Here is a 57,671-nt window from a genome sequence, read left to right as displayed (position 1 = left end):
TTACGAGCAATTTCTTCTTGATCTTTTAAATCCTTTTTAATAGTCTGATAAGCTTCAAATTGAGTCTGATAATCATCTAACAAAAAAGGATGTTGAGCATAAGTGTCAACAATCCCCATTTGATATTCGGGATCACCCAAAGCCAAATTTTGATTCTGAGAATGAATATCTATCAACTTATAACCTAACTCTTTTAAGAGTTTTATATTTACAGGCGAATCGTTAACAAATGCTCGAGTCTTTCCATTGGGCAAAATCTCACGGCGCAAAATTGTTTCCTCTTCATATTCCATATCAGAGTCCGCAAAGAATTTTTGCAAATGGTACTTCGTAACATTAAAACTAGCCTCTATGACACACCTACGATCCTTATCTTTAAGAATATTCGTATCAGGTCGTTGACCTAAAACCAGACCTAAGGCTCCCAAGAGAATAGATTTTCCCGAACCCGTTTCGCCAGTTATAATAGAAAACCCATTTTTAAAATCAATCTCAATTTGATTGATTAAGGTGTAGTTTTGTATAGCTAAAAATTGAAGCATATTATATTTAGAATATAAGTTTAATCGTAAAAACAATATTTAGGTTATGCTTACTCAAGTATTTTTTCATATTTAGTTAAATTGGCTGGATCGACATCATTTAGAATAGTATAAACACGTTTTTTCTCTTCATTAAATGATTCTGAAAATATATTTACTATTTCATCAGCTTTAGCATCAAAGAATATTTGAAGGAAAAAGGAACCTGGCTTAGCACGATGAGCTTTCTGTAATAATCTTAAGGATTCTGCAATTTCAGAACGACCATCGGTTAATTTATCAGACATTCTATCCAGTCCTAATCTGTGATAGCGATATATACACTCTCGAATAGGGCTGTATGAATTATTCAGAATATTCTCAACTAACCAATATCTATTACTCTTACTTTCGTATGATTTCCAACCTTGATACTTTGAATTTTGCATCTTATTCACAATGGCTTCAGCCTTTGTAAAATATGAACTACCACCTTTCAGAGCAAACGAATCATAGTCTAAACCGACAATAATATTAGCATAGTAAGCTAATAGAGCTGTTAAACTTGTTGGCGTATTAGATTCATTATACTCCAAAGACTGATACTCAGCATATTTAAAGTGAATATCATCATCCTTAAAATTCAGCAAAACGGTATTATAAGAAGAGTTAAATACAGGACGTCGAGCTTGAATCTGCATAGTCCCTTTAAATTCATCCGATGAAATTTGGCTTGTTAAATTTATCAAGATATTACACACAATCTTCTCATCCTGATCATAAATATGATTTGTCCAACTTCTAGTGTTTACAAATTCATAAATAGCCGTCTGCATCGTTCTAAACACCTGCTTATTCGTACCTTGAATTTGCTGACTTACAACTTGAATATTACATTGAAGTTCTTGCGAATAGACATTCAAACTTGAAAATATAACGATAAGAAGAAAAAGTAATTTACGCATAGATAAATGTTTCAAAATTTTAAATTAAAGTTAATCAAAACAAATGAGCTGTCAAGCCTAATATGCTAACTAAAGAAATATTCAATTATTGTTTAAGAGCTAAACAACTGATTAATAATTTTGATTCAGAATTATCTCATCAACAATATCTTTTGCAACTTGTGATTTTGGCTTTAAATCAAACTTCTTCATTCGCCCTTCACTAGTGAATATGGTGACTTTGTTTGTATCATGCTGAAAACCGGCACCTGAATCATTCAACGAATTGAGCACAATCAGATCTAAATTCTTCTTTTTCAGTTTCAGTTGCGCATTTTGTTCTTCATCATTAGTCTCAAGAGCAAATCCAACCAAAAATTGTTTTTCAGTCTTAATCTGTCCCAGTGATGCAGCAATATCTTGTGTAGGAGTTAATTCAATCGTGTAGTTTGATTTTCCGCGCTTTACTTTTGAATCAACAGGATTCAAAGGCGTAAAATCCGCAACAGCAGCTGTCATTACAGCACCATCATTATTGGGAAAGTGTTCAATTGATGCCTCGTACATTTCTTTTGCAGAAATAACATCAATTCTATTAATATTAGGATGATTTGTTTGGCATGCTGATGGACCAGATATAAGAGTTACCTGAGCACCTTCTTCAGCTAAGTTTTCAGCAATTGAGAAACCCATCTTTCCAGATGAGAAATTACCAATAAAACGAACAGGATCGATCTTTTCGTAGGTCGGTCCTGTTGTTACCATAACCTTTTTATCAATTAATCTTTTTTTTTTGAAGCAAAAAACTCTTCAAGTTTTGCAACAATTATCTCTGGATCTTCCATACGACCTTTTCCAAACAAACCACTAGCAAGTTCACCACTTGATGGTTCTATGAAACTATCACCGTATGATTTTAAGATCTCCATATTACGAAGTGTAGCAGGATGTTTGAACATATCCAGGTCCATAGCAGGTGTATGAACCACTGGACATTTTGCTGACAAATAAGTCGTCAACAATAGATTATCGCATATGCCATGAGCCATTTTAGCCATTGTATTGGCTGTAGTTGGAGCTACTAATAAGACATCGGCCCACAATCCAAGATCTACATGACTATTCCATTGACCATCATCATGCCTGAAAAAATCACACAAAACAGTATTTTTGGAAAGAGTAGCCATCGTTACCGGAGAAATGAATTCTTTGGCAAGAGGTGTCATTATAACTTTAACAGTAGCACCTTTTTTAATAAGTAAGCGCACTAAAGTAGCCGCTTTGTATGCAGCAATACTTGCTGTAACACCTAGTATTATTTTCTTATCTTTCAACATAAGTTGTAAAACTAAAAAAGTCCCCTATTTCAAGGGAACTTAAATATTAAAGCAAAATTTTACTTATTTGAACTCGTTTCATTAGCAGGATTTCTGTAATAAATGTCACCATTAATAAACTCTTCAATCGCAATTAAAGTTGGTTTTGGTAAACGTTCATAATATTTAGAAATCTCAATCTGCTCACGGTTTTCAAAAACTTCCTCCAAATTATCAGTAAAAGATGCAAATTCTTGAAGTTTATTATTCAGTTCAGTTTTAAGCTCTACAGCAATTTGATTAGAACGCTTTGCCATAATCATTATCGATTCATAAGTATTCCCAACTTCCATACTCAACTCAGTAACATTGCGTGTAATTGTAGAACCTGCTGCATTCGTTTTTTTGTAATCCATAACTGTCAAAGAATTATTATCTATTGGTTTATTTTTTAGTTCAGTTCGCAAAAATACAAATTTTTAATATCTTTTCTCTAATTTATAACTATTTATCTTCATTTGCAGATTTATCTTTTCCAAAATAAGCATCAATCGTATTAATCATACGTTCACATTCCTTCTGAAACTTACTTTTTGGAAACTCATCAACAAAAGAGAAATATTCTTCTTTTGCAAGATTGTAACGCTCATTTTGTTTTTGATCAACCGATTTCACAGCATACTGAAAACGAGATTCCAAAAGCATAAACTTTAACTCCTCACGATATGATGAACCTGGATAATCATTAATTGCATTTTGTATTGCAATAACAGCTGATGGGTATTTCTCTCTATCAAAATAATTACGAGCACTTAAATATGATTTGTAAACCAATTTATCTTGTAATTCGTCAATCAACTTATTACCTTCCTCAATACGAGATGAGTTTGGATAACGATTAATATACAATTGTAATGCATCTAGAGCATCTGAAGTTGCCGTTTGATCTAATCGAGGTTTAGGAGATTCCATATAATAACAATATGCACTCATATACAAACACTCTTCAGCATACGAACTATCAGGGAAATTCTTAATGAAGTTACGGAAATAATATCCACCTGTGATATAATCACCCATTCCGTAGTTACAATAAGCCATATAATAACTTACAGTTTCGGCCTTACTTGTTCCTCTAAAAATAGGTATAAGCTCTTCAAAAAGCGTCGCTGCTTTTACATATTGCTCTTCGTTATAATATACAATTGCTTTTTTGTATTTTAGATTAACATCATTACTCTTTAGAAGTTTTTGATATTCACTACATCCAGCTAAAAGCGTAGCAAGAAGCACGATCAACAAAAGAAATTTTTTCATAAGTATATAGGACTCTACAATTTTTGTATCATGCAAAGATAGAATTTTCCATCAATATTGAACATTACAAGCTCTCATATTGTTGCATTTAGATTTTTTTAACAAGCTAATCAGACATAAAAGCATTATTAAGATTGAATTACAAATTCAATTCGTTCAAATTCATACTTTTATTGAATTAAACTTGTTACGAAACATAGTAATCTTAACCATATATCATTTAATATTAATAAGCAAAGAAAATCTCATGCTTCTATAGCTTGATTTTTTTTTAGAAAATATTACTTTTGCACAGTATATGAATTCATTTCTAAAATTTACCATTAATAAAATTTAGAACACCATTCGTAATATTTAAAATTCAATAAAAGCACATACTGTGGATATATTTGACAAAGTTACCTCAAAAAAAGGAAATCTAGGGCAATACGCTAAGCAAGCTCATGGATATTTTGCATTTCCTAAACTGGAAGGCGAAATTGGATCAAGAATGAAATTTCGTGGTAAAGAAGTTTTAACATGGAGTTTAAACAACTACATTGGACTAGCTAATCACCCTGAAGTGAGAAAAGCTGATGCTGAATCTTCTGAAAGATGGGGACTTGCATATCCAATGGGAGCTCGTATGATGTCTGGACAAACTAGTCGTCACGAAGAACTTGAAGCTCAATTGGCTGATTTTGTTGGTAAACCAGATGCTTTTCTTTTGAACTATGGTTACCAAGGTATGCTTTCTATCATCGATTCCTTAGTTAATCGTCATGATGTAATCGTTTATGATTCTGAATCACATGCATGTATTATGGATGGTTTGCGACTACACCAAGGGAAACGTTTCGTTTTTCCTCACAATGACATGGAAAACTTTCACAAGCAACTTGAGCACGCTACAAAGTGGACTGAAAATACCGGTGGTGGTATCCTTGTAATTACTGAAGGTGTATTCGGTATGGCAGGTGACTTAGGTAAATTAGACGAAATAGTTGCTATGAAGGAAGAATTTGACTTCCGTTTATTAGTTGACGATGCTCATGGTTTCGGTGTAATGGGTGCAACAGGTGCAGGTACTCCTGAACATTTCGGTGTTGAAGATGGTGTTGATGTTCATTTTGGTACATTCGCTAAAGCTATGGCTGGTATTGGAGCATTCGTTGCTTGTAATGAAGATGTATGTGGTTTCTTACGCTACAATATGCGTTCTCAAACTTTTGCAAAATCACTTCCAATGCCATTTGTTGAAGGATCTATCAAACGTTTAGAATTACTTAGAACTAAACCTGAATTACGAGAACAACTATTTACTATCACAAAAGCTCTTCAAAAAGGATTAACTGAAGCTGGATTAGAAATTGGATGTACTCAATCTCCAGTTACACCAGTATATCTTTCAGGTAATGTAGCTGAAGGAACTCAAGTAACAATGGATCTTAGAGAAAATTATGGCATTTTCTGCTCAATTGTAGTCTATCCTGTAATTCCTAAAGGACAATTACTACTTCGTTTAATTCCTACTGCAACTCATACTTTAGAAGATGTTAAGTACACTGTAGATGCATTTAAAAAAGTAGCTAAAAAACTTAACGATGGCGAATACAGCAAAAAATTTGCTGATATCTTCAAATAATAAGTACACAATATAAATTTTAAAAAGCGATACCTACAAGTATCGCTTTTTTTTTGTGTCCTAATTTTAAATGATACTTAAGTCAGAAAATAAAAGACATAAAAAAAAGGATTGCTTCAGAAGAAACAATCCTTTTACTCAAACTCTTTATGAGCGAGAAACGAGACTCGGACTCGCGACCCCGACCTTGGCAAGGTCGTGCTCTACCAACTGAGCTATTCTCGCATCAATAAATTTCTACCTCCCGATAGCTATCGGGATGAGCAATTTACGCAATTTCTTTTTTTTTTACAATCAGAAAAGATAACTGATTTGAGCGAGAAACGAGACTCGAACTCGCGACCCCGACCTTGGCAAGGTCGTGCTCTACCAACTGAGCTATTCTCGCAATTTACGCTCTATTTTCAATCGTTATTGAAAAACCTGACTTTATAATATTTATTGAGTATTATTTCTGTCAATCGCGATGCAAATATAGGAATTCTCTACAGTTCAGCAAGGGTTTTGACCGAAAAATATAATAAAAAAACACCTCTGTATTTCAGAGGTGTTTTAGAAGATATTTTTCGAAATACAAAATAGCTTTTACATTAAGAAACTTAATAAAATACCTGCTCCTACTGCAGAACCAATCACACCAGAAACATTAGGCGCCATTGCATGCATTAAGAGATGATTAGTTGGATCATTCTCCAAGCCCATCACTTGCACTACTCGAGCACTATCGGGAACTGCCGATACACCAGCAGCACCAATCATAGGATTGATTTGACGATCTTTTGATGATAAAAGATTCATCAGCTTAGCAAAGACAACGCCACCAGCTGTTGCAATAACAAACGAAGCAGCACCTAATCCAAAGATTAAAACAGAGTCTTCAGTTAAGAACACATCAGCTTGCGTAGAGGCACCTACTGTTATGCCTAGCAAAATTGTAATGATATTAATCAATGCATTACTAGCCGTATCAGCCAAACGATTCGTCACTGTTGATTCTTTTAGCAAATTACCAAAGAATAACATACCCAACAAAGGAACTGCAGTTGGTGCTATATAAGCTGTTAATAACAAACCAATAATTGGGAACATAATTTTCTCAAGACGGCTCACTGCACGAGGAGCTTTCATCTTAATCTTTCGTTCCCTTTCAGATGTCAATAAGTTAATAATTGGAGGTTGAATAACAGGTACCAAAGCCATATACGAATAAGCCGCAATTGCAATAGGTCCAATTAAATTCTTAACCGTTTCTCCATTAGCCATTACATTGACTCCATTGGCAAGTTTTGATGATAAAAAGATAGCCGTAGGTCCATCAGCACCACCAATAATTCCAATAGCTCCTGCTTCTGCCGGAGCAAAACCCAACCAAAGAGCACCAATAAATGTAGCAAAGATACCTATCTGAGCAGCTGCTCCAAGAATCATCAAACGAGGGTTTGAAATCAATGAAGAGAAATCTGTCATAGCACCAATTCCCAAGAAAATTAGAGGCGGATACCAACCCTGCAATACACCTGAATATAAAATATTCATTACTGATCCTGGTTCATAAACACCTAACTTTAAGTTAAAGTCTACAGCTTGGAACATTGGAATGTTACCAATCAAAATACCCGTTCCAATAGGAATCAGCAACAAGGGTTCGTAATCGTATTTAATTGCTAAGAAAATAAAGAAAATACCAATTAACATCATCAACAAGTGACCAGCTGTTACATTAGCAAATCCAGTAAATTCATAAAAATTCTTTAATCCAACAACAGCATCTGATTCATGAGAACAATTCAAAGTCTCATTATTACCAAATTTAAGTACATCGTCATCAATTTGACAAAAACGTGTGCCTAAATTTAATTTTCCTTCTGTAACCCAATAGTTATTGGGACTTGAATTAGGATTTATATTCTTACTAAATCGTTGAACATTTTGAATATTAAAAGTCAGAATAATTTTCTCCCCTTCAATGCTCCAATTCCCAGTAAAACGTTGCTTAATAGAATCCATTGTGAACGTATTGTCCCTCTGGAATTCATAAACTTTGTAACGCTTTACGGTACCTTTAGTTTCATCACCTAAAGGATTGGGAATATAACCATCTTGATGGTTAATCCATTTTCCTTCGGTCAATTGATCCTTAACAACCTCTGTCTTTTGTGCAAGAGATGAAAAAGCTATCCCCAACATCAAAATAATTGAGAATATCATTTTATACAAGTTCTTCACCATATTGTATTTGACTTAAATTAATTATCCAATTTCAAGCAATATATCATCCTGAAGAACAGCGTCTCCAATACTAATTTTAATAGATTTAACAGTACCTGACTTTTCAGCCAAGACGTTATTTTCCATCTTCATAGCTTCCATTACAAGCAAAGTATCACCAGAGCTAACTTCATCACCAACAGCAACATTAACTTTAATGATTGTACCCGGAAGAGGCGCTTTTACACTAACACCACCTACAGATTTCTTAATTTGACCTTCACCCGGTTTATTAACGACAGGTTTACGAATTAACTGAGGAGCTTTAGCTTTTCCTTCATCATGAAATTCAACATCATAAACAGTACCGTTTACGTCAATCTGCGCATTTGAACCTTTGACATCTTTGATATCAACATCAAATTCTTGTCCGTGTATAGTAAATTTGAATTTTTTCATCGTCTTAGTCTTGGTTGATTCATTACTCCATAAATTTTAGAACTCCATGGAGAATAATTCTTAGTTACTTTCTTAATGGTAATAATATTGCTTTCATCATCATGAATTTGTTCAAAATGCAAGTAAAGCGCCATTGCTATGGCAGCATTCACATCTCCTTCAATATTCAAATTATCAATATTAGCACTTGATTTACCTTCCTTTTTAAGCTTCGTTCTAAGATTAATATGCAAAACCTTAGGAAGAACAAGAAAAACAAGAACCAAAACGATCAATGCGGTAAATACAATAGCATACCCAACGAAGGCAATTGTCCATCCTCCCTGACTTCCAATCGATAATAAATTGATATAACTCATAGTTTATTATTTTTACAATGGAATGTTTGAATGTTTTTTAGCAGGATTACATTGCTTCTTAGTTTCTAAAGTTTGGAAAGCACGAATCACCCTAAAACGTGTATTTCGAGGTTCGATCACATCATCAATATAGCCGTATGAAGCAGCATTGTATGGATTAGCAAATTTCTCGTTATACTCAATTTCTTGCTCATTGATAAATGTCTTTTTATCATCATCGCTAAGCTTCATCATTTTTCTACCATGTAGAACCTCTATGGCACCTTTAGCTCCCATTACAGCAATTTCAGCTGAAGGCCAAGCATAGTTAAGATCACCACGAAGTTGTTTACAAGACATAACGTCATGCGCACCACCATATGATTTACGTAGCGTAATTGTTACTTTAGGCACTGTAGCTTCACCATAAGCAAACATTAATTTTGCACCATGGGCAATAATACCACCAAACTCTTGACTTGACCCTGGAAGGAATCCTGGAACGTCAACTAAAGTAAGAATAGGAATGTTAAAACAATCACAGAAACGAATAAAACGAGCAGCTTTTCTTGAAGATTCAATATCAAGAACACCTGCAAGGAAATTAGGTTGATTGGCAACAATACCAATTGGCCTACCTCCCATTCTTGAGAAACCTACTAAAATATTCTTTGCATAGTGACGGTGAACCTCAAGAAAGTCAGCATCATCAACCATAGAATAAATAACATCCTTCATGTCATAAGGCATATTAGGATTTTCAGGAATAATCTCATTCAATACTTCTTCCATTCTATGAATTGGATCAGTACAATCAGCCAATGGTGGCTCTTCAAGATTATTAGACGGCATAAAAGATAATAACTTACGAATAATCATGATACCCTCTTCTTCGTCTTCCAACTTGAAGTGAGAAACACCTGATTTTGAAGAATGCATATCAGCACCTCCTAATTCTTCGGTAGAAATATCTTCACCAGTTACCGTTTTCACTACTTTAGGACCAGTAACAAACATGTATGACTTTTCTTCAGTCATCATGATAAAGTCAGTTAATGCTGGAGAATAAACAGCTCCTCCAGCACAAGGACCAAAAATTGCAGAAATTTGAGGAATAACGCCAGACGCCATGATGTTTCTTTGGAAGATATCAGCATAACCAGCAAGAGCAGTAACGCCCTCCTGAATACGAGCTCCCCCCGAATCATTCAAACCAATACAAGGTGCACCAATTTTCATTGCCATATCCATCACTTTGCAAATTTTTTGTGCAAAAGTTTCAGATAATGAACCACCAAATACTGTAAAGTCCTGAGAAAATACGAAAATTAAACGCCCATCAACAGTTCCTTGACCTGTAACAACTCCATCGCCTAAGAATTTAGTCTTCTCCATACCAAAATTGGTACAACGATGCGTTACAAACATATCAAATTCCTCGAAGCTACCTTCATCCAATAGCATGTCGATTCTTTCACGAGCTGTATATTTGCCTTTCTTATGCTGAGATGCGATACGTTTCTCACCTCCACCAAGTTTTGCTTCAGCTCTTAAGTCAATTAACTTCTTAATTTTATCCTGACTAGCCATAACGTCTTTTGTTATAATTTGTTATAATTGATTACTTATTCTTTACCACAAATTTCTGTCAAAACTCTTTGAGTTGACTTAGGGTGCAAGAAACCAATAGTTAAACCTTCAGCTCCACCACGAGGTGTTTTGTCGATTAATTGACATCCAGCTTCTGCAGCATCATTCAACGCTTCTTGAACGTTATCTACAGCAAATGCCATATGATGCATTCCTCCACCAGTTTTCGCTACGAATTTACCAATTGGACCTTCAGGGTCAGTAGACTCAAGCAATTCAATTTTTGCGTCACCCACTTTAAAAAACGCAGTTTTTACTTTTTGTTCAACTACTTCTTCAATAGCATAACATTTTAAACCTAAAACTTTTTCATAAAAAGGAATTGCTTCATCTAAACTTTTTACTGCTATTCCAATATGCTCAATGTGTGTTGGTTTCATAATAAAATTATATTTTTAATTGATTAAATTAGTCACAAAAATATTGAAAGGAAGTACGATAATCAACGTTTTAATAGATTATTATAATTGTTTTTCAACATGTTCAATATGGTAAAAACAAACTACACATCCACCTCTGACACATCGTTTTTTACCCAAATGTATAGAGCACTAATCTAATACTTTTTTCTCCTCCAAAAACATTTACTTAAATTTTAATTTTCAGTAAATACAAATGAATTCGATTTTCATCTTTTCCAGAGAAAAAACTTAATAACCTCTCAAGTATAGGAAAAACTATTTTAAAACAATAGATATCACAAAGCCTTATCTTTCCCCACAAAATTCAAGATTAAATTCAATTGTTTAACTATTTCTTCAGCAATTTACGACCTTATTGATACAAATAAGACATTCAAATTCTATCCTAATTGAAAAAAACATCAATCTAGAGAACCAACTTCATCAATACATAACACAGATTGGATTGTTAAACGTAAAGTATGAAAATATTGAATTTACACAATGTCCACTCAACAAAATCAAACACTTTAACTATATTTGCAGCGAAATCTGCTTTCAACCAATTTTTATAAAAAATTTAAGATGATACTATTCTTTAAAAAAGGTAAAGTTCATTACGGAGTACACTGTTCTCTCGAATTAAATGCAATTGACACAGCTAAATTATCTTGGCTATTTAGCGATGCTGAAGTTCTGACTAACAATACTGTAAATGGCAAGTTTGTAGGACCTCGCAGAGAGATGATTACTCCTTGGAGTACCAATGCTGTTGAGATTACGCAAAACATGGGATTAAATGGAATTATCCGTATTGAGGAATTCACTCAAGTTGAGACTGAAACCCCTCAGTTCGACCCCATGTTACAAAACTTCTACAAAAACCTCGATCAAACTATTTTCACAATTGAAAAACAAGCTGATCCTGTTGTTTATATCAAAGACATTAGAACTTACAACAAACAAGAAGGTTTAGCACTTAGCGAAGAAGAAGTAATCTACCTAGAAAGTGTTGAAAAGAAGATTGAACGAAAACTTACTGATTCAGAAGTATTCGGTTTTTCTCAAGTTAACTCGGAACATTGCCGTCACAAAATATTCAACGGGACCTTTATTATTGATGGAGAAGAAAAAGAGTCTTCTCTATTCCAATTAATCAAAGAAACCTCTAAAAAGAATCACAATAGAATTGTATCGGCTTATAAAGATAACTGTGCTTTCCTTGGAGGACCTAGAGTTGAGCAATTCGCTCCAGCTACTCACGACAAAGCAGATTTCTTCTATACGAAAGATATTGACACTGTCATTTCATTAAAGGCAGAAACGCACAATTTTCCAACTACAGTAGAACCTTTTAATGGTGCTGCTACGGGAACAGGTGGTGAAATTAGAGATCGTATTGCTGGAGGAAAAGCTTCTTTACCAATGGCAGGAACTGCTGTTTATATGACGGCTTACCCAAGACTTGAAGCATCAAGAAAATGGGAAAATGCTACCGATCCTCGTAAATGGCTATACCAAACTCCTGAAGAAATTCTTATAAAAGCCTCAAATGGTGCAAGTGACTTTGGAAACAAATTCGGTCAGCCATTAATCTGTGGTTCAGTAATGACTTTCGAGCATTTCGAAAATAATAAAAAATACGGTTACGATAAGGTCATCATGCAAGCTGGTGGTGTTGGCTATGGTCGACTAGAGCAAGCTCAAAAAGATGTTCCTAAAAAAGGTGATAAAGTTGTTCTTTTAGGTGGTGATAACTACCGAATTGGAATGGGTGGTTCTGCAGTATCATCTGTAGCAACTGGTGAATTTGCTAATTCAATTGAATTAAATGCCGTTCAGCGTTCCAATCCTGAAATGCAGAAACGTGTATGCAACGCTATACGTGCTATGGCTGAGTCTGATCACAACCCTATTGTTTCTATTCACGATCATGGTGCTGGTGGTCACTTAAACTGTCTATCGGAATTGGTTGAAGAAACTGGTGGAAAAATTGATCTTAATGCGCTTCCTGTTGGTGACCCTACCCTATCTGCTAAAGAAATTGTTGGTAACGAGTCTCAAGAAAGAATGGGATTAGTTATTGGAAAAGATGATGTTGATTTATTAACTCGTATTGCTGATCGTGAACGAGCTCCTATATATACTATTGGTGAAACAACTGGCGACATGCGTTTCACATTCGAAGATAAAAAAACAGGTGAGAATCCTATCGATCTTGGTCTTTCTGAAATGTTTGGTAAGCCACCAAAAACTGTAATGAATGACGTAACAGTCGTTGAAACATTCGAAGAAGTTGCTTACGAAGCTGATAAATTAGAAGATTATCTTGAACAAGTTCTTCAATTGGAATCTGTTGCTTGTAAAGATTGGTTAACTAACAAAGTAGACCGTTCTGTTACTGGTAAAATTGCAATGCAGCAATGCGCTGGTCCTCTTCAATTGCCTCTAAACAATTTAGGAGCTGTTGCTCTTGACTTCCAAGGTGAAAAAGGTATTGCGACTTCTATTGGACACGCTCCTGTTTCAGCTCTTGTCGATTCGGCTAACGGTTCTCGCTTATCTATTGCAGAATCGTTAACCAACTTAGTTTGGGCTCCAATTGAGCATGGTATTAAAGGCGTTTCTCTTTCAGCTAACTGGATGTGGCCTTGCAAAAATAAAGGTGAAGATGCTCGTCTTTACAAAGCTGTTGAGTCGATTAGTGAATTCGCAATTGAGCTTGGCTTAAACATTCCAACAGGTAAAGACTCCTTATCTATGACCCAAAAATATGGTCAGGATGATGTGGTATATGCTCCAGGAACTGTAATTATTTCTACTGTTGGTGAAATCGTAGACATCAATCGCATGGTTAGCCCAGTGATGAAAAATGTTGCAAACTCTCACTTAATACATATTGACTTTTCAAAAGATGCCTTCCAATTAGGAGGTAGTAGTTTTGCACAAATCGTCAACAAATTAGGAAAAACTACTCCTAATGTAAACGACGCTAAATATTTTGCTAAAACTTTTGAAACGCTTCAACAACTCATTCTAGATAGAAAGATTCTTGCTGGTCACGACATTTCTGCAGGTGGTATGGTTACTGCATTACTTGAAATGTGTTTTGCTGACAACAAGCTTGGTGCTTCAATCAATCTTGATGAGATTAAAGAAGATGACTTAATCAAAATTCTATTTAGTGAAAACCCTAGTGTTATTATCCAGGTAGAAGATCTTGATTCTGTATGCAAAACGCTTACTGAGGCTGGTATTATATTCCATAAAATTGGAACACCTGCTGAAGCTGGCAAATTGACAATTACTAAGGCTGATAAAAACTTAGCACTTGATATTGCTTCTTTACGTGATCTTTGGTACAAAACATCATACCTACTAGATCGTAACCAATCAGGACATGATAAAGCTTTAGAACGTTACCAATCATATAAAAAGAATAAGCTTAGCTATAAATTTCCAGAAAATTTCACTGGTAAATTTGCTCAATATGGCATTGATCCTAAACGTAAAACCAAATCTGGTATAAAAGCAGCTATCATCCGTGAAAAAGGTGTTAATGGCGATAGAGAAATGGCTTGGATGATGCATTTAGCAGGTATGGATGTTAAAGATATTCATATGACTGACTTAATTTCAGGTCGTTCAGATTTCTCTGATGTCAACATGATTGTTTTTGTTGGAGGTTTCTCTAATTCAGACGTATTAGGTTCGGCAAAAGGTTGGGCTGGCGCATTCTTATATAATGATAAAGCGAAAAAAGCTCTTGATGATTTTTATAAACGTGAAGATACTCTAAGTCTTGGTGTTTGTAATGGTTGTCAGCTAATCTCTGAATTAGGCTTAATTTACCCTGATCACGACAAGCATCCAAAACTTATTCATAATGAATCTCATAAATTCGAATCAGGTTTTGTAAATGTTGATATTCAAGCTAACGATTCAGTTATGCTTTCAACTCTTGCTGATAGCCGTCTTGGTATTTGGATTGCTCACGGTGAAGGTAAATTTGAATTACCTTACGGTGAAGACAAATATCAAATTCCAATGAAGTACAGCTTTAAAGATTACCCTGCAAATCCTAATGGATCTCCATTCGAAACTGCAGCAATCTGTTCTAAAGATGGTCGTCATTTAGCGATGATGCCACACCTTGAGCGTGCAACATACCCTTGGAACTGGGCTTACTATGATGAAAGTAGAAACGAAGACGAATTAAGTCCTTGGATTGAAGCTTTTGTTAATGCCAGAAAATGGATTGCAAAACATAAATAATTAAATATCCATATATTTAGAAGCCTCCTTTCCTATCAGAAAGAGGGCTTTTTCATCTACTATAAAAATTTAAACATTTGTATTTCGAAACTTACACAGGGAAACTTCTTATGAAATAATTTACAAAATAACGAGTTCTATAAAAGACCTAAAAGCAATGAGCTTTTAGGTCTTTTTAGTTTAATAACGTAGAACCTAAATTCTATTAATAACCTACAGCTAAATTATTATTTGGATCAAAACATGATATCGAGTTACGCCATGAACCATATCACATAAAAAAAACATTTTCCATCGCCTATATAGGCCTAAAAATAATTAAGCAAAAGACAATATCGAAGAACTTCTGTCAAATTATAACCACTCGTTCATTAGTTTTCAATAAAACTAACTATTGACATCCAAAAAAATAATGCTTAACTTACTGATAAAAATAGGTTTAAGCATTATTAATCTTAGACCTGTTTTTATTCTACTGCTCCTGGTGTTCTTCACAAATATAACACAAGTTGTATTTCACTATACAAAACACCCACTCTCTAACTAATATTCAAATTTATTTATTAACACCTAAATACATACAAATGGAATACATAGGAAATTTACTAGAACCCTTAATGGGAAAAGTTGGCACACTATTACCTGGCGTATTGGGCGCATTAGTTACGCTCATCATTGGTTGGCTAATTGCTCTACTTATTAAACGAGCAATTTATTCAATTCTACACAAAATGAAGTTAGATGAGAAAATAAATAAAGAAGGGAAAAACAAGTTAAAACTAGAGCGTGGACTAAGCAAACTTGTCTACTATTTAGTTATGCTTTATGTGGTTCTCCTAGTTCTCAACATTATGGGAATTAAAGAAGCTCTTGCTCCTTTAAACATGATGCTTAACGATTTTCTTAGTTTTGTTCCCAACCTAATTGGAGCTATTATTATTGCCTTTGCAGGTTATGTTATTGCCCGAATTGTATCTGAACTTATTGGCCTAGTGGCAAGTCCAATCGAAAAAGCAACACTTAAATTGGGCTTTACCAAAGATATAGATTTGGTCAACATCATCAAGCAAATTCTTTTCCTCTTTATTTTTATCCCCATCCTAATTGTGGCTTTGGATGCTCTTAAAATGGAAGTCATTTCGGCACCTGCTACAGAAATGCTTCAAACCTTCTTACTAGCAATTCCAAAAATTATTGGTGGAATAATTATTTTAGCTGTATTCTATATTGTTGCAAAATTTATTGTACCTGTACTACAAAGTCTTTTGGCTAATTTAGGATTTGATAAACTTTCTGAAAAAATGGGTCTCAACAAAATTATAGGTCAAGACAGCTCAATTTCTAAGATGATTGGTAACATTGTCTTCTTTTTTATCATGTTTGCGGGAATCATTTCCTCTTTAGAAATAATGGAGTTTACCTCATTAGTTGATATTCTAAGTAGACTTATGACACTAATGGGACAAATTTTCTTTGGTTTGATTATCCTTGCTATAGGTAATTTCATAGCCAAACTAGTTTACAAAGCTCTTTCCGGATCGGAAGGAACAAAAGGAATTGCTGGAATAGCTCAGTTCGCAACTATCATGTTGTTTCTTGCTATTGGCTTACGTTCAATGGGAATTGCTAACGACATTATTAACCTTGCATTTGGATTAATTTTAGGAGCCATTGCGGTTGCGGTTGCTCTCTCCTTTGGTTTGGGTGGACGAGAAGCTGCCGGAAAACAAATGGAACACATTTTGAAAAAATTCCGAAAAGATGACTAAATAATGACAAACAGAAAGGGGTACGATATGACGTACCCCTTTACTCTATTTTAAGTGATACAATTAATATCCTATACCTGCAGCCATAATATTATTTGGATCGAAAGCATGACAAGGCGTTACACCGTGAACCATACCACATTTAGGACAATGTCCTTCAAATTCTTCCATTGTAAATGTCTCTTTACAACCATGACATTCAATTTCTAATGGCATTGGCATCAACTGCTCTGAAAACCCCATATCTCTAACCTTATCAACTACTTGTTGACCATTCTCGAAACTACCTGCGCATCCATCGTGCATAATATCTATATTTTAATGTTAGTTCGTAATTTTATATTACTAGATTGAAATGACAATCTAAAATCCAATATCTTCTTTCTGAATTATTTCTCCTTGACGTAGTCTATTTCTCATATTCTGAATAACAGCATCCATTCTTTCAAGATCTCCTAATAACTTTTGTTCCTCAACACTAGTTTCAATCACTTTATGAATGCCACCATTTTTAATCACAATACGCTTATCTCCCATCAATGCCAAAATTGGATCATGGGTTGCCATTAAAACAATTTTCTCTTCACCTATTAATAAATCCAAAGCTCGTTTTCTATCAATACCTGCATTCTCAATTTCATCGATTAAAACAATAGGTGATTTACTAAGAATAGCGGTATCAGCAATCATTAATGCTCTTGACTGTCCTCCACTTAAACTTGTGATAGGCGTTGTCAACTCAAACTTTTCACCCGCCAAGTCGTTTGCCTGAGCAAAAATTTTATTTATAACACTTTCAACATCTTCTACCAAACGAGACTGTGCATGCAATTCAATAAATTCATAAACCGATAAATCCATCACAAAATTCATATTCTGAGACAATTGAGCAACCAACTTATTCCCTGAATCTAAGCGCCATTTTGAATCACCAATTTCTCCATTAATGAGTACCGAACGTGAAGTTGGCGTATCACCTTTAGCAACCCATTCTATATCAGCTAATAATCGACTTTTACCAGAACCTGTAGCCCCTACAATACAAACAATCTCACTCTTCTTTATTATTAACTCACCAAACTGTTCAGCTTCACCAGATTTATTTGTACCTGGCAATAATGTGATACTATTAACGCCATCATCCTCATCTTCGCCTAAAAATGCAAGCATCTGATCAATATAAATACACATTGAATCTAAAACTTGAGCCTTATCCATAGCTCTATTTTCTTGCTCTTCCTCGTCATCAAGAAAAGCCAAATAGTCAAAAAGGCTGATATCTAAATTTCCATTTAATTCCAATGTATGCTCTTCGAAGAAGCCTGGTAAAAAAGGATATTGCTCAAATAAATCGGTAAGCGTTTTGCTCTGTATATCGTTAATTGTAATCATGTTTCGAATCTGTGTTTTAGCTTAAATACATCTAACTTATAAATACTCAAAGTATTTTACTTGTCTTTTTTATCGCTCAAGTCAATTTTTCTAACATTACCCATTTGGAATGATTCTCCTATTCGAGTTTCACCCAAACAATATGAACAAAGAGCAGATGGCATTGAGAATCTCAATTTTTCACCAACAAGAGTCTTCACTTCAGCTTTATCATCATATAAAAGAGTACTTAACTCATAGGCACCTTGCCCTGTTAATCCATTTACGTGCATAATTGTAGCCCCTGGATTCACTGCATTTACTCTCGAAGCAAATACTTCACGCTCAGCTTGAGACACGATATCACCTTTTGTAATAATTACAATATCAGCTGTTTTAAGCATGGGGCCGATTTTTTTGGGAGTATTAATTCCACTCAAGTTATCGATAACACAAACAGCAGTAACAGATTTAATATATGGCGAACAACGGTTACATAAACCAGCACTTTCGGTTATTAAAAGATCTAAACCTTCCTTTAATCCCCATTGCGTTACTTCCTCAATATTACTTACGAAATAATGATCTGGACAAAGTGAACCCGAAAGCCCTTTCTTCACCTTAACTCCTGCTTTTTCATAAAGAATATCATCATCGGTATACAAACAATCGAATTTCACAACACCAACCTTTAATCCACGCTTTTTAACGGAATCAATGGTTTTTAAAATAACGGCTGTTTTTCCTGATGAAGGTGGTCCTGACACAGTAACTAGATTCATATCTTAAGTTTATATCTGTTAAATTTTGAGTTAATGCAAACTTATCGTTTACAAAATTGATTTCTAAAACTAATCAATTCTAAATTAAGATTGCGGTGTGAAACTTAAAGGACCCATATTTTTAAAGCTGTTATCCTTTATCGCTTTATTAAAGATTCCTTCACACTTAACAATTAATTCTCCAATATTGTTTGAGTTGATGTAATCCCAACCCAACCACATAAATTTATTCTTTTCAGGAAGTCTATTATCGACTTCAGGATTTATACTTGGAAACAAACCTTGATGTGATAGAATTTCACCTACCTTTTTTGAGGATAAAAAGTCAACTACATCTTGCGTCTTATCCAATTTATCTTGCTTAGTTAGCATGAAAATTGGACTAATAATAGCTCCATCTTCTGGCCAAACAGCAACCATGCTACCACCCTCTTTTATCATCTTTGTAAAGAAATAGGGCATAATTGTAATCGCTGGTCTGTTTTTCTTTTTATTGTGAGATTTCACCATTTGAGATGGGTGCATACTCTCCAACAAACATTCGCCTAAGCCTTTTACACCTTTTTCTCCATAGGTTTTGTGAATATGCAACAACATAGAGTTAAATAAGTCAAAATCACTTATTGGAAGACTAACGCTGTTCTTAAATTCAGGCTTTAATAAGTCAGCCCAAGTACGAGGGACTTCTCTTTCACCTAGCTCAACAGTATTCACCAAAAATACAGCTGGCACAACACCAATCATTGAATAGTGTCCTTGAGGATCTTTAAGACAAATATCTTCATTATCGAAATCCTTATTTAATCGGTCAAAACCTGTGCTATCAGCAAAAACACCACGTTTTTTAAATTTACCCATCAACTTATCGTCGAAAAATAAATCAAAACCTGCAGATATAAAAATATCAGCTAATTTATCAGGATTATCTTCATTAATAACATCATCCATTAACCAATCAAGTCCCATAGAAGCAGCCTTTAAATCATAAACGATCTCTCTATCATTCGTTTTTTTATAATCTTCAATAAAAGCATCAATACCTTCAACCAATGGCACTCGAACCGGACAAGGCAATAAACCTTGAATATGAACAGCATCCTCATCAGTACTAGTTGGTTTCTGATTCAAATCCCCATCAACTTGATTCCTTGTTAAATCAATACCTTCAACCAATAAAGACACAAATGCATCAACATTTAGCTTTTTCATTTTTAAAGCCATCTCTAAAGTCAGAGATTTACCGAAAAGTTCTCTTTTCTTAGAATCTTCCAATTGCTTAAATCCATTTGAAACAAAAATTTTAATTGTTTCTGGGAAACGCGTGCAAATATCAAGTAAACTATCGGTTGTTTTAAAATATTGATTCTCCATATCTGTGAGCTTATATATATTAATTTTCTAAAACAAAAATAGAGCTAAGACAGGTTTTAAAACGTAACCAATGTTACAATCCTTCGTTTTTTCTGAAAAAATCAACAGAAATCGTCATTACGACATTCATCAATTTCATCACAAAACGATGACAAATAACAGCACACAATAGACGAACATCACGTTATCTTAGATTAAATGTCTGCTTTTTCGTATCTTTATACCAACAATTCACTTTGTTGATAGGTTTCATTTGTCAAAATAAATTCAACTGCTTGTGAGATCATTAGTAAAAATAGCGATTAGAATGCTGAGTATCACAATATTACTCGGTATCTATTCGCATGTTTACTCTCAAACAGATACCGTTGAATTCATAAATGAATCGACCAAAATATTATGCCCTCTTAACAACGGAAATATCTCTTCTTCACAAATATCATCTTTAGAGATTTCAGGTCCATCAGATAAAATATGGTTTGCTTCCTATTCTATAAATGGAGAACCTTCTCAAAATATGAATAATGGTTTAGGAATAAACATAGGTACTTTTGACTTCGAAATTAGCTTTATAAATGATACTGAAAGCCTTAAAGAATTTAATGTTCGCATTGAAAAAGCCTGGCTTGAAGACGGTACCCAACTTGAAATAAACGAAGATGAAAGAACTAGAGAGCTGACTGTTTACCCACTAACCAAACCTAGTATTGAAAACTTCGAAGATAAGATTAAGATAAACTCCGAAGTGGATTACACAGCCATAATTGGAATGAGCTCCCAATACAGTTTAGAACTACCAAACGATGCTACTCAAATTAATTACGAAACAGAAATTGTAGGTATAAACAAATACATCAACTTTAGAGTTAAATGGCAAGCAGCAGCTGGAATAACAACTTTCAAATCGATTGAAAAATCAGGCTTTGGTTGTAATAGTGACACTATTTACAGTAATATCGACCTAAAAAGTGCATTCAGCATTGATTTAGGTGAAGATCAGAATATTTGTTCTAGTGAAACTGCAACATTAAAACCGACAATAGATCTTAATTCAGAATACTCATACCTATGGAGCACTGGCGAAACAACAGAAACAATAGTTGTAAATAAATCTGGAGAATATGAACTAACTGTTACCGACCAAAGAGATAAGCAAGAAATAACTGAAAGTATATCAGTAACAATACACGATGCACCTGAAATAAACATTGATGATGTGATAATGATGAATGGGGCGCCAATTCAAATTAATATTGAAAAAGAAGGATGTACATATCTTTGGTCTACAGGAGAAACAACGAGTGAAATTGAGATTTCAAGCCCTGGTGATTATTCAGTAATGATCACATCTGAATATGGATGTAGTAATTCCAAATCATTTACAGTAAAAGATCAGTCTACCTTATTTACCCTTAATCTACCCAACATAGTACACATGTGTGCTCAAGAAACAATGACTTTGAGCCCTTATACGGATATTGATCAGACCTACACCTATTTGTGGAGCACAGGATCTACTGAGAGAATAATTGAGATTAATAGTGAGGGTGTTTATACACTAACCGCTACAGACCCCAATGGCTATTCACAAACTGCTAATTCTCAAATTTATTATCACTCAAAACCTATTGTAGACCTAGGAGACGATTTTATTTTGTGGGATGGAGAAAGTAAACAACTCGATGCTAAAAATACTGGAGCAAGCTACAAATGGAGTACACTTGAAACAAGCCAATTGATTACGGTCAATTCTGGCGGTGACCTTTGGGTTAATGTCATTGATGAATATGGCTGTGCAAATTCAGATACTGTTAACATTGACTACAGAGATGGAGAAAAATTTAGAATTGAATTGGGCGAAGACAGAAGTATTTGTCAAGGAGATTCAGTTCTAATTGTTCCACAAATATTAGGACATCCTTCTAACCCTTTAACTTACAATTGGATTGATGAGAATAATAATGAATCTGAAATATATTTGAAAACAGAAGGAAATTATATATTGGAGGTAACAGATAATTTGGGCAATATTGAAAGTGCCGAAATAAATATTACTGTGTTCCCAATACCTATTGTTAATCTTGGTGAAGACATTATAGATTTCCCAAATATTGAACTGGAGTTGAATGCCAATATTGATGAAGTAAGTTATAATTGGTCGACTGGTGAAATAAGCAAATCGATTAAAATAGAGAATACAGGTACGTATTGGATAAATGTGGTTAATGAAGCACAATGCTCTGCCAGCGACACCATCTATGTTAAATTCTTAAACGACTACCCTTTCGTTGGCTTACCAAAAGCATTTACACCTAATGGAGATACGCATAATGATCTCATATTTGTCATCGGTATCGATATTGGTAAAATAGATCTCAAAATTTACTCGAGAGAGGGCAAAAAAGTATTTGAAACAACAGATATAAACCAAGGTTGGGATGGTAAATACAATGGGCAAAAACAGGCAATGGACAATTATTACTACGACCTGGACATCACTTATACGAATGGTGTTACTAGAAAAAAGGCAGGTAAATTTGCCCTTATAAGATAAAAATACATATTCTAATTATACTTGATATTGAGTTCGGATTAACTACCATATCGGTTATTAGTTTCCGTAAGCGTATTCTTAAGATGGTGTAAAACACAACTCAAATATGTGTCATCCTAAAATAAGAAAGGCTGCCGGATTACTCCAACAGCCTTTATTTTATTCTTCAATTTGAACTACTCCACTATGTTCATTTCATCAATAAGATAACCTGCACCTGCAAATTTATCAACGATAAATAAGACATAACGGATATCTAATGATACGTTTCTACATATAGAAGGATCATACATCAAATCTGACATGACACCTTCCCAAGAACGGTCAAAATTCAATCCTAGAAGCTCACCATTTGCATTTAATACAGGAGAACCTGAATTACCACCCGTAGTATGATTTGTAGCAGCAAAACAAACATTCATCTGTCCAGCTTCACCATAACGACCATAATCTCTACTTGCATATAGATCTCTTAACTTTTGAGGAACATCATAATCGAAAATATTTGGATTATCCTTTTCGATGATACCCTCAAGCGTTGTATAATAGTCATAGGTTACAGCATTTCGAGCCTTATAACCAGCAACTTTACCATAATGAACACGGAAAGTCGAGTTAGCATCAGGATAAAATACTTTATCCGAATCCATAGCCATTAAACCAGCCATATAAGTACGTTGTAACATATCAGCCTTATTCTTTAATTCAGAGTACTTAGGGCTAATTCCCGTTTTGTACAAATCAAGAATACTCATTGCTAAAATGTAAGCAGGATCCTTTGCTATTTTATTTGCATTTGATGCCTTATAGTTAGCTAATAAACTTTCAAGTTTAACTTGATTTGCTAACACCGATTTAGCCATCGTTTTTTTTGCGTAAGCTTTAAAATCACCTTTGAATTTTTTAGCAATCACCTTCAACTCTTCAGGCTGAAATTTAGCTTCAACATTACCGAAGTACATACTCATCATTGCCCCTAGTAATTTCTGATCTGTAGCCTTATTATAGTTTTTATAAAAAGAAGTTGCTTTCTTTTGTAAAACTTTTACCTCTTTAGAAATTGCTTCTGTGTCTTTTTTATCCAAAGAAACTAGTTTTCTAAAGTTACCTGCAAATGTCACAACTTCAGATCCAGACAATCCAGCTTCAATAGCATAATCACGAGCTAAACTGTATGGCGTCATTTCTTCGTAAATATCTTTCATCTGAGAAACAATACCAGCATATTTTGCCTTCAACTTAGCATCTGAATTAGCCCATTTTTCAAATCGTGCTTCAAGTTCTTTTTTCTTAGCAATTGCATTCAAACGATTCAATCCTTTAATCTCACCTTGCCATCTTTTCCAAGAGTTAGCAACGCCAGCATATTTTGCAGAATACTGAATTCTCACCATTGGAGAAGCATCCATATCAGCACGCATTAAATCAAGTTTCTTAGTTCTCAACTTAATTTTATTAGGGTTATCAACCTGAGTCATCATCTCCAAGGCAGATGAAGTCAAATATTCCGTTGTTGTTCCTGGGTAACCAAATACCATTGTAAAATCACCTTCTTTAACACCTTTCAGTGAAATTTTAAATGATTTTTTAGGTTGCATTGGCACATTATCCTTAGAATAAGAAGCAGGCTTATTGTCTTTGTTAGCATAAATTCTAAACATAGAGAAGTCTCCTGTATGACGAGGCCACATCCAATTATCAGTATCGCCACCAAATTTTCCAATAGCTGAAGGAGGAGCACCCACTAAACGGATATCCTTGAAAATTTCATACACAGAAAGGAAATACTGATTACCAGCGAAATAAGCTTTTACACTAGCTCGGTAATCTGTGTTTTTCTCAGCTTCAGCTTCAATTTTCTTGATGTTTTCTTTAATGATTTTAGAACGATCAACTTCTTTTGTATCATCGTTAATTCCCTTTAGAACTTCAGCAGTTACATCGGCCATCCGAATAAAAAACGAAGCCGTAATACCTTCGTTTACTAATTCTTCACCTTTGTTCTTTGCCCAAAAACCATCTTTTAAATAGTCATGTTCCAATGTAGAGTGAGCCTGAATAGCTCCATATCCACAATGGTGGTTGGTTACAACAAGTCCTTGATCAGAAATTAATTCTCCAGTACAAAAATGATGAAAAGGTCTACCTTCTCGGCCTAGACCAATTACAGCATCTTTCAGGCAAGCCTGATTTACATCGTAAATATCCTCAGCAGTAAGCTTAAATCCAGCTTTCTGCATATCTTCAATATTGTACTTTTTAAGCAACATAGGAATCCACATTCCCTCATCTGCTTTAACTTGGTTCCCGACTAATAATAGAAGAACCGTCAGCAATAATGTCAATTTTCTTAACATAGTTTTATTTTATAATTATGAGTTATAAATTATGAATGAGGAATTAACTTCGCTACCTAAGCTTTAATTCCTTTGTTTTTCTTTATTGTATATAATTAATGACGAATTTTCAATTACGAATTACGAGATTTAATCCTCTTCTGAATACTTCTAGTTATAATTATTAATTATCAGTTATGAATGATGAATTAACTTCACTACCTAAGCTTTAATCCCTTTATTTAAAATTAATGACGAATTTTTAATTACGAATTACGTGATTTCATCGTCTTCTGTATACTTCAAATTATAATTATTAATTATCAGTTATGAATGATGAATTAACTTTACCATCTAAGCTTTAATTGCTTTATTATTCTTTGTTGTTAATATGATGCTTCTAATTATTTTCAATAATTCGGTTGCATCCGATTCTAAAGACTGATACTCCTCTGTTGTAATATAATCAGTCTCTTTAAGTAGTTCTAACCAATACAAGGTTTCATCAGCTTCTTTTTGAGCTATAGCAAGTTTATGAATAAAATCGGCTTTGCTTTCAGCATTTTGACTTTCTCGTACATTAGCACCAATCGAAGTCCCAGAACGCATAAGTTGCTTGCTTAATATGTACTCTTTCTTTTCACTTTTAAGATACTTATAAAGCATTACGACTCTAACTGCAAACCGAAACGACTTTTCTTTGATCAAATTTCCGCTCATAATTCATAAATCTTAACTCATAATTTAATAGGCAGTTTTAAAAATCAGATAATTCTTGATAAAGGCGTTGAATTGGTAAACCTACTACATTAAAATAAGAACCCTCAATCCCATCTATGCCAACAAAACCAATCCACTCCTGAATACCATAAGCTCCTGCTTTATCGAAAGGTTTATAATTATCGATATAATAATCAATTTCCTCTAAACTCAGTTTCTTAAAATGAACATGCGTGGTGGTTGAGAATGACACTTCTTTATTCTTAGATTTAAGACAAACACCCGAGATTACTTGATGAGAACGACCCGATAAAGTTTTCAACATATTTACGGCATCATCTCTATCTTTTGGCTTTCCTAAAACCATATCGTCAACACAAACAATGGTATCAGCTGTAATCACCAATTCCTTCTCATTCATATCGAGCACGAAAGCCTCAGCCTTTAGTTTCGCTAAATAAATAGGTATTTCTTCACCTTTTAAATGATCGGGATATACCTCCTCAACATCTTTGGTTTGGATTTTAAAATCAAGCCCCAACTCTTTCAACATCTGATGACGTCGTGGCGACTGAGAAGCCAATATCAATTGATAATCTTTAAGATTATTCAACATAAGTTTAAAAGTTTGTATTTGAGAGAATGTGATTGACTACAAAAGCATATGAAATTCCTGATAATATAGCCACTCGTAATAAAAAGATTCCAAATTTTAAGCTTTCATCCTTTTTCAGTTTTATAACCAAATAAGCAAGTAAAAGCAGTGGAACAATAATTAATAAACAAAAGTACCAAGGAGTAATTTTATCAACTGGGGCATTCAAAAACTGATACCACACACCAAAAACCGATACTGATAAAAACAAGATTAAACCTACTATGACAACTTTAGTCCATCTAAACCCTATGACAAAAGGCAAACTTCTACGTCCAATTTCTTTATCTCCTTTTATCGAAACTAAATCGCGTATAGACTGGTGAATTAAAACAGAAAAAAAAGCAAAGAATGAAAAAGCACCAACCCAATATAAAAGGTAATCGAAGTTAGTCCCTGAAGTAACCAAGACCTCAGCATAGGTTTTATTTAAAGGTGGAATTTCGAAAACAACTACCAAAAATGGAATTGCTGCACATATAAAAGCTAAGACTAAATTGCCTAGTATAAAATGATTCTTGTACGAAATAGAATAAAACCACAACAAGCCTCCTGCCATAAAAAAGATTAAAACAAACTGCCAATGACCAACTTTATAGGAGACATAAGCACCTAACACAAGACCTATAAAATTAAAAACTTGATGCAAGACCTGTGTTATTCGACGACTAATTTTTCTACCTACAATAACATCTCGTTTATTAAGGCGATCAGCTTTAGCATCAAAATAATCGTTAATAATATACCCACCTGCAGCAATAAAAAGAGTCGCCAAAACCAATATCGCAAAATTAATATCGCTTAGCTGTAGCTTAATTCTATTAATCGCCAAAATAGGCTGTATAATAAAATATCGCATCGCATATTGAGTCAAAGCAATAATTATAAGGTTAGGTAAGCGAATTAATTTTAGCAAACTGAGCATTATAAATAAGGTTAAAGTGAAAAAATGATCTTATTAATTAACAGAATATTAATGACCAATAATATTATATACTTTGAATCTTGGTGTCAGTTGCAAACCAATTACCATGAGCACGAAGAACCTGTTCTATCACATCACGAACAGCTGCACAGCCACCATCCATATCAGAAATATACGATGAAATTTCTTTAATTTGAACCACAGCATTCTTTGGACAAGTAGGAACACCTACACGTTGCATCACCTCATAATCAGGCAAATCATCACCCATATACATAATATTATCTTCTGCAATATTATACTTTGATAAAAAATCTTCGAAATCAGCAATCTTATCTTTCGACGTCATATAAATATCTTTAACACCTAACCCACGGTATCGTGTTTCTATGGCGTTAGACGTTCCTCCCGTGATAATTGCAACAGGATAACCTTTTTTAACTGCATACTGAATTGCAAAGCCATCCTTCGTATTTGCAGTTCTCAACAATTCACCATCAGAATCGATAGTGACACATTCGGTAGACAATACTCCATCCACATCGAAAATGAAAGCCTTAACTTTCATCAAATCTTCTTTAAAAAAGGCCATATTTATTTATTATTGAGATAATAGATATCAGACTTGAGTGAAACATTACACACTTACTCAATTATCATTCAATCGTTTACTTCTTATTCTTTATTTTTTTGCATCCCATGGATACTTTCACTTACAAATCTATACAATTTTTGAAAATCAGGATACATTTTTAGATTTTCCTCATGTGCTTTTATAATTTCTTCGTCAAAACGAACAGCAGGTCCCGTTTGAGCTTCCTTTGCCGATAATTCTTGAACTTTTTCAGCTGTTTCCATAATCAAGGGCTTTAACAGATCAAATTCTAAACCCTCATCTGTTAATAATTGCTGCCCAATATGATACATATGATTGGTGAAATTACAGGTAAACACGGCTGCCATATGCAGCTGTTTTCTCTGTTTCGAGGATAAAAGTTGAACCGAGTTCGAAATCTTCTTTCCAATTTCCATTAAATCGGATTCTATTTCAGGTTTATTAGCTTCAATACAAATTGGAATCTTAGAAAAATCGACTTGACGTGCTTTCGAAAAAGTTTGAAGTGGATAGAGAACCCCATAGTTTGAAGTATAAGCGTCAAATACCGACATAGGTAGACTACCTGCAGTGTGCACTAAAAATTTATCTTTCAATTGTAACGTCTCTAAAGCTGATGGCAAAGCCTTATCGCTTAAAGCGAAGATATAAAGATCGGCTTCACGATTTACTTTTGCATAATCGCAACACGAAACAGCACCAACTTGCTTAGCTAAAGTTTCAGCAGAAACTTGGGTTCTACTATAAACCTGACAAATTTCGAAGCTCGATTTTTTTAAAGCCAAAGCCAAATGCGTTGCCAAATTACCAGCTCCAATAAATACAATCTTTTTAATCATGTTCGATATCTTTCGGGTTAGGTTATTCATGTAATAATAAATCTTCAGGCGAAGCTGCTATATTTTTCAAAGGCACCTTACATTTATCAATCATTGAAAAAAGATGTTTGCAAGCGCCTTTTAAATCATCATACATATCCTCAGCAACTAGAACCAAACGATCATCATACCATTCAAGATGATTTAATTCTTCTGTTTGCTTATCGCGAGAAAGCAGGTAAAGCGACTTGCTTGGCACAAAGGAGTGGGTTAACTGATTACGCAATCTGTCGTACAACCAGTGGTCATTGTTTACCACACGGTATTTATTCCCCATTAAGATATTCAATCCTTTTGAAAATCGTTTAGATGATTGTGCTTTTGCCTTCATTGGCTTGTTATCGAGAAAACAACCTAAAGCTTCAATAGCCTGTCCCATCAGTATAAATGAGAAGAAATAAAAGCCTTCTTTCTGCAACCGCCCAATCTCATCGATAAAGATACGACTGATAAATTCTTTCTCCTGTTCTGCCTTTATTTTATCCATGCCACAAATTTAAATTATTTGCCTGATAATAGCGATTATATAAACAAAAACCTGTTCCGTTACATTCGGGAGGTATTCCGTTCGCATGGGGAGGCTTTCAGTTCGCCAAAGGAAGCTCTCAGTTCGGTAAAATACCCTTCCGTTCGCATGGGGAGGCTTTCAGTTCGCCAAAGGAAGCTCTCAGTTCGGTAAGATACCCTTCCGTTCGCATCGGGAGGCTTTCAGTTCGCGAAAGGAGGCTCTCAGTTCGGTAAAATACCCTTCCGTTCGCATCGGGTGGCTTTCAGTTCGCCAAAGGAAGCTCTCAGTTCGGTAAGATACCCTTCCGTTCGCATGGGGAGGTGCTCCGTTCGGTAACGGAACCACTCACCCGACGCACGGAAAAGGTCAAGAAGCAAACGGAAGCCCTCAAGTTAGCAACCTAACAAGTAAAGTGGCGAACGGAAGCATTAAAATTTAGATCTATAAATAGGATGAGTCTTACGGAACGAGTAATACTTAAATATGTGTACATTTGCCCATGAATTTAATCATGCACATTCCATTACAAAACATATGAAAGGTAAACTATATTTAATACCAACGACTCTAGGCGATTCAGGCCTTGATTCAGTTATTCCCAAAAATATTCAAGAACTAATTCCAACAATCAAACATTTTATTGTTGAGAATATAAGAACGGCACGTCGTTACTTAAAACTAGTTGATCGCAATATTGATATAGATGAACTAAGTTTTTACGAACTAAACAAACACAGTTCTCCTGATGCTATTTCAGGCTATTTAAAAGCAATTAAAGATCACGATATAGGCATCATTTCGGAGGCTGGTTGTCCTGGTGTTGCCGATCCTGGTGCCGATGTGGTCAAGTTGGCTCACGAAAGAAACATTCGAATAATTCCTTTAGTTGGTCCTTCATCTATTTTGCTTTCGCTAATGGCTTCGGGTTTTAACGGACAGAGTTTTGCTTTTAATGGCTACATTCCCATTAAAGATGGTGAGCGTGTTAAAAAAATTAAACAACTCGAAAACCGTTCTGCTAATGAAAATCAAACTCAGATTTTTATTGAAGCGCCTTATCGTAACATGAAATTGCTTGAAGATTTATCCAAAGAATGTAGTGCGGGAACTAAAATTTGTGTAGCCGTTGACATTACTTTGGAAACGGAATTCATAAAAACCCTCCCTGCTAAACAGTGGAAAAATGAAATGCCTGAATTACACAAACGTCCTACTATTTTTCTATTGCATAAGGATAAGTAAACTTCGTTTGATAAAATATTTGAAGAGCTATAGAGATAATCGTTGTCTCTTTTTTATGAAAGAACCTTATGTATTAAAATGCCCCATAATGACAGAATTTTCAGAATCAACATATTTTAATCTTATTATGGAAATTCTGTGACTTATGTAATTGTGTGAATCTTTTTTTTTATATTCATTCCATAATTTATTAATTTTAAAAATCATACTGATAACACTTCATTCAACTCAATATTTAAAATATAACTCATGATATCGTTCAAAATTGGGAAATATACAATTTCGAGAAAAGCGATTCTGATATTCTTATTAGGCTGCTTTTTAACTGGAATAATGATTGGTGTAAATATGGCGAGCAAAGCATTTTCAACACCTATTGTATTCTTATTTATTCTACCAATATGGTTTCTTCTATTGAGGGGAATAAAAAGTGGAATATCTAAAGATAAATAGACTTTCTTATAAAAACAGAGCCCACTTCTAATAAAGAGTGGGCTCTGTGTTTGTAATAATATCGTATTTAAACTACAAGCTTTTGTAAAAAGCAGGTAATTCTTTTTTAAACTTCTCAATTCCCTTTGTCATACTTTCATAAGTACGTCCACCAGCTGCGTTAATATGACCGCCGCCATTAAAAAAGTCACGAGCCATTTGGTTGATTGGAATATCGCCTTTAGATCGAAAAGAGATCTTAACCGTATCGTCCTTTTCCATAAAGATGACCGAAATATTAATCCCTTTTATGGAAAGAGGATGATTAACAAAACCTTCCGTATCACCATCTTGATAATCAAAAGCGGCAAGTGTTTCTTTAGTTAAATGAATAATTGCAGCTTCATATTCTGGCAAAAGCTCCATACCTTCATTCAAACAATAACCTAAAAGCTTCATTCTGTTAGCCGAGTAATTATCGTATATTTTATCGTGAACTTTAGCTTTATCAATTCCTTTTTTCATCAAAGCACCTACAATTTGATATATACGCTCATTCGATGAATTGTAGCTTAAGCCTCCAGTATCCGTAATAATACCAGTATAAATACACTCAGCAATATCCTTATCAATTTGGTCGTTACCTCCCATAGCATCGATAAATTCGTATATCATTTCACATGTAGAACACATAGCCGTATCAGAAAGGGTAATATCTGCAATAGCTTCTGGCATTGGGTGATGATCAATCATAATTTTAGGAGCTTTTTGTTTCTCCAGCAATTTACCTACATCACCTGATCGTTTAAATGAATTATGATCAAGAATAAAAATCAAATCAGAATCATTTATATATGTCGTACAAGCCTCTTCTGTTTTTTCAAAAACATCCAACTCATCCTCACTATGCAACCAAGTCAAAAACTCAGGATAAGCATTAGGACAAATGACCTTAACTTGTTTTCCTTGCTTTTTCAAATAGCGCATTAAAGCTAATGACGAACCTATAGCATCACCATCGGGTCCTGCATGAGGCACAATAACTATTTGATTTGCTTTTAGTATATAGTCTTTGGCTTCTAAGCTCAATTCTTTGTTTATTCTATTTTGCATGGTTCTATTTCCTCTCATTATGATTCAAGTTTGCTAAATTACTCAATATTTTAAAAAGAATCTAAATTAAATTCTATCCTAATCAAACAATGATAAGACTTTATGCTTATGCTCTAAAATGAGTGATTATACAATTTAATTATAACATTTCTACCTCTAAGTAATTTACAAAAACACGGTATAAGCAATTAAAAGATCAAGATCATTTCTATTGTATTTTTACTAAGATTGATTACATTCATCACATGAACTAAAAATTAATTAACTATGAGAAGTGATAGAACTTTTACAATGATAAAACCAGATGCTGTAGCCAATGGATATATTGGTAATATTTTAGCCGCAATTACTAAAGGCGGTTTTAAAATTGCAGCTATGAAATATACTCAAATCACAAAAAAACAAGCTGAAGTTTTTTACGAAGTACATAAGGATAAACCGTTTTATGGCGATTTGACAGACTTTATGAGTTCAGGACCAATTGTAGCAGCTATTCTTGAAAAAGAAAATGCGGTTGCTGACTTTAGAAAATTAATTGGAGCAACAAATCCTGTTGAAGCTGAAGAAGGAACAATTCGTAAACAATTTGCTGAGTCGATGTCAAGAAATGCTGTTCATGGGTCTGATAGCGATGAAAATGCTTGCATTGAAGGTGCATTCCACTTTTCAGGCTGCGAGATTTTTTAAAAATTCATTATAGAAATTGGATAAGGTTTAAAAAGCTCACTACTTTTTAAACCTTTTATCTTAATACAATATCGTCAATAATCTTCCCTCCTACTTCTTTATTTAAGGCCTGAATCAATCCTGTTTTTATCAGCATTAACTCGTTACGAATAATAGATGATCGTAATTTAACAAACAACTTTCTATTTCTAATATAAAGGTCGGTTGTTGCATTCGCCACATTCTTACCTATCACTTTTTCCCAAGTCTTAATCAGCTCTAGCTCTTTTAATTTTACATCTAGGCCCTGTTCTTTTAAAACTAGTTTCACAAGTTCTTCTATTTTCTGTGTTTTAGAGCGGCGCATATTTCTGAGGATAAAAGTAATGGTTAAAGGTCAAAAAAAGTAAACTTATAAATTAGTAACCGATCCGTCGTCTAAGACAAATAATTTATATGTAAGATCTAAGGATGATAGTATTTGGTCCAAATGATCGCGATTCGTATCGGAAATAAAGATCTGTCCAAATCGTTCTTCCGAAACCAAATGAACAATTTGTTCTACACGATGCGTATCTAGCTTGTCAAAAATATCATCGAGTAATAAAATTGGGTTATAGTCTGATAACTTCTTAATGAATTCGAACTGGGCTAACTTTAGAGCAATTAAATAGGTTTTCTGCTGACCTTGCGAGCCCATTTTTTTGATAGGATAATCACCCAACGAAAGTGTTAAATCATCCTTATGAATGCCCACAGTTGTGTATTGCATCACCTGATCTTTTAAACGAGCATGACGCAAAAGATCTCTCATTTCATGATCGTTTAACTGCGATTTATATTCCAATTTTACAATTTCATTCCCCTTAGATATAATATTATAATACTCTTGGAAAACAGGCATTAATTTGTTTAGAAAATCCTTACGTTTCTCATGTATCGAAGCAGAAAGAATAATCATTTGTTCATCCCAAATAGCTAAACTATCCTCTTCGAATTTACCACGACGAGCAAAATCCTTAAGCAATTTGTTTCGTTGCAAAATAACTCGGTTATATCGAATTAAATCATCCAAATACTTTCTGTCGTATTGAGAAATGACACTATCCATATATTTACGTCTCTCATCACTCCCATCGGTAATTAAACGCACATCAGCTGGAGATACCATTACAATTGGTAAAAGTCCAATATGCTCAGAAAGCTTTTTATACTCCTTTTTATTCCGTTTAAAATTCTTTTTCTGACCACGTTTAACTCCACAATAAATCAACTCGTCCATCTCCTTACGCTTATAATTACCCTCAAGAACCATAAATAGTTCTTCGTGTTTAATATTAAGCTGATCGGTTGATGAAAAATAACTTTTACAAAAGCTCAAATAATAAACAGCATCAAGCAAATTGGTTTTCCCCATACCATTATTACCTATAAAGCAATTAATTTTAGGCGAAAGCTCAATTTCCAACTCTTTTATATTCTTGTAATTTATAAGGGACAAACGCTCTAAATACATATATTTTATTTTTGCTTTAAGGATCGGACAATCTGATTTTATGTTTAGATTTACAATTCCGTCTCAAAAATACGAATAAATTCAAATACAGGCTTAAATTCACTCATTATTCATAGTAAAATTGGTATTCACTTTTTAGCAATAAAATTGTCGTAATATTCACAAAAAAAATTACATTTGCGTTAGAAAAAATAAAACATTAAATAATTAGAATATGTCTACAAACAAAAACAATCAGGATCACGAAGATAATTTTGAAAACTTTGAACAAGCTTTAAGTAGAACAGAACAATATATAGAGAAAAACCAAAAGAAATTAACTTATATTGCTATAGCTGTAATCCTAGTAGCAACTGCTATTTTTGCTTACCAAAAATATTATAGAGCTCCTATGGAGATAAATGCTCAAACTGAAATGTTCCAAGCACAACGTTATTTTGAAGTAGACTCTTTTAACCTTGCTATCAATGGTGATGGTAACTATGATGGTTTTCTTGATATTATTGATAATTATGGATCAACAGAAGCAGGAAACTTATCGAACTATTATGTTGGCGTTTCTTACCTTCATTTAGGCGAATACCAAAATGCAATTAACTATTTAGAAAATTTCTCTTCAGATGATTTTCTTCTTTCTTCCCTAGCAAAAGCTGCAATTGGTGATGCTTATATGGAACTTGGTAATAACGAAAAAGCGGCTTCAAATTATATGAATGCAAGCGCTTCAAATACCAATGACTTTACAACACCTATATACCTTCAAAAAGCAGGTTTTGCTTACGAAATGACAGGTAATTATAAAGAAGCATTAGCTGCTTACGAAACTATCGAAAAAGATTTTGGTAAATCTTCTGAAGCTCGTGATATCGAAAAATATATAACTCGTGCCAAATTGAACTTGAAATAATCAAGACATTATAAATATAAAAAAAGCGAAGATCAATGATCTTCGCTTTTTTTCTGTTTAACTACATAGTAATTCCAAACCACACATAAAAGATTCTGTTTAAAATTACATTCCTAAAAACTAAGCACTATTAAAGATTACGATTATCTATACTTTATGGAATTAATAATCAGAGATTATAAACATAAATAAAGTTCCCCAAAGAGAGCTCTATTTTATGCTAAAACAATAAAGATCTATTCGTCAATCTTCTCTAACTCAACTGTGAAATGTCTCATAATTGGAGCTTCATAAGTAATTTTAAAACCATGCTTAATATCTTTTCTACGATCATAAACATTTTTGAAAGCAGCAGCAATTACATCCATATGATTGTTTGTATACGTTCTTCTAGGAATAGCTAAACGTAACAACTCCAAATCTGGATAACGGTTTTCCCTCGTCTCAGGATCTCTATCAGCCAGGATAGCTCCAATTTCGACTCCACGAATACCTGCTTCTAGATACAACTCACAACCTAAAGTTTGAGCTTGAAACTCTTCTTTTGGAATATGCCCTAAAATCTTTTTAGCATCAACAAATATAGCGTGACCACCAATTGGTTTTTGGAATGGGACACCATACTCTTCAAGCTTAGCTCCTAAATACTCAACTTGCTTAATACGAGTCTCCAAATATTCAAACTCAGTACCCTCATCAAGACCTTGCGCCAAAGCATTCATATCCCGACCAGACATACCTCCGTACGTAACATATCCTTCGAACATAATATTGTAAGTAGAGGCTTGCTTCCAAAGTTCCTTACTCTTCATGCCAATAAACCCACCCATATTTACAATAGCATCTTTCTTAGAACTCATTGTTGCCATGTCAGCATACAGATACATCTCTTTTACAATTTCTTTGATCGTTTTATCTTGATATCCTTTTTCGCGAAGCTTAATAAAATAGGCATTTTCTGCAAAACGAGCCGAATCGTAGCATACTGGAACTTTATATTTATCAGCTAAAGCTCTTACACCTTTTAGGTTTTCCATAGAAACCGGCTGACCTCCAGATGAATTACAAGTAACAGTCACAATAATCATTGAAATTTTCTCCTTTGGATGAGAAGATAGAACTGATTCTAATTTCACAAGATCAAGATTACCTTTAAATGGGTGATCGATCTCCGTATCGAAAGCCTCATCGATTGTACAGTCAATTGCTTTTGCTTTTCTGAACTCAATATGACCTTTAGTCGTATCAAAATGAGAGTTTCCAGGAACAACATCGCCATTCTTAACTAATACAGAGAACAATACATTTTCTGCTGCACGACCTTGGTGTGTTGGTAAAAAATGATCGAAACCTAAAATATTCTTAATCGCATCTTTCATTTTATAGTACGAACGAGCACCGGCATAAGACTCGTCACCTAACATCATCTCAGACCACTGTTTATCACTCATTGCACCAGTTCCTGAATCTGTTAAAAGGTCAATAAACACCTCATCACTTTTCAAGTTAAATAAATTATATTTAGCTGCTTTAAGCCACTTCTCTCTCTCTTCACGAGTACTTCTTTTAATGGTTTCAACCATCTTAATTTTAAACGATTCTGCAAATGGTATTTTCATGATTTTATTTTAGGGTTTTAAAAAATTCATCGGATTAAACTTCTCATTATCAAAACAAGAAGTATTTTTATTCTGTTTATAATTAGATGTGCCAAAACATTAGACATCTGAGAAAAACAAATGTATGCGCACGCAATTACAGTGTGAACTATAATTAAGATCTAATAAATTGTAATAAAATAGGATTAGCTTTTATAAACTAAGGAGTAGTCAAAAAACAACTCACGACTAGTAGTGATATCCGTCGCGGTTTTTAATATTAAGAAAATTATTCAATGTGGGTTTCGAAAGTCGATTATGCATTTTCATAGTCTTCATTTTTACCAATACGCTAAATTTAGTTTTTTTAAAACTATAAAAAAAATGCCACGCAAAATTTTGTGATCGCTTAAGCATATTTATACTTGCATTTTGTTTTTTTCAAGGAATTTTATTCTCATTTTTGTTTTTAGTCAATAATAAATCAGATCTGAATGTGAGATTATCGTTTAAAACTAACTCACATGCTCAAACAAACTCATTAAGATGAATCACAAGCTTTTCCTCTTGCTTCTAGTACTTCAATCAGCATTCCTATTTTCATTGGAGAGTAAGGCACAAACATCTACATATAAAATTCAAAATTCCATATATTCTACCCCTCAAAGCATAAGTGTCATAAATAATACGCCACTTCCTCGGGTTAAAAAATCTGAACGAGATTCTATTCAAATTAAAACAATTGCTCTTCCAAAATCAGCTTATATAATTGCTCATTCGCAATCTGAAACAAAATATTATTCTGATTTTTCAATAAATACACTAAGGTTTCAAGATCCACTTAAACATATTAAAAATATTAATTTTAAATATTTACTAGGTGAACTCGAGGTGGAAGCTAAAAGTAAAGAAGATAAGAATTTAGATAATGCAGTAAGTACTTTGCTCGACTATGTGAAAAATGATAGCATCAGAAATATGGTAACTTACTTAAAGTCCTATATCGAAAAAAGACAAACTGAAGATGCACTTAAAGAATTGTCTAAAAAAATTGAACTAGAGCAAGAATTATTAGAACAAAATGATAGCCTCTCGAAAGATGATAAATTCGAATTACAAAACGATTCAAAAAAATATGCAGAATTATTCGATTATATAGAAAATGACTCGGTACACCAATGGATCAGAGAGATTAGTCGTGACTCCGTTTCATTCGCCGTGAAAAATGCCATGAACGATTCGCTAGCATTTTGGATAAACAACGGCAAAACTGATTTCAAACGCTTTTGGTTAAAAAAGAGCAAAAAAGATTCTATAGGTATTTGGCTACAAAACACAGCAAGCAAAGGTATAAAGATTCTCTATGATGATGATATTTATCAAGAATCAGTCAGAAACACAAAAAGAAAAGGTGCTAACGTAAAATTAAAAAAAGAGATATCGCCCAATGGCTTCAAACTAGCAAAATTAAAAAAATACAAACGATACGTTGATATTTGGAAATTTGGGACCATTGTAAAACTCGATTTTAACCAAGGCCATGTAAGTAAAGAATGGGCCGAAGGTGGAGAAAGTTCCATATCAACCCTAGCTGGTATTAAATCTTTCGCTAATTATAAAAAGAATAAAACATCGTGGGAAAACACAATTGATTTTGAATATGGTCTTTTAAAATCAGGAGATAACGAATTCCGTAAAAATCAGGATAAACTAGAAATCAATACTAAATTCGGACATTTAGCCTTTAAGAAATGGTACTATACCTCTATGTTTAACTTAAAAACTCAGTTTGTTCGAGGCTACAATTATTCGGATGATAAAGAACGAAAATTAGTTTCGAATTTCTTTGCTCCTGCTTATATTTTGGGCTCAATCGGTTTAGATTATAAGCCTAAACCAAATTTTTCTATGCTACTCTCACCCTTTACAGCAAAGTATACCATAGTTAATGACACAACAAATATAGATCAAACAGCTTTTGGTATTGATGCTAATGAAAAAATAAAAAAAGAAGTCGGTGCCTATATTAAATTATTACATAAATGGAAAATCACTAAAGAAATAAGTATGGAAAATAAACTGGAATTTTATTCTAGCTATTCCAATACGGCAAAAAATATTGATGTTGATTGGCAATTCGTTTTAAATCTTCCAATCAGTCAATATTTAACAACAAGTATATCCACCTATTTAATATCTGATGATGACACAGGAACGAAGGTCCAGTTTAAAGAAAATCTGGCTGTTGGAATTAGGTACCAATTTTAAGAGAAACTAAAGATATTGAAACCAAACTTTTGTTCTGTTATCAAACTCAATCAACAAGACAAACTATACTACTTATACTCAACACCCTAAATATGTAGTGTTAAAAAAAATAACAAACAATATTACAAATTCACTTAATCACTTATTTACTCATTCACTTTAATTATCTTTGCAAAACTAAATAATCATTTTACAACTTAATTTTTACAGAATGGACAGTTTAACAGCTATTTCGCCTATTGATGGACGTTATCGTAATAAGGTTGACGTATTGGGAGAGTATTTTTCGGAGTGCGCACTTATAAAATACCGCGTATTGATAGAGGTAGAATATTTTATCTCTCTTTGCAAGCACCCACTTCCTCAGCTTGCCGATTTCGATAAAAACAATTTTGATGAACTACGCAGTTTATACCTAGATTTTACTGTTGAAGATGCACAAAAAGTTAAAGACATTGAGGCTATAACGAATCATGATGTAAAAGCCGTTGAATATTTCATTAAAGAGAAATTCGATGCTTTAAATCTTCATAAATATAAAGAATTCATCCACTTTGGATTGACTTCTCAAGATATAAACAACACAGCAACGCCATACTCTTTAAGAGATGCGGTACACGATGTGTATTACCCTCTTTTAGACGAATTAATCGAGAAGATGGAAAGTTTATCAAATGACTGGAAAGACATCGCTCTTTTGGCTCGTACTCATGGACAACCAGCAACTCCTACCCGTTTGGGAAAAGAAATTCAGGTTTATGTGTACCGTCTTAAAAAGCAATTAGACTTACTAAAATCAGTTCCTTGTTCAGCTAAATTTGGTGGTGCTACAGGTAATTTCAACGCACATCATGTTGCTTACCCACAAATTGATTGGAAAAAATTTGGTGATAAATTCGTAAACGAGTCATTAAAACTTGAGCGTGAAGAGTACACAACTCAAATTTCGAACTACGATAATATGGCTGCAATCTTTGATAATTTCAAACGTATCAATACCATATTAATAGATATGAATCGTGATTTCTGGACTTACATTTCCATGAATTACTTTAAGCAGAGAATTAAAGAGGGAGAAGTTGGATCTTCAGCTATGCCTCATAAAGTAAACCCTATCGACTTCGAAAATTCTGAGGGTAATTTAGGATTAGCTAATGCAACATACGAGCATTTATCGGCAAAGCTACCTATTTCACGCCTACAACGCGATCTTACAGATTCAACTGTATTGAGAAATATTGGTGTTCCTTTTGCTCACTCTATCATTGCTTTCAAATCATTATTAAAAGGTTTGGATAAATTGATTCTTTCTCCAGATGCATTTGCTGCCGATTTGGAAGCAAACTGGGCTGTAGTTGCTGAAGCTATTCAAACTATTTTGCGTAGAGAAGCTTACCCAAATCCTTACGAGGCATTGAAAGCTTTAACACGTACAAACACAAACGTAACTCAAAACAGTATTGCTGAGTTTATCGATACACTTGAAATTTCAGATAGTTTAAAAGCTGAATTGAAAGCAATTACTCCATCGAACTATACAGGAGTTTAATATCAATACACATTTTACTGAAAGACCGCAGGAGTTAAACTTCTGCGGTTTTTTTTTGTTTTACATTACTGTTGCCTTTTTTAAACTACCACTAAATATTGCTAAATCTTTGCGAATAGCTAGTAAGAATCGTATTTTTACCAGCTATTTTGATTTACTTCAATCCGGAGAAACAAAATAAAACCGATTCAAACTAGAAACAATTTAAAAGTTTAAATGAAAGATTTCATTAAAATACTACAACGATTTCTCCCTCCCTATAAGAGTGATTTAATCATGAGTTTTGTATACAACTTACTTGCAGCAGTCTTTGGCGTATTCTCCTTTGTAATGATGCAACCTGTTCTCGAAATTCTTTTCAATGACACAAAAGTTATTGTAACCAAAGTGCCTTGGGAAGCAAGTGTAGATGCGATAAAGCACAATTTTTATTATTATACAACTCTTATAAAAGCTGAATATGGTGCAGACTCTACACTTCTGTTTGTGGGTATTGTATTACTTATCGCGGTACTTTTCAAAGTTACTTTTACGTACTTTGGTTCTTACCACACCGTCCAAGTTAGAAACTCTGTCGTTAGAGATATTAGAACAAAAATCTATGACAAAATTGTAAACCTTCCGATTCCTTTCTTTACAGAAGAAAAAAAAGGGGATATTATTTCACGATCGACTTCTGATGTCCAAGAGGTAGAAAACTCTGTAATGAACTCACTTGATATGTTCATTAAGAACCCAATTCTAATTATCGTAGCCTTAGTTACAATGATTATTATGAGCCCACAAATGACACTTTTCTCTTTCATCATTTTACCCGTTGCTGGCTATATTATTGGTCGAATTGGAAAATCATTAAAAAAGAAGTCGCGTTTAGGACAAAATAAGATGGGCGATCTACTTTCAACCATTGAAGAAACACTTTCAGGTCTTCGAATTATCAAAGCCTTTACTGCTGAAGAAAAGGTATCTGCAAAATTTGCTACAGAAAATAATGACTACCGTCGTATTATGAACAGCCTAATGCGACGAAGAATTCTAGCACATCCCATAAGTGAATTCTTAGGAACTGTAGTGATTGTGATTGTACTTTGGTATGGTGGTCGTTTAATCTTAACTGGTGAAGGTGGCATGAATGGTGCTGGATTTATAGCTTATTTGGTTGTGTTTTATTCAATCATTAACCCAGCTAAAGCATTTTCAAAAGCCTTATACAGCATTCAAAAAGGATTGGCTGCTATGGATCGAATTGATCAAATTTTAGAAGCTGAGTCAACTATTGTTGATAAGGTCAATGCAAAATCGATTAGTCAATTTGAAACTGCGATTGAATACAGAAATGTTGGTTTCTCATACAATGGAGAAAAGCAAGTTCTTAAAAATATTAATCTTAAAATTCCAAAAGGCAAAACCATTGCTCTTGTTGGTCAATCGGGTTCTGGGAAAACAACTTTCGTAGATTTATTACCTCGATTTTACGATGTGATTGAAGGTGGAATTTTTGTTGATGGTGAAGATATTCGAAATTGTAAAATAACTGATCTACGTAACCTAATGGGTAACGTAAATCAGGAATCGATTCTATTCAATGATACAATTTTCGGCAATATTGCTTTTGGTGTTGAGAATGCAACAAAGGAACAAGTTGAAGCAGCAGCAAAAATTGCAAATGCTCACGACTTTATTACAGCTACTGAAGAGGGGTACTATACTAATATTGGTGATCGTGGCGGTAAACTTTCTGGAGGTCAACGTCAGCGTTTAAGTATTGCACGAGCTGTTCTTAAGAATCCTCCAATCATGATTCTTGATGAAGCAACTTCTGCCCTTGATACAGAGTCAGAACGTTTGGTACAGGATGCTTTGGATAAGTTGATGCGAAACAGAACTTCAATTGTAATTGCTCACCGTTTATCTACAATTAAGAATGCAGATTTGATTTGTGTTTTCCACGAAGGTGAAATTGTTGAACGAGGCAAGCATGATGAACTTATTAAATTAAATGGAACTTATAAGAAGCTTAATGATATGCAGATGTTGTAGTCTTTAAATAAAATATTTATAAAGGAAAGATGATTCTTAATTGAATCATCTTTTTTTGTATCACTTTTCTTTTCGCTCTAGCTATAATAATCTTCAATCCCTTTTCTTTCTTATACTAGGATATTAGTTTCAATAAATATGAAAATCCAACGTCATCCTGAATTTATTTCAGAATATCACAATCAATCGTAAAGATTCTGAAACAAGTTCAGAATGACAATTACATATAAACCTGAAATTAATCCGATTCTTAGGACTAGTATAAAAAAAAAGATGATCTATAATAGATCATCTTTTTCATTTAATATCAATTGAAAACTTAAAATTCTTTCTTCAATTGCTCAACCCAAGCCTTAATACGCTCATCAGTTAAAGCTGCCTGGTTCTCAATATCAAGAGCCAAACCTAAGAATTTCCCATCGCGTATAGCAACTGAACGTTCAAAATTATAACCTTCAGAACTAGTTAAACCAATAAGCTTAGCACCACGTTTTTCCATAGCTGTGGCTAATAAGCCAATACCATCAACAAAATTCTCTGCATACCCCACTTGATCGCCTAAACCAAAAAGAGCTATTTTCTTTCCTTTCAACTTAAATTCTTCAATGGCTGGCATAAATTCATCCCAATAGTTAGGTAATTCGCCATCGAACCAAGTTGGCACGCCAAGCACCAAATTTTTATAACTTAAAAAGCTCTCTTCATCTATCTCCTCAACATTTACCAATTCAACATCAAATTCTTTCCCAAAAGCTTTCTTTATCTTCTCAGCATTCTTCGAAGTTTTAATGGTATTGAAACTGTATATTAATCCAATTTTAGTCATCATCTCAATTTTAATAATCTAACAAATCCTTAGCCGCAACATAAATTTTATCTATATTTGGAAGAGTTGCTTTCTCCAAAATTCGATTAAATCCAACTGGTGTAAAAGTAGATCCGACACGTCTTACTGGAGCGTCCAAATGTTTAAACGCTTCCTCAGTAATCGTTGCAGCAATTTCACCACCGAATCCAGCAAAAACTTTATCTTCATGCACAACCAAAACTTTATTGGTCTTAGCAACCGACTTAATAACCGTTTCCTTATCCAAAGGTACAAGTGTACGTAGATCAATAACCTCAACATTTTTGCCTAATTCCTTAGCAATTTTATCAGCTACCTCAACACACATGTGCGTTGTGTTACCATAAGTAACAATAGTCAAATCGGTACCTTCACGACGAACACGAGCCTTACCAAATGGCACCTCAAAATCGTCGGGAACTACAGCTGCCGCCTTAGGATCGTTATATAAAGCCTTTGGCTCCATAAATACAGTCATACCCTTAGAACGAATCGACGTACGAAGTAAACCTGCAGCATCATCAGCGTAAGATGGATAAACAATACGAACACCAGGGAAAGTTGCCAAAGCGCCTTCAATATTTTGAGAGTGATACAAACCTCCACCAATATACCCTCCAGAAGCAAGTCTTACCGTAATATTAGGTGAAAATTGACCTTTTGTACGCCAATATTCATGAGTTGTTTCAACAAATTGCTCCATAGCTGGCCAAAAATAATCGGCAAACTCAGCACCTTCAACCACAATACGAATATTATCGTTATAACGACTCATTCCATTGGCAGTACCCATAATAAAGTCTTCGGCAATAGGCGCATTAAATACACGTTCAATACCAAACTCTTGTTGCATCCCTTTTGATACATTGAAAATACCACCCTTATCTTTATTGGCAATATCTTGTCCCCAAATAAAAGTATCCGGATTATGACGGAATTCAGCCTTTAAAGTTTCATTTAAACCTTCGATTAATTTCTTAGGCTCGCCCGTTTCGTTATGAAGTCCTTCAGGATATTTCGCTGCTGGATATGCATCAGGAATGACAAAATCATGTATGGAATTTGGATCTGGATCTGGAGCAGTTAAACCAGCACGGTGTGCTTTCTTAACCTGCAATTTTACATCAGCTTCAATCGCTACCAATTCTTCCTCTGTAAAACGCTTATATCGAATTAACAGACGACGGAATTTAGCTAAAGGATCATTTTTTTCCACATAACTCAACTCCGCATTATCACGATACAAGACGTGCTTATCTGAATTTGAGTGAGCACCCATACGAACACAATTCGCTTGAACAATAGCTGGCATTTGATTTTCAACAGCATAAGCTTTTGCTTCAGTCATGGTATTCATCGAATCGAAAACATCCTTACCATTACAATGGAATATCTTCAAGTACTTTAATCCTTTAAAGTTATCAGCAACCTTACGATTAGCCGTTTGGTCTTTTTTAGGAACTGAAATACCATAACCATTGTCTTGGATTACAAAAATAACCGGCAACTGCTCTTTCGATGCACCATTAATTGCCTCATAAACGTAACCTTCAGAAACTGAAGATTCTCCCTGAGAACTAATAGCAACACCTTTACCTTTATAATATTTTAAAGCTCTTGCAATACCTACAGCATGCAATGTATGATTACCAGTACATGATGAAACATTATGAACATTCCATTCGGGTTTTGCAAAGTGATTCGACATATGTCGTCCGCCACCTGCTACGTCCGTATCTTTTGAAATACCATTGAAAATAACTTCTTCAGCAGTTAAACCTGCCGATAGTGAAGTTAACATATCGCGGTAGTATGGGAAAAGATGGTCAGTTTTTCTATCAAAAACCTGACCTATAGCTAATTGAATCCCATCGTGACCTGCATAAGGAGCATGGTAAGACCAGCCAATAGCTTGTTTCAAATAATTAGGTGCTTTCTCATCAAGAGCACGACCTAAAGTCATTAAGTTAAACCAGTCAGCAAGCTGCTTTTTAGATGTTTCTTTTATGCTATATTTTTTCTTATCTGTCATTGTTATTGTCATTAATGATTTATTACTCTATTCTTAAACGTTTCTTGTCACATCAAATTCCTCCAAATAGTCGGCAATCTTTCTCAAGAAAGCGCCACCAAGAGCTCCATCAACCACACGGTGATCGTAGGATAGTGATAAAAACATTTTCTGACGTGGCACTATAACATCGCCAGCTGCTGTTTCTAATACAGCTGGTTTCTTCTCAATAGTTCCTACTGCAAGAATTGCAACCTGAGGTTGATTGATAATAGGTGTTCCCATTACATTTTTGAACGATCCAAAATTCGAAATCGTAAATGTTCCGCCCGAAACATCGTCTGCATCTAACTTATTATTTCTAGCCTTATCAGCTAAATTATTCATACCAACAGTTATACCTAAAAGGTTTTTCTGATCAGCATTCTTTATAACAGGTACAATCAAATTCCCAGAAGGTAAAGCAACAGCTACACCAATATTTATATCTTTCTTGACAATAATTTTATAATCATCAACCGATGAATTAATCATTGGATAATCACGCAAAGCTTTTGAAACAGCCTCAATGATAATAGGCAAGAAAGTAATCTTCGTTTTCTCTTTAGCGAAAAACTCATCTTTTATCTTATTCCTCCAATTCACCATATCAGTTACATCAGCCTCGACCATTGCTGTAACATGTGGCGAAGTTTGTTTCGACATAACCATATGATCAGCAATAATTCGACGCATACGATCCATTTCTATAATTTGATCGTTTGCACCTACTGACATCGATACTTTTGGTTTTTCTACTTTTGCAAGTGGTTTTACTATATCCCCTTTTGCTGGAGTAGCTACTGCCATATTAGTAGGCGTTTGTCTTTCAGCAACAAACTTCAGAATATCTTCTTTCTGAACTCGTCCATCTTTACCATGTCCTACAATAGCATCTAATTCTGATTGGGAAATATTTTCTTTTTGAGCAATAGCCTTTACCAAAGGAGAATAAAAACGATCTGAATCAGATTTAATTTCAGCAACATCACTCACAACCTGTTCTTCAATTTCCTCAACAACAAGCTTTTCTGTGACTTGAGGCACCTGTTCTGCATCTGCAGCATCCTCGCTCATATCAACAATAGCAACAATCTCTCCCACAGGCACAACATCGTCTTCTTTGAAGCGAAGCTCAACAATTTTACCTGAGACTGGAGATGGAATCTCGGAATCTACCTTGTCTGTAGCAATCTCAAAAAGCATGTCATCCTCTTCGATAACATCATTTAACTTTACAAACATTTTAGTGATCGTTGCCTCCTGAACACTCTCTCCCAACTTGGGCATTAGAATTTCAAAACTTGACATATATTTCTTAATTATTAGTTAGAATCATTATAAATAATAAACAAATATATTAATTATTTTTATTTAGACTATTTATAATTTACTTTTTTTGCAATGTTTAAATAGCAAAACGAATTAGCAATTGTATATCAATTAATTACAAATAACTTAACCACAAGTTAGTGAATATTTATTAACGAAAAAATACATTATTGTGTGAAATACAAACGTTTTATAAAAAAACTCTTCAAATAGTTAGCTAAATCTATTATTCAAATTATTTTTGTCTTGAAATAAAAAAAAACAGCATGAAGGATTACAATTATAAACTGGAGATATCAGCTAATCAAGAAGAAGTATTTAATGCGCTGACTAATTCCTTCCAAATTGAACTATGGACAGGACAACCAGCGACAATGGATGATCAAGTTGGAACAGTCTTTTCTTTATGGGATGGTGACATATCAGGCTGCAACATTCAAGTTGTAAAAGATTACAAATTAGTACAAGAATGGTTCTTTGGCGAAACAGAACATGATTCAATAGTAACTATAACACTTAAAAAGGTTGGAAAAAACACTTCTCTAGAATTAACACACACCAATATTCCTGATGAAGCCTATGATGAAATTATCGAAGGTTGGACCGAATATTACTTAGGCTCAATGAAAAGCTTTTTAGAGTTTTATTAGAAAATTTTAAAAATAACATATAGAAAAACCGCAATTCAATAGAATTGCGGTTTTTTTTTGGATTTATAAATATGATCTCCTAATTCGATTTTAAAATGAATAAATAAGCCGGTCCTTCGTCATCTTCTCAACTTAATTGATATAAACATCAATAATAATTATCAAAACTTGATCATATCATTATTCTCAGGCTTAATTCATATTCTAAAAATACAGTCTTGTCATCGATAAAGATAAGACTAGGACAATTTCATATTTTTTATAGTTCTTCTATTCACAATTTTAGTGAGTAGGATATTATTTGCTAATAAATAAGTTATCATTTTGATAAAATTAAAACCAAGAGATACTTTCCAAGCAGAATATCAGAATTTTCAAATCATTAAGAATTTACACCAATTGCTCCTACAAAGGAGAAGCAAATAGATCCATTCAAAGCTTGAAACAGAAAAGATTTATTTTTTTCAAAAAAAAAGTTCTAAATAGTCTCTAGGGAATCAAACACTTACATAAAACCAATACTTTTTTTACAAAAAAATGTTTCTAGGAGGCTTGTATATTCGGGGAAAGCATCTATATTTGCATCGCAATAGAGGGAAAACGTTCCCTTATAAACGTTGCAATTGGGGAAGATACCAAAGTGGCCAACTGGGGCGGACTGTAACTCCGCTGACTTCGTCTTCGTAGGTTCGAATCCTGCTCTTCCCACAACATTCTGAAGCAACAAAATTCATTTGATAACGATCGAATGAACTGCTAAAGATCTGCGGGAATAGCTCAGTTGATAGAGCATCAGCCTTCCAAGCTGAGGGTCGCGAGTTTGAGTCTCGTTTCCCGCTCAATTTTATTGCAAATTTAATGGGGAGATACCAAAGTGGCCAACCGGGGCAGACTGTAACTCTGCTGACTTCGTCTTCGTAGGTTCGAATCCTGCTCTCCCCACTTTAACATTACTTGAGAAACAAACGTGTTTCTTGTATGCGGGAATAGCTCAGTTGATAGAGCATCAGCCTTCCAAGCTGAGGGTCGCGAGTTTGAGTCTCGTTTCCCGCTCAATTATTATTGGAGAGATGGCAGAGTGGTCGAATGCGGTAGTCTTGAAAACTATTGTGCGGCAACGTACCGGGGGTTCGAATCCCTCTCTCTCCGCTTAAAAAGGGAGTTTCATTCATTTGAGACTCCCTTTTTTTATGTCCTGAATTTTATGGAATGAGAACTCTTTGGGAGTTCGTAATAAATTCATGACGAGAAACGAGGAACAATCACCTTCTCTCCGCAATTTAGGAATCATCCTAATCCAAAAGGCTGTAAATCTATTGATTTACACGTTTTTATTTACACTCAATTCACTCTACCACAAATAAAGTCAATAGTAAGGTGTACTCTCAGGTGAACAAATTTAAGACCTAACTTTTGAACCGAATCCTAAAACTTCACTTAGATTCCATATCAATAAGTACCTTTTTTAAATTTTAAGACGTCGATTTCTCACTCTTAAAAAGCTTCTCGCCCCTTACATATAGGAATTACAAGCTTAAAACAATCAATATCCACAGAATTTATCTTTGTTCTGATTCCAAAGTTTATTTGTAAAAATTAAAAACATCTCTTATCTTCGTGCACGAACACGACATCGTGATACGCTTATAAATAAAAGTATTTCTAACACATAAACAATCGATTTAAATTTTTATTTTTCAAATAACCGTGTTCGGAAACGGTTGAAATGAAATTTATAATACAATAACAATGAAAAAGTTTTTAGACGACGATTTTATACTTGAAACGGAAACTGCAAAAAAACTATATCATGAATTTGCTGCCGATCTTCCTATCATCGATTACCATTGTCATATAGATCCTAAAGAAATAGCTGAAGATAAAAAGTTTGAGAACATGACTCAAATATGGTTATATGGAGATCATTACAAATGGAGGGCCTTAAGAGCCAATGGTATTAATGAAGAAAACATTACCGGAAAAGCCTCCGACTGGGAAAAATTCGAAAGTTGGGCAAAAACAGTCCCTTATACGCTTCGCAACCCACTATATCACTGGACACATTTAGAATTAAAAAAGCCATTTGGTATTGAAAAAATATTAAGTCCAGATACAGCCAAAGAAATTTGGGATGAATGCAACGCCAAATTAAACACATCCGAATTTTCAAGTAGAGGTCTTATTCGCAAAGCCAATGTAGAAGTTATTGGTACCACCGATGATCCTGCTGATTCTTTGGAATATCACAAAGCCATTAAAGATTCGGGCTTTGAAACAAAAGTAGTTCCTTCTTGGCGTCCAGATAAAGCGATGGCTGTTGATAATATAACAGAATACAACCTTTACATTGACAAGCTAGCTAATGTAGCTGAAATGAAAATCGACACGATTGAAGATTTACTGACAGCTCTTAAAAAACGTCACGATTTCTTTGCTGAAATGGGATGTAAAGCCTCAGACCATGGATTAGATCAATTTTATTCAGCCGATTACACAGCTCTTGAATTTTCAGAAATATTTCTAAAAATCCGCAAAGCATATAAACTAAACGAAACCGAAAAATTAAAATTTAAATCAGCAATGCTTTACGAATTGGCTGTACTTGATCATTCAAAAGGATGGGTACAACAATTTCACGCAGGTGTAACTCGTAACCACAATACTCGAATGTTTAATAAACTTGGAGCTGATACAGGTTTCGACTCTATTACTGACAAGTTAGTTGCTGAAGATTTGTCAAAATTTTTAAACCGTTTAGAAAAAGATGAAAAACTAACTAAAACCATTCTTTATAACTTAAACCCAGCTCATAATGAAGTGTATGCAACCATGATTGGCAACTTTCAAGATGGTAAAACAGCTGGTAAAATTCAATGGGGATCTGGATGGTGGTTTTTAGATCAGAAAGATGGAATGGAAAAGCAAATGAATACACTTTCTAATCTTGGCTTATTAAGCCGATTTGTAGGTATGCTTACAGATTCAAGATCATTCCTAAGCTACAGTCGACATGAATATTTCCGCAGAATTCTATGTAATTTAATCGGGAACGACGTTGAAAAAGGATTAATTCCCTACAACGAAGAATTGCTAAAAGAAGTGGTTCAAGGAATTTGCTATTATAACGCAAAAAAATATTTCAATTTTTAATTAATCTCAGACAAAATACACAATGAATAAAGTAGTAACCTTCGGTGAAATAATGTTAAGACTTGCAACTCCAGGATATGCAAGATTCTCACAGGTTGATTCTTTTAATGCAACCTATGGTGGTGGCGAAGCTAACGTTGCCGTTTCTTTGGCAAATTATGGTTTAGATGTAGATTTCGTAAGTCGTCTACCAAAAAATGATATTGGAAGAGCCTGCATGATGGACCTTCGAAAATATGGTGTAAACGTTGACAATATTGTATGGGGTGGAGATCGTTTGGGAATTTATTTTCTTGAAACAGGTGCTGTAAGCCGTGGTAGTAAAGTTGTTTACGATAGAGCTCATTCAGCCATCTCAGAAATTGAATCGGGAATGATCGATTGGGATCAAGTGTTTAAAGGAGCAACATGGTTTCATTGGACAGGAATTACCCCTGCAATTTCTCAAGGAGCTGCTGATGTTTGCTTAGAAGCAATTCAAGAGGCTAACAAAAGAGGAATTACTGTTTCAACAGACTTAAACTACAGAAAAAACCTTTGGAACTACGGCAAATCTGCAGGTGAAGTAATGCCAGAATTGGTTGCGGGTTGTGATGTGATTTTAGGTAACGAAGAAGATGCTGCAAAAGTATTAGGAATTAGTCCTGAAGGTCTTGATGTTACCGGTGGACATGTGGAAGCTGATGCTTACCTTTCTGTATCTAAACAGATCATGAAACAATTTCCTCGTTGCAAAAAAGTAATTACCACTTTGCGAGGATCAATAAGTGCTAATCACAATAGCTGGACAGGTGTTCTTTATGATGGTAAAACACTTTACAAAGCAAATAACACCTACCAAATTACTCACATTGTTGATCGTGTTGGTGGTGGTGACTCTTTTATGGGTGGACTAATTTATGGTTTACTTACTTACCCAGACAATGACCAAAACGCATTGAATTTTGCAGTTGCTGCATCTTGTTTAAAGCATACTGTTTATGGCGACTACAATCAAGTTACAGTTGAAGAGGTTGAAAAATTAATGAATGGTGATGCTTCCGGACGAGTAGCACGTTAATATTAAATTATAAATGATGAATTAATAATTATGAATTAAAGAAATCTAATACTCTTATTGATAGAGCAAGACAACTCATAATTCATAACTTATACTTCATAATTAAAATAGAAATGGCTAAATTTTCAAGAATAGAAGTAGCATTAAAAATGAAAGAAACAGGTATGGTTCCTGTGTTTTTTCATTCGGATATTGAAGTTTGTAAAAATATATTAAAAGCTTGTTACTCTGGTGGTGCACGCTTATTCGAATTTGTAAATCGTGGCGATTTTGCTCACGAGGTTTTCGGAGAGTTAATTAAATGGTCTGCAAAAGAATGCCCAGAGATGATTCTAGGTGTTGGATCGGTTATCGATGCAGGAACGACTTCATTATACATTCAGTTGGGAGCAAATTTTGTAGTTTCTCCAATTTTAAATGCTGAAATGGCAAAAGTATGTAATCGCAGAAAAGTAGCATGGTCGCCAGGTTGTGGTTCACTTACTGAGATTTCTTACGCAGAAGAATTGGGTGCCGAAGTGGTTAAAATATTCCCTGGATCACAAGTTGGAGGTCCAGATTTCGTAAAAGCTGTAAAAGGTCCATTCCCTTGGTCATCAATTATGCCAACAGGTGGTGTAAAACCAGAAAGAGAGAACCTAACTCAATGGTTTAATGCTGGCGTGCATTGCGTTGGTATGGGATCTCAGTTAATGATCAAAAACGATGATGGTTCATTCAATTACAAAGCAATTGAAGAAAAAACATCTAGTGCACTTTCAATTATTCAAGAAATTAAAAAATAAGAGATATGGAAACCAATTTAAAAAATAAAGTAGCTGTTGTAACTGGAGCTGGCGGAGTAATTTGTTCAGAAATGGCAAAATCATTAGCTGCAATGGGTGTAAAAACAGCCTTAGTAGATATCAATGCTGAAGCTGTTGAAAAATTAGCTAAGGAAATTGAGAAAGAATACAATGTCTCTTCTATAGGAGTAGGTGCAAGCGTACTCGACAAAGATTCATTAATCAATGCTAAGAAAATCATCAACAACAAGTTAGGAAGCATCGATTATCTTATCAATGGAGCTGGAGGGAATTCTCCTATGGCTACATCTGGTGTAGACCAAATGGTAGATGCTGATCTTGAAAACTTAGATGAGACTTTCTTTGGAATGAAAATGGAAGGTTTTGATAAAGTTTTTGATTTAAATTTTAAAGGAACGATTCTTCCAACAATGGTATTTTCAATGGATATGATCGAAAAGAAAGAAGGTTCAATTGTAAACATATCTTCGATGAATTCTTTTCGTCCATTAACTCGAATTGCTGCTTATTCTGCTGCAAAAGCAGCGGTTAATAATTTCACTCAATGGTTATCTGTCCATTTTTCTAAAATGGGTGTTCGTGTTAATGCAATTGCTCCAGGTTTCCTATTAACAAATCAGAATCGTTTTTTATTGACTGATGAAGCAACAGGTGAGCCAACTGCTCGTGGTGTGAAAATCATCAACAATACACCAATGGAACGTTACGGTACTCCTGATGAATTACAGGGAACCCTACTCTATCTATTATCAGACTGGTCAGCATTTGTAACAGGTGTTGTAATTCCTGTTGATGGTGGATTTAGTGCATACAGTGGCGTTTAATTAGGCTTTTTAGTTTCATTTATATATTAGGTTAGGTTAGTGTGATAAAACGGAACAAGAATTCAATCATCTCTTGTCCGTTTTATTCACTTTTAAAACAAAAAATATGTCATTAGAACAAACATGGAGATGGTACGGTCCTAACGACCCAATCTCTTTACAAGAAATAAAGCAAACTGGAGCAACAGGAATAGTTTCGGCTCTTCATCATATTCCAAACGGAGAAGTTTGGACAATCAAAGAAATTAAAAAGAGAATTGCAGAAATTGAAGCAGTCGGACTTCGTTGGTCGGTTGTGGAAAGTGTTCCCGTTCACGAGGATATTAAAAAAAGAACTTGGAACTTCAAACAATATATTGAAAACTACAAGGAAAGCATTAAAAACCTTGGGGCTTGTGGTATCGAAACTATCTGCTACAATTTTATGCCAGTACTAGATTGGTCTAGAACCGATTTAGCTTTTGAATCGGGAGATGGATCTAATGCTCTTAAATTTGATATCGATATATTTGCAGCTTTTGATGTTTTTATCCTAAAAAGAGAAAATTCAAGAAAAGATTATTCTGAAGCTATTTTGAAAAGAGCTGAGGCTAAATTCAAAGCCATGTCGGCCGCAGATATCGAAAAAATTACAAGAAACGTTATCGCTGGACTACCTGGAGCTGAAGAATCTTATACATTAGAAAGTTTTCAGAAAGTATTGGATGGATACAAAGGAATAGGTGCTGTAGAACTAAAGAAAAATTTACACGAATTCTTACGTGAGATTATCCCTGTGGCTGAACAAGCTGGAGTAAGAATGGCAATTCACCCAGATGATCCACCACGTGCTTTACTTGGATTACCTAGAGTAGTAAGTACAATTGAAGATGCAATAGAGCTAACAAAAGTTATTGATTCTGTTTCGAATGGTATCACTTTGTGTACTGGATCCTTTGGTGCTGGTCATTTTAATGACTTACCTGAAATGACTAAAATACTGGCTCCAAGAATCAACTTTGTTCACCTACGAAATGTGAAACGCGATGCTGAAGGAAATTTTGAAGAAGAGTATTTGTTCGACGGTGATATTGACATTCCTGCTGTAATGAGAGCATTATTAGTTGAGGAAAAAGAACGTAAAGAATCTGGCAGAAAAGATTGGCAAATGCCTATGCGTCCTGATCATGGAAATAAAATGTTAGATGACCTTCCAAAGAAAACCAACCCAGGATATTCTCTTTACGGAAGAATGAAAGGTTTAGCCGAACTAAGAGGTTTAGAACAAGGATTAATGGCTAATCTTAAGTAGTACCAAACTAACATCATAATCTATCTTATATAGATGATTTTGAAATTAAATTGATATAAAATTCTAATTCTTAATAATCTCAACCATTAAGAATTAGAATCAATCTTTAGCTCCAAATAAGGCATGAAAAAAACACAAGTATTTTCCAAGCTATTTTTAGGCATTATCTCTTGCTTTCTACTTTTTAGTTGTCAGGAAGTAAGTCAGCATAAAACTTTAAAGTTAGCACACGGTTTAGATCCAACACATCCAGTTCATAAATCCATGTTATATATGGCTAAAGAGTTGGAAAAAATATCCGATGGACAAATGAGCCTTGAAATTTATCCAAGTGGTCAATTGGGATCCGAACAACAATGTGTCGAATTGATACAATTGGGAAGTCTGGCAATTACAAAAGTTTCGGCGGCTGTAATGGAAGGCTTTACAAATAACTATCAAGTACTTGGATTACCTTATATTTTCCGTTCTAAACATCATGCTTTTAATGTTTTGGATGGACCCATTGGTGAGGAATTATTAGCCTCTACCGAAAAATTCAATTTGAAAGGTTTGTGTTTTTACGATGCTGGTGCTAGAAGCTTTTATACTTTAAATAAAAGTATTGAAACACCTGAAGATTTAAAGGGATTAAAAATGCGAGTGATGAAGAGCCAAACTGCCATGAGTATGGTAAAAGCCTTGGGAGGTTCTCCAACACCCATTTCTTGGGGAGAATTATACACCGCTCTTCAAAGTGGTGTGGTAGATGGTGCAGAAAATAATCCACCTAGTCTTTATACTTCACATCATTACGAAGTTTGCAAGTATTACTCCTTAAATGAACATACTAGAGTTCCCGATGTTCTAATTATCAGCACTGTAGTTTGGAATAAATTGAACGATCAACAACAAAAATGGTTACAAGCAGCAGCTAAAAAATCGGTAATTGAAGAGCGTAAATTATGGGCAGCTTCGGAAGAGGAATCCTTAAGAAAGTTGAAAGAAAATGGGGTTATTATTACCTATCCTAAAAAAGATAAATTTGCCGAACGTGTACAACCTCTATTAGACGCTTATCAGGATCAACCAAAACTGTATCAATTAATCCAGCGTATTCAAGCAACAGAAGACTAATCCTGTAGAACTTATGACATTCAAAAATCAATTAGATCGAATACTCGAAAAGATACTTATTAGCCTCATGTGCATTCTTGTACTCGATGTGCTTTGGCAAGTATTAAGCCGTTACGCATTAGCGGCTCCAAGTTCTTTCACCGACGAATTAGCCGGATTTTTACTTATATGGGTTGGCTTATTAGGAGCTGCTTATGTAGCGGGGCAGAAAGAGCATTTAGCAATCGATTTACTCCTGCAAAAATCATCGCCGGCAAATCAAAAACGTTTAGTTCGTTTTATTAATGTATGCATTGCTTTATTTGCTTTAAGTGTGATGATTATTGGCGGAAGTTGGTTGGTAATTACTCGTTTTCAATTTCAGGTCAACTCAGCAGCTTTGCAAATTCCCTTGGGCTATATCTATCTTGTTTTACCCCTTAGCGGATTAATTACCCTTTACTACTCAATTGTWTTTATTGTTGAACCAGCAGAAGAATTAAACTAATGGAATATATCGGAATTATAGTACTCATTGTATCGTTTTTATTCTTACTGATAGTCGGAGTTCCTATTGCCTATAGCATCGGAATCTCTGGAATATTAACCATGCTGGTGAGTATTGACTCTTTACCTGCATTTGCTACTTTTGCACAAAGAATGGCTACCGGATTAGATAGTTTTGCTCTCCTCGCAATCCCCTTTTTCATACTCGCAGGAAATATAATGAACAGTGGTGGCATCGCCATTCGCTTAATTAATTTAGCTCGTGTTTTGGTGGGCAGATTGCCAGCAAGTTTGGCCTTTGTTAATGTCTTTGCCAACATGTTATTTGGTGCCATATCGGGTTCGGCAGCAGCTTCTGCATCTGCCATTGGAGCCATTATGGGACCCGAAATGAAAAAAGAAGGCTATGACGAAAGCTTTAGTGCTTCTGTTAATATCGCTTCGGCCACAACAGGTTTATCTATTCCTCCWAGTAATATTCTAATTGTATACTCATTAGCGAGTGGTGGTGCTTCTATTACAGCCCTTTTCTTAGCAGGATATATTCCTGGAATCTTAACCGGATTCTCAATCATGATAACGGCAATGTGTATATCAATYTATCAAAAYAAAGGCATTAGCGCCATGTTTAAAACCTTATTTAAAGTTTTTATTGGTGTCGCACTTATCCTTTCGGTACTTTATGCATTAAATATGCTTAAAGCGATTTCTCCTTCGGGATTTAAAGGAGTTAGCACTTCGCTAGCAGTATTAGTAATTGGTTTTATTGCTTATAAATTACGCAATAAAAAAGCGGGTATTAAAAGAGGACTAAACATTTTATGGCAAGCTGTTCCTAGTTTATTTTTACTAATTATTGTAATTGGTGGAATTATAGCTGGATTTTTTACAGCCACAGAAGCTTCTGCTGTTGCCGTTCTTTACGCTCTTGTTTTAAGCTTAATCTACAAAGAAATTACGGTTAAGGATATTCCAAAAATCGTACTTGGTTCGGTAAAAACCACTGCAATTGTATTAATCCTTGTTGCAACCTGTATTGGYTTATCATGGATTATGGCCTATGAAAATATCCCTCAAAATGTAAGTGCTGGTTTACTAGGACTTAGCGATAATCCAATTGTTATCTTACTACTGATTAATTTAATTCTTTTAGTTGTTGGTGTATTTATGGATATGACTCCAGCTGTACT

At 34.4% G+C, this 57,671-nt stretch carries 49 protein-coding genes and 7 tRNA genes (1 of these 56 running past the window's edge); 25 read left to right on the top strand and 31 right to left on the bottom strand.

Annotation, left to right across the window (positions count from 1 at the left end):
- The 6 genes from recN to EMN46_RS13910 all read right to left on the bottom strand — a co-directional run.
- Positions 1 to 542, bottom strand: partial view of a DNA repair protein RecN gene (gene recN / locus EMN46_RS13930; RefSeq protein ID WP_154201426.1) — the 5' end (the start) only. It extends 1,114 nt beyond the left edge of the window; only the first 542 of its 1,656 coding nucleotides appear in the window; it begins with the start codon at positions 540 to 542; its stop codon lies off the left edge, out of view.
- Between the two features lie 50 nt (positions 543 to 592).
- Entirely contained in the window at positions 593 to 1,486 is an 894-nt protein-coding gene (locus tag EMN46_RS13925; protein WP_154201425.1) for a DUF4835 family protein, read from the bottom strand.
- Positions 1,487 to 1,597: 111 nt separating this feature from the next.
- On the bottom strand, positions 1,598 to 2,230 hold the full coding sequence (locus EMN46_RS20005) for a phosphopantothenoylcysteine decarboxylase (protein WP_229130380.1): 633 nt from the start codon (positions 2,228 to 2,230) through the stop codon (positions 1,598 to 1,600).
- 14 nt (positions 2,231 to 2,244) lie between these two features.
- A complete protein-coding gene (locus EMN46_RS20000) occupies positions 2,245 to 2,802 on the bottom strand; it encodes a flavoprotein (RefSeq protein WP_229130379.1) in 558 nt (185 codons plus the stop codon).
- Between the two features lie 59 nt (positions 2,803 to 2,861).
- Positions 2,862 to 3,248, bottom strand: a complete 387-nt coding sequence (locus EMN46_RS13915; RefSeq protein WP_229130378.1) for a DNA-directed RNA polymerase subunit omega — start codon at positions 3,246 to 3,248, stop codon at positions 2,862 to 2,864.
- A 37-nt stretch (positions 3,249 to 3,285) separates the two neighbouring features.
- Complete coding sequence (locus EMN46_RS13910; protein WP_154201424.1) at positions 3,286 to 4,098, bottom strand: outer membrane protein assembly factor BamD; 813 nt, start codon at positions 4,096 to 4,098, stop codon at positions 3,286 to 3,288.
- Between the two features lie 379 nt (positions 4,099 to 4,477).
- Here EMN46_RS13910 and EMN46_RS13905 point away from each other — a divergent pair, with 379 nt between their 5' ends.
- Positions 4,478 to 5,722, top strand: coding sequence for an aminotransferase class I/II-fold pyridoxal phosphate-dependent enzyme (locus EMN46_RS13905; protein ID WP_368667545.1), 1,245 nt, complete (start codon positions 4,478 to 4,480; stop codon positions 5,720 to 5,722).
- A 152-nt stretch (positions 5,723 to 5,874) separates the two neighbouring features.
- Here the strand turns inward: EMN46_RS13905 and EMN46_RS13900 are convergent.
- From EMN46_RS13900 to mce, 7 genes are all read right to left on the bottom strand, one after another.
- Positions 5,875 to 5,947: transfer RNA gene (locus EMN46_RS13900), tRNA-Gly, on the bottom strand.
- 90 nt (positions 5,948 to 6,037) lie between these two features.
- Positions 6,038 to 6,110, bottom strand: a tRNA-Gly gene (locus tag EMN46_RS13895).
- A gap of 197 nt (positions 6,111 to 6,307) precedes the next feature.
- Positions 6,308 to 7,420 carry a sodium ion-translocating decarboxylase subunit beta gene (locus EMN46_RS13890; RefSeq protein ID WP_195715278.1) on the bottom strand — a complete coding sequence of 371 codons (1,113 nt, stop codon included), beginning with the start codon at positions 7,418 to 7,420 and terminating at the stop codon, positions 6,308 to 6,310.
- 552 nt (positions 7,421 to 7,972) lie between these two features.
- Positions 7,973 to 8,389, bottom strand: coding sequence for a biotin/lipoyl-containing protein (locus EMN46_RS13885; protein ID WP_154201423.1), 417 nt, complete (start codon positions 8,387 to 8,389; stop codon positions 7,973 to 7,975).
- Entirely contained in the window at positions 8,386 to 8,748 is a 363-nt protein-coding gene (locus tag EMN46_RS13880) for an OadG family transporter subunit (RefSeq protein ID WP_154201422.1), read from the bottom strand. The genes EMN46_RS13885 and EMN46_RS13880 overlap by 4 nt, the downstream gene beginning before the upstream one ends.
- Before the next feature lie 12 nt (positions 8,749 to 8,760).
- The gene (locus EMN46_RS13875; RefSeq protein ID WP_154201421.1) at positions 8,761 to 10,317 is read right to left on the bottom strand and encodes an acyl-CoA carboxylase subunit beta; all 1,557 of its coding nucleotides are present in this window, start codon (positions 10,315 to 10,317) and stop codon (positions 8,761 to 8,763) included.
- Between the two features lie 35 nt (positions 10,318 to 10,352).
- The gene (gene mce, locus EMN46_RS13870; protein ID WP_154201420.1) at positions 10,353 to 10,757 is read right to left on the bottom strand and encodes a methylmalonyl-CoA epimerase; all 405 of its coding nucleotides are present in this window, start codon (positions 10,755 to 10,757) and stop codon (positions 10,353 to 10,355) included.
- Positions 10,758 to 11,363: 606 nt separating this feature from the next.
- Between mce and purL the strand changes: the two genes are divergently transcribed.
- Positions 11,364 to 15,053, top strand: coding sequence for a phosphoribosylformylglycinamidine synthase (gene purL / locus EMN46_RS13865; RefSeq protein WP_154201419.1), 3,690 nt, complete (start codon positions 11,364 to 11,366; stop codon positions 15,051 to 15,053).
- Positions 15,054 to 15,637: 584 nt separating this feature from the next.
- Positions 15,638 to 16,822 carry a mechanosensitive ion channel gene (locus tag EMN46_RS13860; protein WP_154201418.1) on the top strand — a complete coding sequence of 395 codons (1,185 nt, stop codon included), beginning with the start codon at positions 15,638 to 15,640 and terminating at the stop codon, positions 16,820 to 16,822.
- Between the two features lie 63 nt (positions 16,823 to 16,885).
- On the opposite strand, the gene EMN46_RS13855 is transcribed toward EMN46_RS13860, so the two are convergent.
- The 4 genes from EMN46_RS13855 to EMN46_RS13840 form a co-directional block, all read right to left on the bottom strand.
- Positions 16,886 to 17,128, bottom strand: a complete 243-nt coding sequence (locus tag EMN46_RS13855; protein WP_154201417.1) for a hypothetical protein — start codon at positions 17,126 to 17,128, stop codon at positions 16,886 to 16,888.
- Between the two features lie 57 nt (positions 17,129 to 17,185).
- Positions 17,186 to 18,214: an ATP-binding cassette domain-containing protein gene (locus tag EMN46_RS13850; RefSeq protein ID WP_154201416.1), complete on the bottom strand. Its 1,029-nt coding sequence runs from the start codon at positions 18,212 to 18,214 to the stop codon at positions 17,186 to 17,188.
- A 56-nt stretch (positions 18,215 to 18,270) separates the two neighbouring features.
- A complete protein-coding gene (locus EMN46_RS13845; RefSeq protein ID WP_154201415.1) occupies positions 18,271 to 18,975 on the bottom strand; it encodes a GTP-binding protein in 705 nt (234 codons plus the stop codon).
- An 84-nt stretch (positions 18,976 to 19,059) separates the two neighbouring features.
- Positions 19,060 to 20,346 carry an ABC transporter substrate-binding protein gene (locus EMN46_RS13840; RefSeq protein ID WP_154201414.1) on the bottom strand — a complete coding sequence of 429 codons (1,287 nt, stop codon included), beginning with the start codon at positions 20,344 to 20,346 and terminating at the stop codon, positions 19,060 to 19,062.
- Positions 20,347 to 20,623: 277 nt separating this feature from the next.
- On the opposite strand from EMN46_RS13840, the gene EMN46_RS20465 reads away from it, so the two are divergent.
- On the top strand, positions 20,624 to 22,900 hold the full coding sequence (locus tag EMN46_RS20465; protein WP_154201413.1) for a T9SS type B sorting domain-containing protein: 2,277 nt from the start codon (positions 20,624 to 20,626) through the stop codon (positions 22,898 to 22,900).
- Between the two features lie 176 nt (positions 22,901 to 23,076).
- On the opposite strand, the gene EMN46_RS13830 is transcribed toward EMN46_RS20465, so the two are convergent.
- From EMN46_RS13830 to EMN46_RS13800, 7 genes are all read right to left on the bottom strand, one after another.
- Positions 23,077 to 25,257, bottom strand: coding sequence for a S46 family peptidase (locus EMN46_RS13830; protein WP_154201412.1), 2,181 nt, complete (start codon positions 25,255 to 25,257; stop codon positions 23,077 to 23,079).
- Between the two features lie 333 nt (positions 25,258 to 25,590).
- A complete protein-coding gene (locus EMN46_RS13825; protein ID WP_154201411.1) occupies positions 25,591 to 25,956 on the bottom strand; it encodes a four helix bundle protein in 366 nt (121 codons plus the stop codon).
- Positions 25,957 to 25,993: 37 nt separating this feature from the next.
- The gene (locus EMN46_RS13820; protein WP_154201410.1) at positions 25,994 to 26,572 is read right to left on the bottom strand and encodes a Maf-like protein; all 579 of its coding nucleotides are present in this window, start codon (positions 26,570 to 26,572) and stop codon (positions 25,994 to 25,996) included.
- A 4-nt stretch (positions 26,573 to 26,576) separates the two neighbouring features.
- Entirely contained in the window at positions 26,577 to 27,536 is a 960-nt protein-coding gene (locus tag EMN46_RS13815; RefSeq protein ID WP_154201409.1) for a UbiA family prenyltransferase, read from the bottom strand.
- A 64-nt stretch (positions 27,537 to 27,600) separates the two neighbouring features.
- Complete coding sequence (locus EMN46_RS13810; protein ID WP_154201408.1) at positions 27,601 to 28,128, bottom strand: HAD family hydrolase; 528 nt, start codon at positions 28,126 to 28,128, stop codon at positions 27,601 to 27,603.
- Between the two features lie 83 nt (positions 28,129 to 28,211).
- Complete coding sequence (locus EMN46_RS13805; RefSeq protein WP_154201407.1) at positions 28,212 to 28,991, bottom strand: Rossmann-like and DUF2520 domain-containing protein; 780 nt, start codon at positions 28,989 to 28,991, stop codon at positions 28,212 to 28,214.
- 22 nt (positions 28,992 to 29,013) lie between these two features.
- Positions 29,014 to 29,517, bottom strand: a complete 504-nt coding sequence (locus tag EMN46_RS13800) for a hypothetical protein (protein WP_154201406.1) — start codon at positions 29,515 to 29,517, stop codon at positions 29,014 to 29,016.
- 555 nt (positions 29,518 to 30,072) lie between these two features.
- On the opposite strand from EMN46_RS13800, the gene EMN46_RS13795 reads away from it, so the two are divergent.
- Both EMN46_RS13795 and EMN46_RS13790 read left to right on the top strand, forming a co-directional pair.
- Positions 30,073 to 30,780, top strand: a complete 708-nt coding sequence (locus EMN46_RS13795) for an SAM-dependent methyltransferase (RefSeq protein WP_154201405.1) — start codon at positions 30,073 to 30,075, stop codon at positions 30,778 to 30,780.
- Positions 30,781 to 31,029: 249 nt separating this feature from the next.
- Positions 31,030 to 31,233 (top strand): hypothetical protein, encoded by a 204-nt coding sequence (locus EMN46_RS13790; protein ID WP_154201404.1) that lies wholly within the window; start codon positions 31,030 to 31,032, stop codon positions 31,231 to 31,233.
- Positions 31,234 to 31,305: 72 nt separating this feature from the next.
- On the opposite strand, the gene EMN46_RS13785 is transcribed toward EMN46_RS13790, so the two are convergent.
- Entirely contained in the window at positions 31,306 to 32,343 is a 1,038-nt protein-coding gene (locus EMN46_RS13785) for a bifunctional oligoribonuclease/PAP phosphatase NrnA (RefSeq protein ID WP_154201403.1), read from the bottom strand.
- Between the two features lie 249 nt (positions 32,344 to 32,592).
- Between EMN46_RS13785 and EMN46_RS13780 the strand changes: the two genes are divergently transcribed.
- The gene (locus EMN46_RS13780; RefSeq protein WP_154201402.1) at positions 32,593 to 33,012 is read left to right on the top strand and encodes a nucleoside-diphosphate kinase; all 420 of its coding nucleotides are present in this window, start codon (positions 32,593 to 32,595) and stop codon (positions 33,010 to 33,012) included.
- Between the two features lie 55 nt (positions 33,013 to 33,067).
- Here the strand turns inward: EMN46_RS13780 and EMN46_RS13775 are convergent, their stop codons facing one another.
- Entirely contained in the window at positions 33,068 to 33,358 is a 291-nt protein-coding gene (locus tag EMN46_RS13775) for a DUF721 domain-containing protein (protein WP_154201401.1), read from the bottom strand.
- Between the two features lie 45 nt (positions 33,359 to 33,403).
- Positions 33,404 to 34,507, bottom strand: coding sequence for a DNA replication/repair protein RecF (locus tag EMN46_RS13770; protein WP_154201400.1), 1,104 nt, complete (start codon positions 34,505 to 34,507; stop codon positions 33,404 to 33,406).
- A gap of 214 nt (positions 34,508 to 34,721) precedes the next feature.
- On the opposite strand from EMN46_RS13770, the gene EMN46_RS13765 reads away from it, so the two are divergent.
- On the top strand, positions 34,722 to 35,414 hold the full coding sequence (locus EMN46_RS13765; RefSeq protein WP_154201399.1) for a tetratricopeptide repeat protein: 693 nt from the start codon (positions 34,722 to 34,724) through the stop codon (positions 35,412 to 35,414).
- A gap of 236 nt (positions 35,415 to 35,650) precedes the next feature.
- Here the strand turns inward: EMN46_RS13765 and EMN46_RS13760 are convergent, their stop codons facing one another.
- Positions 35,651 to 37,033, bottom strand: a complete 1,383-nt coding sequence (locus EMN46_RS13760; RefSeq protein ID WP_154201398.1) for a tryptophanase — start codon at positions 37,031 to 37,033, stop codon at positions 35,651 to 35,653.
- A gap of 525 nt (positions 37,034 to 37,558) precedes the next feature.
- On the opposite strand from EMN46_RS13760, the gene EMN46_RS13755 reads away from it, so the two are divergent.
- The 3 genes from EMN46_RS13755 to EMN46_RS13745 all read left to right on the top strand — a co-directional run bounded on the left by EMN46_RS13755 (position 37,559) and on the right by EMN46_RS13745 (position 42,869).
- On the top strand, positions 37,559 to 39,280 hold the full coding sequence (locus EMN46_RS13755) for a DUF3078 domain-containing protein (protein WP_154201397.1): 1,722 nt from the start codon (positions 37,559 to 37,561) through the stop codon (positions 39,278 to 39,280).
- Between the two features lie 211 nt (positions 39,281 to 39,491).
- Complete coding sequence (purB, locus tag EMN46_RS13750; RefSeq protein ID WP_154201396.1) at positions 39,492 to 40,829, top strand: adenylosuccinate lyase; 1,338 nt, start codon at positions 39,492 to 39,494, stop codon at positions 40,827 to 40,829.
- 216 nt (positions 40,830 to 41,045) lie between these two features.
- Entirely contained in the window at positions 41,046 to 42,869 is a 1,824-nt protein-coding gene (locus tag EMN46_RS13745) for an ABC transporter ATP-binding protein (RefSeq protein WP_154201395.1), read from the top strand.
- Between the two features lie 319 nt (positions 42,870 to 43,188).
- On the opposite strand, the gene EMN46_RS13740 is transcribed toward EMN46_RS13745, so the two are convergent.
- From EMN46_RS13740 to EMN46_RS13730, 3 genes are read right to left on the bottom strand one after another with little or no spacing between them, the layout of a single operon-like run.
- Positions 43,189 to 43,695 carry a flavodoxin gene (locus tag EMN46_RS13740; protein WP_154201394.1) on the bottom strand — a complete coding sequence of 169 codons (507 nt, stop codon included), beginning with the start codon at positions 43,693 to 43,695 and terminating at the stop codon, positions 43,189 to 43,191.
- Between the two features lie 10 nt (positions 43,696 to 43,705).
- Complete coding sequence (locus EMN46_RS13735) at positions 43,706 to 45,748, bottom strand: thiamine pyrophosphate-dependent enzyme (protein ID WP_154201393.1); 2,043 nt, start codon at positions 45,746 to 45,748, stop codon at positions 43,706 to 43,708.
- Positions 45,749 to 45,781: 33 nt separating this feature from the next.
- Complete coding sequence (locus EMN46_RS13730) at positions 45,782 to 47,077, bottom strand: dihydrolipoamide acetyltransferase family protein (protein WP_154201392.1); 1,296 nt, start codon at positions 47,075 to 47,077, stop codon at positions 45,782 to 45,784.
- Positions 47,078 to 47,364: 287 nt separating this feature from the next.
- Here EMN46_RS13730 and EMN46_RS13725 point away from each other — a divergent pair, with 287 nt between their 5' ends.
- The 14 genes from EMN46_RS13725 to EMN46_RS13660 all read left to right on the top strand — a co-directional run.
- A complete protein-coding gene (locus EMN46_RS13725; RefSeq protein WP_154201391.1) occupies positions 47,365 to 47,748 on the top strand; it encodes an SRPBCC domain-containing protein in 384 nt (127 codons plus the stop codon).
- 626 nt (positions 47,749 to 48,374) lie between these two features.
- Positions 48,375 to 48,456 (top strand) — tRNA-Tyr (locus tag EMN46_RS13720).
- A gap of 58 nt (positions 48,457 to 48,514) precedes the next feature.
- A tRNA-Gly gene (locus tag EMN46_RS13715) sits at positions 48,515 to 48,587 on the top strand.
- A 21-nt stretch (positions 48,588 to 48,608) separates the two neighbouring features.
- Positions 48,609 to 48,690 (top strand) — tRNA-Tyr (locus EMN46_RS13710).
- 38 nt (positions 48,691 to 48,728) lie between these two features.
- A tRNA-Gly gene (locus tag EMN46_RS13705) sits at positions 48,729 to 48,801 on the top strand.
- Positions 48,802 to 48,812: 11 nt separating this feature from the next.
- Positions 48,813 to 48,897, top strand: a tRNA-Ser gene (locus EMN46_RS13700).
- 600 nt (positions 48,898 to 49,497) lie between these two features.
- Positions 49,498 to 50,898, top strand: a complete 1,401-nt coding sequence (gene uxaC, locus EMN46_RS13695; protein ID WP_154201390.1) for a glucuronate isomerase — start codon at positions 49,498 to 49,500, stop codon at positions 50,896 to 50,898.
- A 22-nt stretch (positions 50,899 to 50,920) separates the two neighbouring features.
- Entirely contained in the window at positions 50,921 to 51,958 is a 1,038-nt protein-coding gene (locus EMN46_RS13690) for a sugar kinase (RefSeq protein ID WP_154201389.1), read from the top strand.
- 113 nt (positions 51,959 to 52,071) lie between these two features.
- Positions 52,072 to 52,743 carry a bifunctional 4-hydroxy-2-oxoglutarate aldolase/2-dehydro-3-deoxy-phosphogluconate aldolase gene (locus EMN46_RS13685; RefSeq protein ID WP_154201388.1) on the top strand — a complete coding sequence of 224 codons (672 nt, stop codon included), beginning with the start codon at positions 52,072 to 52,074 and terminating at the stop codon, positions 52,741 to 52,743.
- A gap of 5 nt (positions 52,744 to 52,748) precedes the next feature.
- Positions 52,749 to 53,588 (top strand): SDR family oxidoreductase, encoded by an 840-nt coding sequence (locus EMN46_RS13680; RefSeq protein WP_154201387.1) that lies wholly within the window; start codon positions 52,749 to 52,751, stop codon positions 53,586 to 53,588.
- 106 nt (positions 53,589 to 53,694) lie between these two features.
- On the top strand, positions 53,695 to 54,879 hold the full coding sequence (gene uxuA / locus EMN46_RS13675; protein ID WP_154201386.1) for a mannonate dehydratase: 1,185 nt from the start codon (positions 53,695 to 53,697) through the stop codon (positions 54,877 to 54,879).
- Positions 54,880 to 55,002: 123 nt separating this feature from the next.
- Positions 55,003 to 55,995: a TRAP transporter substrate-binding protein gene (locus tag EMN46_RS13670; RefSeq protein WP_154201385.1), complete on the top strand. Its 993-nt coding sequence runs from the start codon at positions 55,003 to 55,005 to the stop codon at positions 55,993 to 55,995.
- Positions 55,996 to 56,008: 13 nt separating this feature from the next.
- On the top strand, positions 56,009 to 56,482 hold the full coding sequence (locus EMN46_RS13665; protein WP_154201384.1) for a TRAP transporter small permease: 474 nt from the start codon (positions 56,009 to 56,011) through the stop codon (positions 56,480 to 56,482).
- Positions 56,482 to 57,671: TRAP transporter large permease (locus EMN46_RS13660; protein WP_154201383.1), on the top strand; the 1,190-nt coding region annotated here is incomplete at its 3' end. The genes EMN46_RS13665 and EMN46_RS13660, both read left to right, overlap by 1 nt.

Source organism: Ancylomarina sp. 16SWW S1-10-2, from assembly GCF_009669305.1.
Lineage (GTDB): Bacteria > Bacteroidota > Bacteroidia > Bacteroidales > Marinifilaceae > Ancylomarina.
This window is presented reverse-complemented; position numbering and strand designations above follow the sequence as displayed.

What these genes read in the sequence shown, in the direction of transcription:
- EMN46_RS13670 (WP_154201385.1), top strand. Translation starts at nt 55,003, where the DNA reads ATGAAAAAAACACAAGTATTTTCCAAGCTATTTTTAGGCATTATCTCT.
- EMN46_RS13795 (WP_154201405.1), top strand. Translation starts at nt 30,073, where the DNA reads ATGAAAGGTAAACTATATTTAATACCAACGACTCTAGGCGATTCAGGC.
- EMN46_RS13685 (WP_154201388.1), top strand. Translation starts at nt 52,072, where the DNA reads ATGGCTAAATTTTCAAGAATAGAAGTAGCATTAAAAATGAAAGAAACA.
- EMN46_RS13820 (WP_154201410.1), bottom strand. Translation starts at nt 26,572, where the DNA reads ATGTTGAATAATCTTAAAGATTATCAATTGATATTGGCTTCTCAGTCG.
- EMN46_RS13825 (WP_154201411.1), bottom strand. Translation starts at nt 25,956, where the DNA reads ATGAGCGGAAATTTGATCAAAGAAAAGTCGTTTCGGTTTGCAGTTAGA.
- EMN46_RS13890 (WP_195715278.1), bottom strand. Translation starts at nt 7,420, where the DNA reads ATGATGTTAATTGGTATTTTCTTTATTTTCTTAGCAATTAAATACGAT.
- EMN46_RS13875 (WP_154201421.1), bottom strand. Translation starts at nt 10,317, where the DNA reads ATGGCTAGTCAGGATAAAATTAAGAAGTTAATTGACTTAAGAGCTGAA.
- EMN46_RS13790 (WP_154201404.1), top strand. Translation starts at nt 31,030, where the DNA reads ATGATATCGTTCAAAATTGGGAAATATACAATTTCGAGAAAAGCGATT.
- EMN46_RS13885 (WP_154201423.1), bottom strand. Translation starts at nt 8,389, where the DNA reads ATGAAAAAATTCAAATTTACTATACACGGACAAGAATTTGATGTTGAT.
- EMN46_RS13770 (WP_154201400.1), bottom strand. Translation starts at nt 34,507, where the DNA reads ATGTATTTAGAGCGTTTGTCCCTTATAAATTACAAGAATATAAAAGAG.
- purB (WP_154201396.1), top strand. Translation starts at nt 39,492, where the DNA reads ATGGACAGTTTAACAGCTATTTCGCCTATTGATGGACGTTATCGTAAT.
- uxaC (WP_154201390.1), top strand. Translation starts at nt 49,498, where the DNA reads ATGAAAAAGTTTTTAGACGACGATTTTATACTTGAAACGGAAACTGCA.
- EMN46_RS13760 (WP_154201398.1), bottom strand. Translation starts at nt 37,033, where the DNA reads ATGAAAATACCATTTGCAGAATCGTTTAAAATTAAGATGGTTGAAACC.
- EMN46_RS13765 (WP_154201399.1), top strand. Translation starts at nt 34,722, where the DNA reads ATGTCTACAAACAAAAACAATCAGGATCACGAAGATAATTTTGAAAAC.
- EMN46_RS13780 (WP_154201402.1), top strand. Translation starts at nt 32,593, where the DNA reads ATGAGAAGTGATAGAACTTTTACAATGATAAAACCAGATGCTGTAGCC.
- EMN46_RS13730 (WP_154201392.1), bottom strand. Translation starts at nt 47,077, where the DNA reads ATGTCAAGTTTTGAAATTCTAATGCCCAAGTTGGGAGAGAGTGTTCAG.
- EMN46_RS20000 (WP_229130379.1), bottom strand. Translation starts at nt 2,802, where the DNA reads ATGTTGAAAGATAAGAAAATAATACTAGGTGTTACAGCAAGTATTGCT.
- EMN46_RS13680 (WP_154201387.1), top strand. Translation starts at nt 52,749, where the DNA reads ATGGAAACCAATTTAAAAAATAAAGTAGCTGTTGTAACTGGAGCTGGC.
- EMN46_RS13860 (WP_154201418.1), top strand. Translation starts at nt 15,638, where the DNA reads ATGGAATACATAGGAAATTTACTAGAACCCTTAATGGGAAAAGTTGGC.
- mce (WP_154201420.1), bottom strand. Translation starts at nt 10,757, where the DNA reads ATGAAACCAACACACATTGAGCATATTGGAATAGCAGTAAAAAGTTTA.
- EMN46_RS13925 (WP_154201425.1), bottom strand. Translation starts at nt 1,486, where the DNA reads ATGCGTAAATTACTTTTTCTTCTTATCGTTATATTTTCAAGTTTGAAT.
- EMN46_RS13800 (WP_154201406.1), bottom strand. Translation starts at nt 29,517, where the DNA reads ATGGATAAAATAAAGGCAGAACAGGAGAAAGAATTTATCAGTCGTATC.
- EMN46_RS13690 (WP_154201389.1), top strand. Translation starts at nt 50,921, where the DNA reads ATGAATAAAGTAGTAACCTTCGGTGAAATAATGTTAAGACTTGCAACT.
- EMN46_RS13735 (WP_154201393.1), bottom strand. Translation starts at nt 45,748, where the DNA reads ATGACAGATAAGAAAAAATATAGCATAAAAGAAACATCTAAAAAGCAG.
- EMN46_RS13785 (WP_154201403.1), bottom strand. Translation starts at nt 32,343, where the DNA reads ATGAGAGGAAATAGAACCATGCAAAATAGAATAAACAAAGAATTGAGC.
- EMN46_RS13855 (WP_154201417.1), bottom strand. Translation starts at nt 17,128, where the DNA reads ATGCACGATGGATGCGCAGGTAGTTTCGAGAATGGTCAACAAGTAGTT.
- EMN46_RS13840 (WP_154201414.1), bottom strand. Translation starts at nt 20,346, where the DNA reads ATGGAGAATCAATATTTTAAAACAACCGATAGTTTACTTGATATTTGC.
- EMN46_RS13910 (WP_154201424.1), bottom strand. Translation starts at nt 4,098, where the DNA reads ATGAAAAAATTTCTTTTGTTGATCGTGCTTCTTGCTACGCTTTTAGCT.
- EMN46_RS13810 (WP_154201408.1), bottom strand. Translation starts at nt 28,128, where the DNA reads ATGGCCTTTTTTAAAGAAGATTTGATGAAAGTTAAGGCTTTCATTTTC.
- EMN46_RS13755 (WP_154201397.1), top strand. Translation starts at nt 37,559, where the DNA reads ATGAATCACAAGCTTTTCCTCTTGCTTCTAGTACTTCAATCAGCATTC.
- EMN46_RS13830 (WP_154201412.1), bottom strand. Translation starts at nt 25,257, where the DNA reads ATGTTAAGAAAATTGACATTATTGCTGACGGTTCTTCTATTATTAGTC.
- EMN46_RS13740 (WP_154201394.1), bottom strand. Translation starts at nt 43,695, where the DNA reads ATGACTAAAATTGGATTAATATACAGTTTCAATACCATTAAAACTTCG.
- EMN46_RS13880 (WP_154201422.1), bottom strand. Translation starts at nt 8,748, where the DNA reads ATGAGTTATATCAATTTATTATCGATTGGAAGTCAGGGAGGATGGACA.
- EMN46_RS13805 (WP_154201407.1), bottom strand. Translation starts at nt 28,991, where the DNA reads ATGATTAAAAAGATTGTATTTATTGGAGCTGGTAATTTGGCAACGCAT.
- purL (WP_154201419.1), top strand. Translation starts at nt 11,364, where the DNA reads ATGATACTATTCTTTAAAAAAGGTAAAGTTCATTACGGAGTACACTGT.
- EMN46_RS13775 (WP_154201401.1), bottom strand. Translation starts at nt 33,358, where the DNA reads ATGCGCCGCTCTAAAACACAGAAAATAGAAGAACTTGTGAAACTAGTT.
- EMN46_RS13850 (WP_154201416.1), bottom strand. Translation starts at nt 18,214, where the DNA reads ATGATTACAATTAACGATATACAGAGCAAAACGCTTACCGATTTATTT.
- EMN46_RS13745 (WP_154201395.1), top strand. Translation starts at nt 41,046, where the DNA reads ATGAAAGATTTCATTAAAATACTACAACGATTTCTCCCTCCCTATAAG.
- EMN46_RS13815 (WP_154201409.1), bottom strand. Translation starts at nt 27,536, where the DNA reads ATGCTCAGTTTGCTAAAATTAATTCGCTTACCTAACCTTATAATTATT.
- EMN46_RS13725 (WP_154201391.1), top strand. Translation starts at nt 47,365, where the DNA reads ATGAAGGATTACAATTATAAACTGGAGATATCAGCTAATCAAGAAGAA.
- uxuA (WP_154201386.1), top strand. Translation starts at nt 53,695, where the DNA reads ATGTCATTAGAACAAACATGGAGATGGTACGGTCCTAACGACCCAATC.
- EMN46_RS20005 (WP_229130380.1), bottom strand. Translation starts at nt 2,230, where the DNA reads ATGGTAACAACAGGACCGACCTACGAAAAGATCGATCCTGTTCGTTTT.
- EMN46_RS13845 (WP_154201415.1), bottom strand. Translation starts at nt 18,975, where the DNA reads ATGAATCTAGTTACTGTGTCAGGACCACCTTCATCAGGAAAAACAGCC.